This is a genomic window from Burkholderia sp. 3C, from assembly GCF_054589155.1.
On sequence record NZ_BAAILN010000066.1, the window covers coordinates 173,403 to 231,073 of the forward strand.

Below are 57,671 nucleotides of genomic sequence, written 5' to 3' on the forward strand. Positions count from 1 at the left end.
GACGGCCGCTCAACCAAACCGCCCGACAGCAACGACAAACCCTCGCTCTCCCGCGCACGCCGAAACGCGAACGCGAGCGGAATCCGGGCCGAACTCATGGCCTGGCGCATCACCACGCCGGTTTCGGCCGGCCCGACGAACAGCAGGCCGTCGTCGGCCAGGCGCGCGTCGAGCGCACGCATCGCGCGCTCCTGCGAACTGCGGTCGAAATAGATCAGCACGTTGCGGCAAAAAATGAAGTCGTAGCGCGTGTCGCCAAGGCTGCCCGGTTCGAGCAGGTTGGCGCGGCGGAACTGCACGCAGGCGCGAATCCGCTCGTCGAGCCGCCAGCCGTCGGCGATCGACTCGAAATGGCGTGCGCGGAATTCGAGCGCGTGGCCGCGAAACGAGTTGCGGCCATATTCGCCACGCCGCGCATGGGCGATCGCGCGGGCGCTGATGTCGAGCGCGTCGATCCGCAGCCGGGCCGGCTCGATGCCGGCATCGATCAGCGCCATCGCCGCCGAATACGGCTCCTCGCCGGTCGAGCACGGCGCGCTCAACACGCGCACCGGCTGCAGCGGCTCGGCGCGCAAGCGCTCGAGCGCCTGCGCGGCCAGCGTCACGAACGCCTCGCGCTCACGGAAGAACCAGGTTTCGGGCACCACGCACTGCTCGATCAGCGCGCGCTGCTCCTCGGCCGAGCCGATCAGCAGGCTCCAGTAGGCGTCGAGATCGGCGTCCGACAGGTTGCGCGCACGCTGCGCCACCAGCAACGCATCGGTTTGCGCGCCGCCGAGCATCACGCCGATCCGTTCGGCCAGCGCGCGCGCGACGAAATCGGCGCCGAGCGAATCGGGATCGATGCCCGTCTCGCGCAGCAGCCACGCGTGGAAACGCAATTCGAGTTCGTTGATCATGCGCGTTCTCCGGGCACGCCATGCCACGGCGCATCCTCGCCGGCGTGCGCAGCAGCCGCGAACAGCAGCGCGCGCGCCTCGGCGCCGAGCAGGTGCCGCACCGCGACCCACTGCACCACGCCGTCGGCATGGTCGATCACCGGGCCGAGCCAGCGCGCGTGCGGGGTATCGATGCCGCCGTCGCGGAACGCCGCCCGCTCGAAGCGCAGGGTTTGCGTGGCGTGCTCGACGAGCAGCCCGAGCAGGCGCTCGCCGTCGGCCGCCGCGGGCTCGGCATCGCCGTCGAGCGGCATGCGCACGCGCACCACCACCAGCCGCGTCGAGCGCAGTTGCGCGGCCGGCCGGCCGAGCGCGAGTTGCGACACGTCGATCACCGGCAGCGGCTCGCCACGATGGATCAGCACCCCGGCCACCCAAGCCGGCGCGCCCGGAATCGCCTTGGTTTCGGCGAGCGGCAGCACTTCGGCGACGTCGTTGACGTCGAGCGCGTAGCGCGCGCCATCGAGTTCGAACAGCAGGAACAGCATCGCGTGGCGGGCCTCGGCGCTCACGCCTCGACCTTGAAGCGCGACACGCTGGTGCGCAGGCCGCTGGCCACGAGCGTCAGGTCGTCGATCGCCTGCGACGACTGGCGCAGCGATTCGGCCGTCTGCTGCGCGGCCTCGGACAGTTGCGACAGCGCCTGCGTGATCTGCTCGGCGCCGCTCGCCTGGGTCTGCATGCCCTCGTTGACGAGCACGAAGCGCGGCGCGAGCGTCTGCACCTCGTTGATGATCTGCGAGAGTTGCGAGCCGACCTGCTGCACGTCGAGCATGCCGCGCCGCACTTCCTCGGAGAATTTGTCCATGCCCATCACGCCGGCCGACACCGCCGACTGGATTTCCTTGACGGTCTGCTCGATGTCGTAGGTGGCCACGGCGGTCTGATCGGCGAGGCGGCGGATTTCGGTGGCGACCACCGCGAAGCCGCGGCCGTATTCGCCGGCCTTCTCGGCCTCGATCGCCGCGTTCAGCGACAGCAGGTTGGTCTGATCGGCGACCTTGGTGATGGTGGCCACCACCTGGTTGATGTTGAGCGCCTTCTCGTTGAGGATCGCCAGCTTGGCGTTCACCGAACCGGCCGCGTCCATCACGCTGCGCATGGTTTCGCCCATCTGCGTGAGGCCGGCCTGGCTCATGCCCGCCAGCGAGGCCGATTGCTCGGCCACCGACGACACTTCGTTCATCGTGTGCAGCAGATCGCGCGAAGTGGCGAAGATCTCGCGCGAGGTCGCGCCGATCTCGGTGGTGGTGGCCGCCGTTTCGTTGGCGGTGGCCTGCTGTTCGCGCGAAGTGGCGGCGATCTCGGCCACCGAGGTGGTGACCTGCAGCGACGATTTCTGCGCCTGCGAGACCAGCGTGGTCAGTTCGTCGGCCATCCGGTTGAAGCCCGTCTCGATCATGCCGAACTCGTCGCCGCGGCGCAGGTTCAGGCGCTGGGTCAGGTCGCCCGTGCGCATCACGTCGTGCACGCCCACCAGTTCGAACATCGGCCGCATCACGGCGCGGTACAGCAGCCAGCCGAGCAGCAGCGAGGTGAGCAATACGATCGTCACCACCGTCGCCAGCGTGACCTGGGTGCTGAACACCGATTCGCGGATCAGTTGCGCCGAGCGGTCGGCGAACGTGCGGTTCTCGGTCACCAGCACGTTGGCGCTGCGGATCACGTCCTCCCACACCGGCGTGACGCGCCCGTAGGCGGCCACCGCGTCGGCGTGCGAGCCGCCGCGCGCCTTCTGCACGGCATCGGCCAGCAACGGCAGGTAGCGCTCGTACACCGCGCGGAACGCGCCGAAGCGGGCGCGGTCGTCCTCGCGGTAGGTCGATTTCTGGTATTCCAGCGACAGCTTCTCGAACGATTCGAGCATGCCCGGAATGCGGTCGAGATCGCGATAGGCGGTTGCCGTATCGGGATCGACGAAGATCGCACGCTGCATCGCCGTGTACGACTCGCTCGCGGCGGCGCGCAGCGAGGTGGCCAGGTACACGCCCGGCAGCGAATCGCGTTCGATGTTGATCGTCTCTTCGTCGATCAGACGCAGCTTCGTATAGGAGAAGCCCGCCATGATCAGCATCAGCACGAACAGCACGCCGAAACTGAGCAGGATCCGATTGCCGAGCGTGATCCGCGAGCCGGCGGACGGGGAGGAAGTCTCGGTGCTTGCGCGGGGCGACACGTTGGCCATGTTTTCGATGTGGGTTGTCAGCAGATACGTTCAGGAGCCGGCGCGGCGCGGGCGGCCCGATGGCGGCCGCCGCGCCGGGGCGGCGCGAGCCAGCACGAGTGTACTGTCTTTATCGCCCGTGAAACAGCCCGGACCGGCCCGCCGTGGCGGCGGCGCAGCGCCTGACGGGGCGGGCGGTTCGAAGAAGGGGGCAGATGATTGCGGGGGATAACGAAGGATGGGCGACGGCCCGGAAGGCGACGCCCGAACGCGGCCCGGGTCGGGCCGCCACGTCAGGACGCCGGGCGCACCTTCGGCAATGCCAGCCCGGTCATGAAACCGCGCGGCGTGTAGCGCATCAGGATCTCGCCGCGATGCTTGGTGGCGGTGGCGCGCACGAACGCCAGGCCGAGCCCGAAGCCGCCGCGCTGGGTGCCCGGCCCGCGCGTGAGCCGCACGAACGATTCGGTCGCGCTCGCGCGCAACTCGGGCGCGATGCCCTCGCCTTCGTCTTCCACGCCCACCAGCCAGGCGTCGCCGTCATCGGCGATCAGGCAGCGCACTTCCGCGCCGGGCGGGCCGTACTTGAGCGCGTTGTCGATCAGGTTGGCCACCGCGCGCGTCAGCATCATCCGGTCGCCGATGCACAGGCATTCGATCTCGGGCACGTTGGCGCTGATCCGGCTGCCGGTGTTGCCGGCCTTTTCCCAGAGCTGGTCGGCCGCATCGAGCAGCACCTCGTTGAGGCTGACGATTTCGGTCAGCAGCTTGCCCGACTGCGCGCGGGTGAGCTGGATGAAGCCGTCGGCCAGCGCCAGCGCGCGGCGTGCGTGCATCTCGATGCGCTCGAACAGCAGCGGCACCTCGCCATGCGTGGCACGGTAGGTGTCGAGCAGCGAGAGGATCGAGCTTTGCGGCGCGCGCATGTCGTGCGACAGGAAATCGAGCACCTCGTCGCGCTGGCGCAGCATGCGGTAGGAATTCGAGTGGTAGCGAATGCGCGCGATCAGTTCGATCGGGTCGGGCAGCTTGACGAGGTAATCGTTGGCGCCGGCGAGGAACGATTCGCGCTTGGCCACCGGATCGTCGTTGATCGACAGCACGATGATCGGCACCTGCGCCGTGGCCGTATCGGAGCGCCAGGCCCGCACCAGGTCCAGCCCGTCGGTATCGGGCATCACCAGATCCTGCAGGATCACGGTCGGCCGCACCGCGCGGGCCACCTCGAGCGCCGCGTGCGCGTCGACGCAGACATGCAGCGCGATGTCCGTTTCGGCAGCCAGCAGGCGGCGCATCACCTCGCCGACGAACGCCTGATCGTCGACGAGCAGCACCGAAATACCCGGCTCCTGCGACTCGTCGTGGTGCGTATCTGTTGTTCCGTTCATTGCATCCCGTGTGCCGTCACATCCCGCCCGGAGAAACCACTACGGCGCGACGCCGGGCAGCCGTCCGTTCTTCCCTGAACCACTCCTGAGAGTGAATCATCGAAATTAGACGACATTGTTTCTTATTGGGAAATATAAGCTAATGATTTTAAATGATTTTTATGAATTTAGCTTGCTTGGGAGATGAATCGGGCACGCGATATGCAAAGCGCGGTTGCCGCCAGGCGGCCCGCCCGGGCGAAAAAAACCGCGCCGGGCATTCGCCACGGCGCGGCTGCGGGTGCGCGCTCCCCGGTGCGGCCGGGGCGTCAGGATCGTCAGGACCGTCAGGACGGTTTGCGGATCACCATCAGGCGCAGTTCGGTCATGTCCTCGATCGCGTAGCGCACGCCCTCGCGGCCCAGGCCCGAATCCTTGACACCGCCATACGGCATGTTGTCGACGCGGAACGACGGGATGTCGTTGATCACCACGCCGCCCACGTCGAGCTCGTCCCAGGCGCGATGCGCGTGCGACAGCGAATCGGTGAACACGCCGGCCTGCAGGCCGAAATCGCTGTCGTTGACGCGCGCCAGTGCCTCGTCGAAATGCTCGAACGGTTCGAGCAGCGCCACCGGGCCGAACGCTTCCTTGCGATACAGGTCCTGATCGCGGCCGACCTGTTCGAGCAGCGTGGCCTCGAACATCGCGCCGTCCACCTTGCCGCCCGCGATGATCTTCGCGCCGGCCTTGACCGCCGCGTCCATCCAGCCGGCCAGCCGGCGCGATTCCGATTCGGAGATCATCGGCCCGACGAAGGTATCGGGCTGCTTCGGGTCGCCCATCTTCAGCGCGCGCGTTTTCGCCACGAGCTTCTCGCGCAGCGCGTCGTAAAGGCTCGCGTGCACCAGGATGCGCTGCACGCCGATGCAGCTTTGCCCCGACTGGTAGAACGCGCCGAAGATCAACCGATCCACCACGTAGTCGAGCCGCTCGCCCTGGTCGGCATCGACGATCGCCGCCGCGTTGCCGCCCAGCTCCAGCACCACCTTCTTCTTGCCCGCCTTCTTCTTCAGATCCCAGCCCACCGCCGGCGAACCGGTAAACGACAGCAGCTTGAAGCGTTCGTCGGTGGTGAACAGGTCCGCGCCGTCGCGATGCGCGGGCAGGATCGAGAATGCGCCCTTCGGCAGATCGGTTTCGGCCAGCACCTCGCCGATGATCAGCGCGCCGATCGGCGTGCGGCTGGCCGGCTTCAGCACGAACGGGCAGCCGGCCGCGATGGCCGGCGCGACCTTGTGGGCCGCCAGGTTGAGCGGGAAGTTGAACGGCGAGATGAACGAGCACGGCCCGATCGGCACGCGCTTCGAATAGCCGGAATAGCCTTGCGCGCGCTTCGCGATCTCAAGCTCGATGATCTCGCCGCCGATCCGCACCGATTCCTCGGCCGCGACGCGGAACGTGTCGATCAGGCGCGTGACCTCGCCCTTCGAATCGTTGATCGGCTTGCCGGCCTCGATGCAGAGCGCATCGGCCAGTTCGTCGAAGCGCTCGCGAAAGCGCGCGACGCAGTGATCGAGCACGGCCTGACGGCGAAACGCGGGCCACGCCGCGAACGGCTTGTGCGCCTCGACGGCGGCCGCGATGGCCGCGTCGATCGTTTTCGCGTCGGCCAGCGCGACGCGCGTGGCGACCTTGCCGCTGTATTTGTCGGTGACTTCGAGATCCGTGTTGGCATGCACGGCCTCGTTCGCGAGGTAATACGGATAGGATTCCTTCAGCATGGCGACGCCTCCGGTGGGTTCTGACGGGGTTCGGTACAAGGGATGCGGCGCGCCGCAGCGCGCCGTGGGATCACAGTTGCGCGGACAGGCGCGGGATCTCGCGATTCAGAATGCGTTCGTTGTCCGAATAGTCGATCGGCACGTCGACCAGATGCACGCCCGGCGTGGCGAAGCAGTGTTCGAGCAGCGGCGCGAGCGCCTCGGCCGATTCGGCGCGATGGCCCTGCGCGCCATAGCTTTTCGCGTAGGCGACGAAATCGGGGTTGTCGAGCGTCATCGCGTAGTCGGGGAAGTTCATGTTCTCCTGCTTCCAGCGGATCATCCCGAATGCGTCGTCGCGCAGCACCAGCACCACCAGGTCGAGCTTCATGCGCACGGCCGTTTCCAGCTCCTGCGAATTCATCATGAAGCCGCCGTCGCCGCAGATCGCCACCACCTTGCGCTCCGGGTGCACGATCTTGGTGGCGATCGCCGACGGCAGGCCCGCGCCCATCGAGGCCAGCGCGTTGTCGAGCAGCATCGAGTTCGGCTCGTGCGCGCGCCAGTAGCGCGCGAACCAGATCTTGTACATGCCGTTGTCGAGGCAGGCGATGCCGTCGTGGGGCAGCGTGCGGTACAGGTCGTTGACCACCCGCACCGGGTGCAGCGGAAAGCGCGGGTCGTCCTCGCCCTTCTTCAGGTGCGCGTCGAAGCGCTCCTTGATCAGCATGAAGCGCGAGAAATCCCAGTGCGGCTGCTGCGCCAGCGCCTGCTTCATCTGCCACACCGCGTTGGCGATGTCGCCCACCACTTCGATCTGCGGGAAATACACGGGATCGACCTGCGCGCCGAGGAAGTTCACGTGGATCACGGTTTTATCGCCGCTGCGCATGAAGAACGGCGGCTTCTCGATCACGTCGTGGCCGACGTTGATGATGCAGTCGGCATGATCGATCGCGCGGTGCACGAAATCGCCGTCGGACAGCGTGGCGTTGCCGAGCCAGAGCGGGTGCGTCTCGTCGATCACGCCCTTGCCCATCTGGGTGGTGAAGAACGGGATGCCGGTGGCATCCACGAATTCGCGCAGCATCCGCGCGCTGGTCTTGCGATTGCCGCCCGCGCCGATCATCAGCAGCGGATGACGCGCCTGGTGAATGGCCTGCACGGCGCGCGCCACCGCCTTTTCCTCGGCCACCGGGCGGCGGCTGTAGCTGGCCGGGATCGGCTTGCCGTCGCCTTCCTCGTGCGCGATGTCCTCCGGCAGTTCGAGGTGGGTGGCGCCGGGGCGCTCATCCTCGGCGCGCCGGAACGCCTCGCGCACCGCCGACGGAATGTGGCCGATCGAGACGATCTGGCGGGTCAGCTTGGTCAGCGGCTGCATCATGTCGACCACGTCGACGATCTGGAAATGGCCCTGCTTGCTGCTCTTGATCGGCTTCTGGCCGGTGATCATCAGCATCGGCATGCCGCCGAGCTGTGCGTAGGCGGCGGCCGTCACGAGGTTGGTCGCTCCGGGGCCGAGCGTGGACAGGCATACGCCGGCCTTGCCGGTCAGCCGGCCATAGGTGGCGGCCATGAACCCGGCGGCCTGCTCGTGACGCGTGAGCACCAGCTTGATTCGCGAATGGCGGATCGACTCGAGCAGATCGAGGTTTTCTTCGCCGGGGATGCCGAACACATACTCGACACCTTCCGCTTCCAGCGCCTTGACGAATAAATCGGATGCTTTCATGGGGACTCTCGGTGGATGCCGCGTGGCCGGCTTCCGGCGCGTGCGGCGTGGCAAACGCCCGCGACGGCCTACGGCGCGAACGGCTCAAACCCTTCAGATGACCAATGCAAAAGCATGCCGCCGAGCCTGCGAAGGCAGGCATGGCGGCCAGCGATGAAAACGATTGTAGGAGATCGGACGCGACGCTGCAGTGAACGCGGCTGACGCTATGGAAGGGATTTCGTCAGGATGACGGCGCCGCGGCGCGATGCGCGGCCCGACATCACCACTTGCAGGGGCCGCCGCCGTCCGGAAACGCGGAGAGATCGTCGGCGAACGCAAACGTGCGGCGCGGCGAGAATTTCGTGTAGATCATCGAGTTGACGATCGCGCCCTGGCTGTCCATGACGTACTCGCCCGTCACCTTGCCGTCGACGATCTCCACCCAGGTGCTTACCACGTCGTCGGGCCGGCCCGGCGCCATTTCGGTGGCCTGCTCCGATTTCAGCACGATCGGGATCACCTGTTTCGCGCCCTTGTAGCGCACGTAACCGCCGGACCAGTTGGAATCCGAATCGGAGAAGATTCGGAATTCGAAGCGAATCGGCGACGCGCCGTCGCCGCTCGTGAAGCAGCGCAGGTCCTGGTCGATCCTGGCGTGCGCGGTGCCGGCGCAGAAGGCGGCCAGCAGGCCGGCAATGAAGGCGGTTCGTTTCATGGTGGTCGTGGTTGGGGGTACCCGCAAGCGGCCGTGAAGAGCACGCCGCATACCTGCCGGCGCCGCGCCACGCCCGCATGTGTTTCATTCGATCGCGTAGCGCGCCGCCACTTCCTGCTGGTCGAGTTCGCGTTCGAGCAGGTGCAGCAGCTCGTCGTGAATCTCACCGGCTCGATGCATGCGCAACATTTCGGCGCGGCCGGCCGACACGGCCGCCAGCACCACGTCGTAGTGCGCGTGGATGTCCTGCACCGGGAACGCCGGCTCGTGCTCGAAGCGCTCGGCCATTGACACGCGGTACGCATATTGTTCGAGCAGGCGCGGGTGGATCACCTGGCCGTCGGCGTCGTGCGCGAGCGGCTCGACCGCCTTCAGTTGCGCGCGGCTCACGCGCGCCCAGGCCTGCGGCTCGGTCAGATGCCGCGCGTCCGGCGTATGGCCGTCGCGCGGCGCGACCAGCCGGATCAGCGGCCCGATCGTGGTGCCCTGCAGCAGCACCGTCACGAGGATCACGGCGAACGCCGCCACCAGGATCATGTCGCGGCCGGGCATCGCCTCGGGCAGCGACAGCGCGATCGCCAGCGTGACCACGCCGCGCATGCCGGCCCAGCTCATCACGGTGGCCGCGCGCCAGTCGGCGTGCAGGCTGCCGCGGCCGAGCCAGCGGCGCGGCAGCTTGAGGAATTCCACCGCGAAGATCCAGATGAAGCGCGAGCCAATCACGGCCGCCAGCACGGCCAGCATCATCGGCATCATGGTCGAGAACACCTGTTCGAAGCCGCCGAGGCGCACCATCACGCCGCGCAGCGACAGGCCGATCAGCACGAACACCAGCGCCTCCAGCAGGAACACCATCACCTGCCAGAACGCGGTGGCGCGCACCCGCACGGTGGCCGTGAACACTTCGTGCTGGTGCCAGCCGAGCATCATGCCCATCGTGACGGTGGCGATCACGCCCGACACCTCCAGCGTTTCACCGGCGATATAGCTGACCCAGCCGCCGAGCACCACCGAGGTCACGATCAGGTAATCGTCGGACAACAGCCTGATGAAGCGCGTCAGCGCCCAGCCGATGATGAAGCCCACCGCCACGCCGCCCAGGCCGAGTTCCGCGAAGCGCACCGCGGCGCTCTCGAAGCTGAATGCGCCGGTCAGCGCGGCGGCCACCGCGAAGCGGAACAGCACGAGGCCGGCCGCGTCGTTGAGCAGGCTTTCGCCTTCGAGCAGCACCATCAGCCGGCGCGGCAGCGCCACGCGTTCGAGCACGGCCTTGGCCGCCACCGCGTCGGGCGGCGAGACGATCGCGCCGAGCGTGAAGCAGGCCGCCCACGGCAGCGACGGCACCGCCCAGTGCACCGCCAGCCCCACCGCCAGCGTGGTGAACACCACCGCGCCGATCGCCAGCATCATGATCCCGCCGAGGTTGCGCTTGAACTCCTCCCACACCGAGAAGTAGGCGCCATCCACCAGCAGCGGCGGCAGGAACACGATCAGCACCAGGTCGGGATCGAGGTTGATCGGCGGCAGGCCCGGCACGAACGCGATGCCGGCGCCGCCCACCAGCAGCGCGGCGGCAGGCGGCAGCTTCAGCCGCTTGGCAGCCAGTTCCAGCACGACGATCGCGGCGAAGGACAGCAGGATCAGCTTGAAAACCGATACGGGAGACATGAAATCGCCTTCTCGTTGGAGGAAATAACGGGTGATGAACGGGCACGCGCGACCGGGTTCGAACGGTCGCGCGATTAGACCACGAGCGTTTGCGCGGCGTCGAGCCTGCGGCCCGGCCGCGGCGGAATTGCTGTGCAGTGCCAAGGATAGGCGACGGCGCGAATCGATGCGCTTAGTGGCGAGCGGCCTGCCGAATCAACCCGACAAGGCCGCTCGGCGGGATGGTTCGGTTCAGCCGCTGGCCGAGGCTGCCGGGGCGTCGCCCGACGCGGCAGTTCAGTGCGGCAGCGTCCACGCGCCGGCCCAGCGCGCGAGGCAGGTCACGAGGTAAAGCGCCAGCCCGATCATGCCGCCCACCACGGTGCCGTTGATGCGGATGCTTTGCAGATCCTTGCCGATGTTCAGCTCGACCTGACGCGACATCTCCCCGCTGTCCCAGTTCTTGACCGTGTCGCTGATATGACGCGTCAGGAACGCCGCGAACTCGGGCGCCATCTCGGCGGCGGCCTTCTCGACGTGCTCGTTCATCGAGTCGCGCAGCGCCGGGCTTTCGGCCAGTTGCTCGCCGAGCCAGCCGCCGAGCGAGGCCGCCTGGCGGTGCAGCAGCGAATCCTCGTGCGCCAGATCGGCCTTGAGCCAGTCGCGCAATTGCGTCCAGAGGTCGGCCACGTAGCCGTTGAAGGCTTCGCCGTCGCGCAGGTAGCGTTTCAGTTCCTCGCCCTTCTCGATGAAGACGGGATCGTGCTTGAGGCGCTCGACGAGTCGCTCGGCGGTGTCGTCGAAGCTGCGGCGCAGCCGGTGGTCGGGATCCTCGCCGATCTGCACGAGCAGCCGCGTGACCGCGTTGGCGATCAGCTCCGCACCGTGCTCGCTGATCCAGACGGTCGGCATCACGCGCTCCATCTTCGGGTATTCGCCCTTGAGCCAGTCGACGATGTAGGAGGCGATCGCGGCACGGTGGTCCGGCTCGCGCAGCAGCGCGACGAACTGCGCGATGCCGTCGTCGAGCAGTTGCTGGTGGCGGCCGTCGCGTGTCAGCGTGTCGAGGATCGCGCCCGTGGCACGCGACAGGTCCACCTTGTCGAACACGGCGCGCAGCGCGTCCTTGATGAAGCGCTGGATGCGCGCGTCGTCGGTCATGTCGAGCGCGAAGCCGATCAGCCTGACCGCGTAGCCGCCCAGCACGGCCGTATTGGCCGGCACCACCAGCCATTGCGCGAGCCGCGCGGCCGGGTCGTGACGCCGGATCAGCGCGATGATCGAGGCCGGATCGAGAAAGCGCTCGTGCACGAACAGCGCGAGATTGTCGGCGATGCGGGCCTGGTTGCGCGGCACGATTTCGGTGTGGCGCGAGACGATCGGGATCGGCACGCGCCGAAACAGCGCCGCCACCGCGAACCAGTCGGCCAGCGCGCCGACCATCGCGGCCTCGGCCACGGCCTTCACGCCGTCGATCCAGATGCCGCCGGGAAAGAACAGCGTGACGACGAACACGGTCGTCACGCCGATCAGCAGCGCCAGCGCGCGCCGCTTGCTGGCCTTCAGTTCGGCTGCCTTGTCGCGCATCGGATCGGTATGCCTCGTCGGGTCGGGTGCCTCCGGAGCGGGGCACGGGATGGAGGATGGCCGGACGGACCGCTCGGCGCGGCGGATTCTGGTGTTGCGGTGTTGCGGTGTTGCCGTGCTGCCGTGCTGCCGTGCTGCCGTGCTGCCGTGTTGCCGTGTTGCCGTGTTGCCGTGTTGCCGTGTTGCCGTGTTGCCGTGTTGCCGTGTTGCCGTGTTGCCGTGTTGCCGTGCTGCCGTGTTGCCGTGTTGCCGTGTTGCCGTGTTGCCGTGTTGCCGTGTTGCCGTGTTGCCGTGCTGCCGTGCTGCCGTGCTGCCGTGCTGCCGTGCTGCCGTGCTGCCGTGCTGCCGTGCTGCCGTGCTGCCGTGCTGCCGGCCATGGTGCAGCAGCGCGGCGGCGTGGTGGCCATGGCGAGCCGCACGATGGTACACCGGCTCGATGACACGGGCGCCTCATGCTCCCGCAGCGCCAACGGCCCGGAGCGCCCCCAACCCGGCCGATCCCGCCGCGGCCGCTCGTGCCCGCGCAAGCCGGTTGCCGCATCGGAGGCGCCCCCGTAGAATCGTTGCGCACACGATGCCCGGCACGTCACCCGCCGGCTCGCCCGTCGTTCCCCCCGATTACGAAGGAGTCCGCAGCGTGCCGGCCTTATCCGTCCGATACCAGCCCGGCGTTCCGCGCCCGGCGCGTGCCGCGCTCCCGCTGCTCCGCTTCGCCCTGGCCGGCCTCGCCGCGCTCTGGCTGGCCGGCTGTGCCACTCACCCGCCCGCCACCTCGCTGCCGCGCAACGTCACGCACGCGCTGCCGCAAACCACGCCCACGCCGCTCGGCGCAGCACTTGCCGCGCCCGAACGCGCACACCCGGGCGAATCCGGCTTCCGCCTGTTGCCGGTGGGCACCGACGCGCTGCAGATGCGCATCGCGCTCGCGCGCGCCGCCACCAAGACGCTCGACATGCAGTACTACATCGCCACCGAGGACACCACCGGCAAGCTGCTGCTGGCCGCCGCCCTGTCGGCGGCGGATCGCGGCGTGCGCGTGCGGATGCTGGTGGACGACCTGAACTTCAAGGACATCGATCAGGTGATGGCCTCGCTGAACGCGCACCCGAACATCGAGATTCGCGTGTTCAACCCGTTCGGCGCGGCGCAGCGCGGCGTGTTCGCGCGCACCGCCGACCTCGTCACCAAGATCGACCGCTTCACGCGCCGCATGCACAACAAGGCGATGATCGCGGACAACCAGCTCGCGATCGTCGGCGGACGCAACCTCGGCGACGAGTATTTCAGCGCCAGCCCCACACTGCAGTTCCGCGACATCGACGTGCTCGCGGCCGGCCCCGTGACGGCCGACATCTCGTCGAGCTTCGACGCCTATTGGGCCAGCGTCAGCGCTTACCCGCTGCGCGTGCTCAACCATCAGCGCTTCGATCCGCAGGATCTCGACCGCACGCGCGACGCGCTGCGCCAGCACTGGCGTGACAACGCCGGGCAATACGACGCCAAGCCGCTGAACGCGACGCCGCTGGCCGCGCAGATCGCCGGCGATCAATTGGGACTGGTGTGGGCCAAGGCGGAATTCGCGGCCGATGCGCCCGAGAAGATCTCGATGGCGCGCGGCACCTACCAAAGCCCGCCGATGCAGCGGCTCGCCGAACTGAGCAAGGAAGCGCAGCGCGAATTCCTGGTGTTCTCGCCGTATTTCGTGCCGCACGATGCGGGCGTCGCGGCGCTCGGCGCGCTGACCGCACGCGGCGTGCGCGTCGCGATCCTCACCAATTCGCTGGCGGCCACCGACGCCGTGGCGGTGCAGGCCGGCTATGCACCGTACCGTGTGCCGTTGCTCGAACGCGGCGTGGAACTCTACGAATTCCGGCCGCAGCAGCCGCCCACCGCGCGCGTGCGGATGTTCGGCTCGCGCTCGCGCGCCAGCCTTCACGCGAAGGCCTACGTGATCGACCGGCGCACGCTGGTGATCGGCTCGCTCAATCTCGACCCGCGCTCGGCCTACCTCAACACCGAACTCGCGCTCGTGATCCGCAGCCCGCAACTGGCCGGCGAGGTGGCGACGCTGTTCGACCACGTCACGCAGCCGACCGAAAGCTATCGCGTGACGCTCGCCGACCCGTCGCCGTCGGCGGCCGGCTGGCATTCGCCGCTGGTCTGGACCGACGAGGAGAACGGCCAGACGCGCACTTACGGCGTGGACCCGGGCGCGGGCCTGCTGCGCAACGTGCTGACCGGGGTGTTCCGGATGCTGCCCGTGGACGGGCAGCTATAACGGCGGGGGCTTGCGGCGCGGCTTACTTCAGCGCCGCGCGAATGCGCTCGGCCATCGTCTCGAGTTCCTTCGGATCGGCCACGTCGCGCGAGTGCGCGCCAAGCGGCTGGGTCGCCCAGCGCGGAATCAGGTGGAAGTGCAGATGCGGCACGGTCTGGCCGGCCGCCGAGCCGTTGAACTGGCCGACGAACAGGCCGTCCGGCTGCAGCGCGTCGCGAATCGCCAGCGCCACGCGCTTGGTCATGCGGATGGTTTCGGCCGCGGCCTCGTCCGACAGATCGTAGAGCATCTCGGCCGGCTCCTTCGGCAGCACCAGCGTGTGGCCCGGCGATTGCGGCATGATGTCCATGAACGCAATCGTCGTGTCCGTCTCGCACACCTTGGTGCAAGGCAGTTCGCCGCGCAGGATCTTCGCGAAAATGTTGGTGTCGTCGTAAGCCATGGTGTCGGTCGTCGTCAGGGGTAAACGGAACGACGATTCTCGACGCTCGCGTGCGAACGCGCAAGCCGCAGGCGCGACGTTCGGGCGGACAGGCGGCTCGCACGGGCGGCGAATCCGGTTGGCCGATCCGGCCCGCATGCTCCGCCAGCGCCCGCAGCCGTCCCGATCGGCCCGCCATCGAGCCCGCTTATTCGGCCGCATCCCTCATCAGGCCGCCGGTTCCGCCGGGAACGTCATCGTCACCATGAAACCGCCATCCGCCGCGTTCGAGGCGACGAACGTGCCGCGCTGCTGGCGCACCAGCCGCTTGACGATCGCGAGGCCCAGCCCGCAATGCGCATCGCCGCCGCGCGCCGCGTCGAGCCGCACGAACGGCCGCAGCGCGCGCTCGAGTTCCGCCTCGGGAATACCCGGCCCGTGGTCGTACACCGTCAGGCGATAGCCCTGCGGCACCGCCTGCGTGACGATCGCCACCGGCGGCTCGCCGTAGGTCATCGCGTTCTCGATCAGGTTCGACAGAATCCGGTCGAGCATCACGAGCGGCAGCCGGAAGCCCTCGCCCGCGCGCAGATCGACGCTGACGAGCGTGTCGTCGAGTTCGCCGCCGTAGTGTTGCCAGCAGTGCGCGTCCACGCCCGCCACCGGCGACGGCTCGCCGCCCTCCCCCGCGAAATCGAGAAACTGCGTGACGATTCGCGACAACGCCTCGGCGTCGCGCAGAAAGCCCCTGCGTGTGGCGGCGTCGGGCAGCAGATCGGCGCGCACCTGCATGCGCGTGATCGGCGCGCGCAGATCGTGCGCGAGCCCGGCCAGCATCACGGCGCGTTCCTGCTCGCCCTGCGCCAGCTCGCTGACCATCTCGTTGAAGTTCGCAATCACGTCCTTGACTTCGCGCGGCCCGCCGACCGGCACCGCGGTCGGCCGGTTGCCGAGCCGGAAATCGCGCGCGGCCTGCGCGAGCCGCCGCAGCGGCCGCTGGATTCGCCACGCGCCGAAGATCGCGAGCACCACCCCCACCACCATCGTCAACGACGACGCGCCGATGAAGCGCTTCACCGACGGCATGGTGGACGGCAGCGTGATCCAGTATTTCGCGCCGGCGTAGCGCGCCCACAGCGTGCGCGTGTGGCTGTCGGCCACCACGTGCGTGCCGGGCGGCATCACCGAGCGCAGATGCTGCTCGAACGGACCGAACGTATCGGTGCAGGGCTTCGGGCAGCCGAACGACACCGCGTCGTTCGCCTCGACGAACGAGGTGCCGAGCATCGCGCTGACGGCCAGCCCCAGCGCGCTGCCGCTCGCCTGCGCCTGGGTGGACAGCGCGATCACGCGGCGGGTCTGCTCGACCTCGAGCCGCAGCCGTTCGCGATCGAGCAGCACCAGGCCGATCGCATGCACGACCAGCACGAGGCCGATCGACATCAGCGCCAGGCGCGCGAACAGCGTGTCAAAGCGGAGCTTCATCACCCTCGCCGGGCACGAACATGTAGCCGACGCCGCGCATGGTCTGCACGTAGCGCGGTTGGGCCGGATCGTCTTCCAGCAGCCGGCGCAGGCGCCAGACCGGCACGTCGATGCCGCGCTCGGTCAGGTTCGAATACGGCCCGTGCAGCATGTCGAGCAGCCGCGTGCGCGACAGCGTCTCCATCGGATGCGCGGCGAACACTTCGAGCAGCGCGTATTCGCCGCCCGTCAGCTTGAGCGCCTCGGTGTCGCGGTACAGCGTGCGCGTCGCGAAATCGAGCCGGAACGGCCCGAAACGCAGTGCCTCGCGCCGGTCGGACGCGGACCGCGCCCCGACGCTGGCCGGCATCTGCCGGCGCAGCACCGCGTGGATGCGCGCCAGCAGCTCCTGCGGCATGAACGGCTTGCCGAGGTAATCGTCGGCGCCGAGTTCGAGGCCGATCACGCGATCGACCCCGTCGGCGCGCGCCGTGAGCATGATCACCGGAATCGGGTCACCGTTCGCGCGCAATTGCTTGAGCACCGTCAGGCCGTCCACGCCGGGCAGCATCAGGTCGAGCACGATGACCGACGGCCGCTCGCGTTCGAGGCGCCGCTCCAGCGTGGTGGCGTCGTGAAGCACGGAAATTTCGAGGCCGCGTTGCTGGAAAAAAGTCCGGAGGAGATCGCGCAGCGCGGCATCGTCATCGATCAGCAGGACCTGAATGGGCGTGTCGGACATGGTCTGGCGAATCGGTACGGTAAGGGAGGAAAACGAGGGACAGGTCGGGCGGGCATGACCCGGCAACGATCCGACGACTATAAGCGAAGCCGGCACGGCGTGGCTTGCACGATCTTGATTTGCCTTACCGATTCTTACTTGTCGGCCGGCGCCTGCGAGAACCCGGCGAAGCGCACTCTCAAAATGAGCAGGCAAAGAAAAAGCCGCCTTGCGGCGGCTTTTTCGGTACTTCGTCGAGGCGGGCCTGCCGGAGCAGGCCGAGACATCAACGCGACATCATGTTCACGGCGACGTTGTGCATGATCCACACCGAGCCGACGATCAGGATGATCACCGTCAGCACCGTGTAGGCAAATGCCGTCACGTTCCAGCGCTGGCTGGACGACGCATTCATGTGCAGGAAGAAAATCAGGTGCACGACGATCTGCACGGCGGCCAGAGCGGCCAGCGTCAGGATCATCGTTTCGTTCGACGAGAACCAGCCGCCGAGCACCACGCCGAACGATGCGCCCGTCAGGATCACCGACAGCACGAAACCGACCAGGTAGCTGCTTACGGTGCCGTGCGATGCGTCATCGTGGCTGTCATGGGTATGCGAATGGGCCATTTAGATCACACTCACCAGGTAGACAAAGGTAAACACGCAGATCCAGACGATGTCCAAGAAGTGCCAGAACAGCGACAGGCACGTCAGGCGACGGATGTCTTGCTCCGACAGCGTCGGGTTACGCGCGATCTGGCAAATCAACACAACCATCCAGATCAGGCCCATCGTCACGTGCAGACCGTGGGTGGCCACCAGCGTGAAGAACGACGACAGGAAGCCGCTGCGATCCGGGCCTGCGCCTTCGGCGATCAGGTGCGCGAACTCGTTGATTTCCATGTACAGGAACGACGCGCCCAGCAGGAACGTCACGATCAACCAGCCGAACACGGCAGCGCGATTCTGGCGGTGCGCGCCGATCATCGCGAAGCCGTACGTGATCGAGCTCAGCAGCAGCGCTGCCGTTTCGTACATCACGCCCTTGATTTCGAACAGATCCTTCGCCGTCGGGCCGCCTGCGAACTCGTGCTGCATCACTGCGAACACGGCGAACAGCGTGCCGAACAGAATACAGTCGGTCATCAGGTACAGCCAGAAACCGAACACCGAATGCGACGGCGGATGGTGATGCTCTGCCGCGTGATGGTGATCGGCAGTCAGGGTGCTTTGTGCCATCAGTTGGCCTCCAGTTCCACTTGTGCCGGACGCGGCGACTTCGTCAGTGCGCCGGTACGCTGCGATTCGATCTTCCGGACCGTTTCGGCCGGAATGTAGTAGCCCTCGTTCTTCTGCGAGCTATAGATGATCGCAGTCGCGACGATGCCGACGAAGCCGACGATGGCCATCCACCAGATGTGCCACACGCCTGCAAAACCGAGCACCAGGGCAAACATGCCGACGAAGAAGCCTGCGCTCGTGTTCGAGGGCATGTGGATATCTTCGTATTGCTGGCCTTCGTCCAGGCCGAAGCCCATGCCGCGTTCCTTGCGATACGACACTTCGTCCAGTTCGTGGATCGTCGGGATGATCGCGAAGTTGTACGACGCCGGCGGCGATGCCGTCGACCATTCGAGCGTATGACCACCCCACGGGTCGCCCGTGACGTCACGGTTGCCCGGCAGGTTGCGATCGCGGATCGACACGTACAGTTGCAGCAGTTGGTGGACGATGCCGATCAGCACCAGCACGGCGCCAACCCAGGCAATCTGCATCCACGGGTGCCATGCGGCATTGTCGTAGTGGTTCAGACGACGCGTGGCGCCCATGAAGCCGAGCACGTACAGCGGCGTGAAGGCAACGATGAAGCCGATCTGCCAGAACCAGAATGCACGCTTGCCGAGCTTCTCGTTCAGCTTGAAGCCGAACACCTTCGGGAACCAGTAGTTGAAACCGGCCAGATAACCGAACAGCACGCCACCGATGATCACGTTATGGAAGTGAGCGATCAGGAACAGGCTGTTGTGCAGCACGAAGTCCGCACCCGGGATCGCCATCATCACGCCGGTCATGCCGCCAACCGTGAACGTGACCATGAAGCCGAGGGTCCAGAGAATCGGTGCCGTGAATTCAAGACGGCCACGATAGATCGTGAACAGCCAGTTGAAGATCTTCACGCCGGTCGGAATCGCGATGATCATCGTCGCAATGCCGAAGAACGCGTTGACGTCGGCGCCCGAACCCATCGTGAAGAAGTGGTGCAGCCACACGAGGAACGACAGGACCATGATCGCGCAGGTTGCGTAGACCATCGTCTTGTAGCCGAACAGCGGCTTCTTCGCGTACGTTGCCACGACTTCCGAGAACACGCCGAACGCCGGCAGGATCAGGATGTACACCTCGGGGTGACCCCAGGCCCAGATCAGGTTCAGGTACATCATGACGTTGCCGCCACCGTCATTCGTGAAGAAGTGCATCCCCAGATAACGGTCGAAGCCGAGCAGCGCGAGCGTGACGGTCAGGATCGGGAACGCCGCCATGATCAGCACGTTCGTGCACAGGGCCGTCCAGGTGAACACCGGCATCTTCATCAGCGTCATGCCGGGCGCGCGCATCTTGATGATGGTCACGAAGAAGTTCACGCCGGTCAGCAACGTACCCACACCGGAAATCTGCAGCGCCCACAGGTAGTAGTCGACCCCGACCCCCGGGCTGTATTGCAGCTCCGACAGCGGCGGGTAAGCCAACCAGCCCGTTTTCGCGAATTCACCGACGAACAGCGAGATCATCAGCAGGATCGCGCCGACGGCCGTCATCCAGAACGACAGCGAGTTCAGCATCGGGAACGCCACGTCGCGCGCGCCGATCTGCAGCGGCACCACGATGTTCATCAGGCCCACCATGAACGTCATCGCCATGAAGAAAATCATGATGACGCCGTGCGCGGTGAAAATCTGGTCGTAATGGTGCGGCGGAAGGAAACCCGGCGCGTTGTACGCCATCGCGAGCTGGGTACGCATCATGATTGCGTCGGCGAAGCCGCGCAGCAGCATGACCAGCGCAACGACGATGTACATCACGCCCAGGCGCTTGTGGTCGACGCTCGTCAGCCACTCGGACCAGAGATATTTCCACTTACCGAAATAAGTGACGAGGCCCAGCACGAGTGCCCCGAAGATACCGACGCCGAGCGCCGTGATCACGAGGATTGGCTCGTGATACGGAATCGCGTCGAGTGTAAGTTTTCCGAACATGCTTACCCCTTCGTCGTACTACACGCCGCGTCATTGAACTGCATGACGTGACCGTTGTTGTACTTGCCAACGATGTTATTGAACAGGCGCGGATCGATGGTCGAGAAGAACCGGACCGGATCCTTTTCGCTCGGCTTCGCGACCGTCGCGTACTCGGTCATGTCGAGGCTTTGCTGCGAGGCACGGACCTTCTGGACCCATGCATCGAAGTCACCCTGCGATTGAGCGAGCGTGCGGAACTTCATGTCGGAGAAACCCTGGCCGCTGTAATTGGCGGACAAGCCGGCGTAGTCACCCGCTTCGTCGGCGATCAGGTGCAGACGGGTCTGCATGCCGGCCATCGCGTAGATCTGCGTGCCAAGCTGCGGGATGAAGAACGAGTTCATCACCGAATCCGACGTGATGCGGAAATTGACCGGCGTCCCGACCGGGATCGCAAGCTGGTTCACCGTTGCAATACCCAGATCCGGGTAAATGAACAGCCATTTCCAGTCGAGCGCGACGACTTCGACGTTGATCGGCTTCACATTCGACTCGAGCGGCTTGTACGGATCCAGCTCGTGCGAAGTATTCCAGGTGAGGATGCCGAGATACAGAATGATCAGCGTCGGAATCGTCCAGATCACGACTTCGATCGCGGTCGAGTGCGACCATTTCGGCGCGTAGGTTGCGCTGCGGTTCGACGCGCGATACCGCCACGCAAAGAACAGCGTGAGCAGGATCACCGGAATCACGACGATGAGCATCACCCAGGTCGAGGTCCAGATCAGTGCCTTCTCGGCGACGCCGACGCTGCCCTTCGGGTCGAGAACGTCCATGTTGCAACCGGATAGACAGACAAGCAATCCGGCGCCCAATAAAAGCAATAAGCTTCTAAATGCCTTTCTATTCATCACATTTGCCTGATTTATGCGTGGTCGATTGAAACGAACCGGCTAGCCCCGATTCGTGCAAGCGCACGCATCATAAGTCCAACGAAGTGGGAAAAAGCGGTGAATCTTAGCAAATCATCGTTACTAAAACCCACCGTGCGACACGTTGCCACATTTGGCAACCTGTCGACCACCGCCCGAAAACCCGGAGCGGTGGCTCGCCACGCCCGCCCGGCAAGGGCTGGCGTGGCATCGGCGCTCAGGCCGGCGTGCGCGGAGTACGCGCATCCGACTGTGCACTGACGTTGGCCGCCGACGGTGCGGCGTTTGCGCCATCGTCCGCCGGTTTGGTGCGTTCGAGCTGCGCGACGATATTCGCCGCCGCCGGATCGATCACATCGGTAAAGGGCTTAGGGTAAATCCCGATCGCGAGGACGATCGCCGCCAACACCGTGAATACCACCGACTCGCGGCGGCTCAGGTCGATCAGCTTGCCGACGCGATCGTGCTTGATCGCGCCGAAGATCACCCGCTTGAGCATCCAGAGCGTGTAGGCGGCACCGAGAATCAGCGTCAGCGCGGCAATCGCGCCGATCCAGAAATTCACGCGCACGGCGCCCATGATCACCAGGAATTCACCGACGAAGCCCGAGGTGCCCGGCAAGCCGACGTTCGCCATCGCGAACAGCACGGCGAACAGCGCCAGGCGCGGCATGGTGTTCGCCACGCCGCTGTAGTCGGCGATGGCGCGCGTGCGGGTGCGATCGTAGAGCGCGCCCACGCAGAGGAACATCGCGCCGGCCACGAAGCCGTACGAGATCATCTGGACGATCGCGCCCGTGATGCTCATCTGGTTGAACAGGAACACGCCCAGCGTGACGAGACCCATGTGCGCAACCGACGAGTAGGCCAGCATCTTGGCCATGTCCTTCTGGGCCAGCGCCAGCAGGCTCGCGTAGATCACCGCGATCAGCGACAGGCCGATCATGACCGGCGCCAGATAGTGGGCCGCGTCGGGCGTGATCGGCAGCGCGAAGCGCAGGAAGCCGTAGCCGCCGATCTTGATCATGCCGAGCGACACCGCGGCGCCCGTCGGGCCGTCGGTATAGACATCCTGCAGCCAGGTGTGCACCGGCCACATCGGCACCTTCACCGCGAACGCCGCGAAGAAGCCGAGGAACACCAGCAACTGCGGCGCGAAGCCGAGGTGGGTTTTCTGCCAGACGGCCATGTCGAACGTGTGGGTCACGCCGAACAGGTAGAGCATCGCCGCCAGCATCAACAGCGAGCCGGCGAACGAGATGAAGAAGAACTTGATGGCCGCGTAGGCGCGGTTCGCATGGCCCCAGGTGCCGATCAGCACGAACAACGGGATCAGCGTCGCTTCGAAGAACACGAAGAACAGCATGCCATCGAGCGAGGTGAACACGCCGATCATCAGCCCCGACAGGATCAGGAACGAGCCGTGATACTGCGCGACGCGGGTCGTGATCGATTCCCACGATGCGATCACGATCACCAGCGTCGTGAAGGCCGACAACACCACCAGCCAGAGCGACAGCCCGTCGACGCCGAGGCGCCATGCCGAACCGAATGCGGCAAGCCAGGGCTTGTATTCGGTGAACTGAGCCGCGGTATTGTGGGCGTCGAAACCGGCCACCAGCGGCACGGTAAGGAGCAGGCCCACGATCGCGCCGATCAGGGCGAGCCACCGTGCACGATGCGGATAACGATCCGATCCGATGCGCAGGACGGCCACGCCGAACACGATCGGGGTCCAGATCGCGAGGCTCAGGAATGGTACAGATTGCATGGCGGCAACACCCTATGAAAACCCGGTCAGAGAGTCGGTCGACTGAGACGAAAGAAACGTAAGTTTTGTAATTTTGACCATCGAAATTCGATGATCCGCCCGCGGCGTAATGTTATTGAAATCTATGTAACAAAAGACATCGCACCGCGCCGGGTTAACGAGGATAAAGGTAAGTGCGGCGTTTTGCATCGCAACATTCTGTTGCATTTTTTCCGTCGAATCGGAGCGTTGATTTTATTGATTTTTTTTGAGCATACCCGACGACGTACGATCGGCCAACCTGCATCAAAGAGGGGCTTGACAAATTGAAATTTGCTTCAATTTGGTGATTCAAGCACAAAAATGAATCGCTGCAGCGCCCCGCCAAACCTTTCAAATATCTTTCATTTTTACTTACCAATTGCTTTCATTTTTGAGAAAACGACGGGCATGCACCCCTGATTGATCGAAATGAAAATGAAAGCTTTTCGGCCTGATTTGTCAGCGGCTCGGGCAGCATAACGCCGTTCTCGCGGCACGGTCCACCCCCGGCACATCACAGCCGGGCGGCCAACCGTGCGCCCTGATCGATCGCGCGTTTCGCATCGAGTTCGGCGGCCACGTCCGCCCCGCCGATCAGGTGCACCGTCACCCCGGCTTCCGTCAGTGCGGCTTGCAGGTCGCGGCGCGGCTCCTGCCCGGCGCACAGCACGATGGTGTCGGCTTCGATCAGCGTCGGGCGCTCGCGCTTTTCGCCAAACGTGACGTGAAGGCCCCGCGCGTCGATCCGCTCGTAGTTGACGCCGCCGATCATTTCGACCGCCTTCATCTTCAACGTGGCGCGGTGAATCCAGCCGGTGGTCTTGCCCAGGCCCTTGCCGAGCGGTGCGGGCTTGCGCTGCAGCAGCGTCACGCGGCGCGCGGCCGGCGCCACGGTGGCCGGCCCTACCCCGCCGCGCGCCACGGCCGGGTCGGTCACGCCCCACTCGGCTCGCCAGGCGGCCGGGGCGAGCGCCGTCGACACGCCCTCGTGCACCAGGAACTCGGCGACGTCGAAGCCGATCCCGCCCGCCCCGACCACCGCCACGCGCCCCCCCACCGGCTTGCCGCCGGCCAGCACGTCCACGTAACTCAGCACGTTCGGGCCGTCGCCGCCCGGAATGCGCGGGTCGCGCGGGCTCACGCCGGTTGCCAGCACCACCTCGTCGTAGCCGCCCGCAATCAGGTCGGCCGCCCCGACGCGCCGCGACAGATGCAGTTCCACACCGGTCAGCTCGATCTGCCGCCCGAAATAGCGCAGCGCCTCGTGGAACTCCTCCTTGCCCGGCACCCGCTTGGCCAGATTGAACTGGCCACCGATCTCCGCCGCGGCCTCGAACAGCGCCACCCGATGGCCGCGCTGCGCCAGCAAGGTGGCGCAGGCCAGCCCGGCCGGCCCCGCGCCCACCACCGCGATGTGCTTCGGGCGAACAGTCGGGCGATAGTCGAGCAGCGTTTCGTGGCATGCGCGCGGATTGACGAGGCAGGACGCGATCCGGTTCTTGAACGCGTGATCGAGGCAGGCCTGATTGCAGCCGATGCAGACGTTGATCTCGTCGGCGCGGCCGCTCGCGGCTTTCGCGACGAACTCGGGGTCGGCCAGGAAAGGGCGCGCCATCGACACCATGTCGGCGCAGCCGTCGGCCAGCAGTTGTTCGGCCACTTCGGGCCGATTGATGCGGTTGGTCGTCACCAGCGGAATGCCGACCTCCCCTTTCATCTTCTGCGTGACCCAGCCGAACGCACCGCGCGGCACCGAGGTGGCGATGGTCGGCACGCGCGCCTCGTGCCAGCCGATGCCGGTGTTGATCAGCGTCGCGCCGGCCCGCTCGACGGCCTTCGCCAGTTGCACCGTTTCGGCCCAGTCGCTGCCGTCGGGGATCAGATCGAGCATCGACAATCGGTAGATCAGGATGAAATCCGGACCGACCGCCTCGCGCGTGCGCTCGACGATTTCGACCGGAAAGCGCATGCGGTTCTCGTAACTTCCGCCCCAGGCATCGTCGCGGTGGTTCGTATGGCGCGAGATGAATTGATTGATCAGGTAACCCTCGGAACCCATGATCTCCACGCCGTCGTAGCCGGCCTCGCGCGCGAGCACCGCGCAGCGCACGAAGGCGCGGATCTGCCGCTCGACGCCGGCCGCCGACAGCGCGCGTGGCGTGAACGGCGAAATCGGCGATTTGATCCGCGAGGGCGCGACGACCAGCGGGTGATAGCCATAGCGGCCGGTATGGAGGATCTGCAGCGCGATCTTGCCGCCTTCGGCCTGCACCGCGCGCGGAATCGCGCGATGCCGCCGCGCCGCGCCGGTACTGGCCAGCGTGCCGCCGAACGGCTTGGTCCAGCCGGCCAGGTTGGGTGCAAAGCCGCCCGTCACGATCAGGCCCACGCCACCGCGCGCGCGTTCGGCGAAATAGTCGGCCAGGCGCGGCAGCGTCTTGCCGCTGTCCTCCAGGCCGGTGTGCATCGAGCCCATCAGGACGCGGTTGCGCAAGGTGGTGAAGCCGAGATCGAGCGGGGCGAGCAGGTGCGGGAACGGAGTCGTCATGATGGCGGGGGCGCTTGGAATGCCCTCGATCCTAGGCGGCATGCGGCTTGAGCGTGAGGGGCCAAACAGCCATAATGCTTGTCATTTGTGGCCAAATCGACTCAATGACACGCGCTCCGTCCAAGGACAGCCTGGGCTTGCGGCGGCCGACCATCCCGGTCGCCTACCCGCGCCTGCTGCTGCAGGTATTCGCCGAGCGCGGCCTCGAAGCCGACGCGGTACGGGCCGGCACCGGCCTGCGCGACGCCGTGCTGGCGCAGCCCGATGCACGCGTCGCGCCGTCGCAATGGGCGCGGCTCGTGCTGAACGCGATCCGGCTGACCGGCGACGAAGGGCTGGGCTTCGAGCTTGGCGCGCGGCTGCGCCCGTCGGCGCACGGCTTTCTCGGCTACGCGACGATGACGGCGCCCGACCTGCGCACCGCGTTCGCGGTCAACGCGCGCTACTTCCGCACCCGCAACCGGCAATACACGCTCGCCTATGCCGAACAGGGCGACGGCGCGACGCTGACGCTGTCCGGCGTGCAGGCCAGCCCGGTGCTGCGCCATCACACGATGTTCGAATTCGTGCTGACCGGCCTCGCCCAGAGCCTGCCGCTGCTGACGGGCCGCGGTGCGGCGCCGCTCGAATTGCGCTTCGCGTGGCCCGAACCACCGTGGTTCGCCCGCTATCGCGACCGGCTGCCGCCGGTGCGCTTCGATTGCGACGCCTGCGCGCTGTGGGTCGCCCGCGAGGCGCTCGATTGGCCGCTCGCGATCGCCGACGAGGTCGCGCACCGGCAAGCGCTTGCGCAGGTCGAGCGCGAATACGCGGCGGTGCGGCAGGACGAAGGGGACTGGGTGGAGCGCGTGCGTGCCGAGCTGGTGGCCGATGCCGATGGTTACCCCGGCCCGGATGCGCTCGCACGGCGGCTGCTGGTTTCCACGCGCACGCTGCGCCGACGGTTGGACGAAGCCGGCGCCGGCTACCGCGAGCTGCTCGACGAAGCGCGCTACCGCGACGCGCGGCAACTGCTGCACGCCTCCGACCTCGATTTGAAGACGATCGCCGAGCGCCTGCAATTCAGCGACCCGGCCAACTTCACGCGGGCGTTTCGCAAGTGGGCCGGCATCACGCCGAGCGCGTACCGGCGCGAGCGCTGACCCGCCTCGCGCGCTTACTCCGGCGGCATAAAAAAACGCCGCCCGAAGGCGGCGCCAATACGATGCACTACGGGGATAGTGCGTCGTCATGTCAACAACACGGAGATGCCAAGCGCAACAAAAAACCGTCACGTGACAGGCGTTAGTGTCCGGGATCGCACGCGTGCGCGCCATGCGAAAAATCCGATTTTTAGATGAGGAGCTTTCGCGATGCTTCGAGCGCGACGCTCGCCGCCCCCAACAAAAAGCCAACGCCAGGCACAGATTCGGAATCGTCCAATTGCCTGGCACCCGGCGCTTGCCGAAAATCTGACGCTGTCTGTATTCCACTGCGCCCCTCGGCGTGCCCCTCCCCCCGCATTTCCAAGGCCCGAAACCGATGCCCAGCTCTCACGACCGCCCGCCCCGGGACAGCGCCCGCCGCACCTGGAATCAGGCACCTGGCTGGGTCGACTGGAATCCCTCGCGCGACGTGCCGAACTGGACCGGCGGCCGCGTCACGCTCGACGGCCGCTTCAGCGCCGACGAACTGCTCGCGATCCTCGCGCTGGCCCGCCACGCACAATAAACAACCCGCATGAAAAACGCCCCGCTCGACAGCGGGGCGTTTTTCATTGCTTGCCGCCGCGCCAGGCAAGCGTCAAGCGCGCGCAGTCGCCGGCTGGCCCGTTTGCTGACGCGAGCGGCCAGAGCTCAGATAATCGGCGATCGAATCCTGCGTGACCTCGCCCACGTACGCGCCGTCCGGGTCGAGCACCGGCATCCACGACGACCGGAACTGATACATCTTCGACAGCACGATCCGCAGGTTTTCCTCACCCGACACGGTCGCCGGGAATGCCACGAGGCGCTCGCCACACGTACCGGCCGCGCCGCGCGCCGTGCGCCGCGCCACGAAGCCGAGCGCGCGCTGCGCATCGTCGACCACGGTCAGATAGCGGCTGTCGTTCTCGTCCATGATCGTGAACGCGTCGGCCAGCGAGGTATCCGGGCGCGCGGTGGGCGGCTGCGTGGCCGCATCGCCGGCCTTCACCAGCAGCAGGCGCTTGAGCGTGCTGTCGGCGCCGACGAACTGGCCCACGAACTCGTCCTTCGGATGCGCAAGCAGCGTGTCCGGGTGCGCGTACTGCACGAGCTGGCCGCGCCGGAACACGGCCACCCGATCGCCGAGCTTGATGGCCTCGTCGATATCGTGGCTGACCATGATCACGGTCTTCTTCAATTGCCGCTGCATCTGGAAGAACTCGTTCTGGATCGATTCGCGGTTGATCGGATCGACTGCACCGAACGGCTCGTCCATCAGCAGCACCGGCGGATCGGCGGCCAGCGCGCGCACCACGCCGATCCGTTGTTGCTGGCCGCCCGACAGCTCGCGCGGATAGCGCTTCAGGTAAAGCTTCGGATCGAGCGCGACCATCGACATCAATTCGGTCGCGCGCTCGCGGCAGCGCTTCTTGTCCCAGCCGAGCAGGCGCGGCACGACCGTGATGTTCTCCTCGATCGTCATGTTCGGGAACAGCCCGATCTGCTGGATCACGTAGCCGATCTGGCGGCGCAGATCCACTTCGTTGAGCCCGGTGGTGTCCTCGCCGTTGATCAGCACGCGGCCCGAGGTGGGCGCGATCAGGCGGTTGATCATCTTCAGCGTGGTGGTCTTGCCGCAACCGGACGGCCCGAGGAACACGCAGATTTCGCCTTCCGGCACGGTCAGGCTCACGGAATCGACGGCACGCACCGGCTGGCCGCCCTTCTGCGAGAAGGTCTTCGTCAGTTGGTCGAGTTCGATCATGTTTTCTGCACTCCCTTCGGTGTCAATGCGCGCTGCAGCCATTGCAGCAGCAAGTCCGCGACGATCGCGAGCACGCTGACCAGCACCGCGCCCACCAGCAGCTTCATCATGCTGCTCTGTCCGATCGCCCGGACGATCAAGGTTCCCAGGCCGCCCGCGCCGATCACGGCGGCAATCGTCATCACGCCGATGTTCATCACCACGGCGGTTCGCACGCCGCCGAGAATCACCGGCACGGCCAGCGGCAAATCCACCAGCCGCAGCCGCTGCCACGAGGTCATCCCGATGCCGATGCCGGCCTCCTTGATGCCCGCGTCGACGTTCTTCAGCGCAAGGTAGGTATTGCGCATGATCGGCAGCAGCGAATAAAGAAACACGGCGGTGATCGCCGGCACCGCGCCGATGCCCTGGCCGAAGCGCGAGAACACCGGAATCATCAGCCCGAACAGCGCGATCGACGGCAGCGTCAGGATCACGGTGGCCACGCCCAGCAGCGGCGCGGCCAGCCATTCGTGGCGGTTGATCACGATGCCGAGCGGCACGCCGGCCAGGATCGCGCAGCCCACCGCGATGCCCACCAGGTAAATATGCTGCAAGGTCAGTTGAATCAGCTCCGGCCAGTTGGCAGCCAGATAAGCTTGAAGCGTCATGGTCGCCTCCGGATCACGGTAAGGGATGCGTGTGCAGGAAGTCGGTCGCGACCTGTTGCACCGACACCCCATCGATATCGACACGCTTGTTCATTTCCAGCATCACGTCGCTGTCGAGTGCCGCCGACAGCGCGTTCAACTGCGCGGCCAGCTTCGGATTGCGCTGGAGCACGGACTCGCGCACCACCGGGGTGGCGTTGTACGGCGGGAAGAAATGCAGATCGTCTTCCAGCGGCACGATGCCGAAGCCCTTCACGCGGCCGTCGGTGGTGTAGACGAGGCCGATCGTCAACTGGTTGTTGTGGAGCGCCGTGTACACGAGGCCCGAATCCATCTGCTTGGTTTCGGAGCGGCTGAAATGCAGGTGGTAGGCGGCTTCCAGCGGCACCAGGCCGTCGGGGCGGTTGGCGAACTCGGCATCCATTCCGAACGTGTGGCGCGTGCCCTTCGGGTCGCCGGCCAGCTTCGCGGCGAGTTGCGAGATGGTTCGGATACCGGTCTTTTTCGCGGTCTCGGCCGACAGCGCCAGCGCGTAGGTATTGTTCAACGGCGACGCGTTGAGCCACACCAGGCCGCGCGGCGCATCCAGCGCCTTGACGCGTCGATAGGTTTCATCGGGCGAGAGCTTCTCCTTGATCTTGTCGTAGACCGCGGCGGCCGTGCCCGTGTAATCCCACATCACGTCGATCTGGCCGTTCTCGAGCGCGCTGCGCAGCAGCACCGAGCCGAGGCCGGTACGCGTCTCGATCGTGTAGCCACGCGAGCGCAGATACTGCGTGGTGATCTCGGCCAGCACGTATTGCTCGGTGAAGTTCTTGCCGCCGACGTTCAGCGTCTGCGCATGGGCCGGTGTGCCGACCAGCGTGCCGAGCGGCGCCAGCATGGCGATCGCCACGAACTTGCGAGCCGAGGCGAAACGCGCGGCGGTGCCCGCGCGTCGCGCCGGGAGAATCGATGCGGACTGCGTAGCAAGCGCGAGACTGCGCAACAGCGTGCGAATGCGTATCAGAAAGCTCATGCCGCACCTCCGTTACGCGCGATCACATGCCGGCTGCCGGCCGCGACGATGCCATCGAGCAGCAGCGCGAGCACGGCGGTGGACGCCGCCCCGAGCAGCAGCATCTGCTGGTTGTCGAGATAGATGCCCGGGAAGATCAGCGTGCCGAGGCTGTCGGCGCCGATCAGGTAGGCGAGCGGCGCGGTGCCGACGTTGATCGCGAGCGCCGTGCGCACGCCGCCGACGATGATCGGCAGCGCATTCGGCAGCTCGACGCGCATCAGCGATTGCCACGGCGTCATGCCGAGGCCGCGCGCCGCCTCGCGCAACGAGGCCGGCACGTTGCGCATGCCTTCGTAGGCGTTGCGCGTGATCGGCAGCAGCGACGCGAAGAACAGCGCGATGATCGCGGGCACGTCGCCGATGCCGAAGATGCCGAGCGCGATCGCCAGCACCGCCAGCGACGGCACGGTATTGCCGATGTTGAACACCTGCATGAAGCGTTCGGCCTGGCGCGCCAGCGCCGGGCGGCTCAACGTCACGCCGGCAGGAATGCCGACGAGAATCGCGAGCGCCATCGAGTAGCCCACGAGCATCAAATGCCGGCCCGTGTAGTACACGAGATCGCCCGAGTGCTGCCGCCAGGTATCGATGCCGATCGCGTTGGCGATCCAGCCGATCAAGGCGACGGCGATTAACAGGCTGCCCGCCAAACGGACAGTGCGTCGAGTCATGAGATACGCCTCCTTTTCGAAACGGCGCACGCGAATGGCCGCGCGCCGCGAGCACGCCAAAAGGCGTCGCGAATGGAAGGTACGGATCCCGGTCATGCCGGGATCGAACCGACAAAAACGGCATCGGAGCCGGACGGCGCAAACCGTTAGGCATCCTGCGTGAACGCAACCGCGTTCGTTAGATTGTCATGTTCAGCACGGATAGCGCGCGTGCGCTGCCCAGGCCAAAGGCACCATCTTGCGATGGCAGGGATGCGGCCGCACGAACGTGCCGGCACCGCAGGAGCAGGACGCTCCGATCGATGGGAAGGATGAACCGACTTTCACACTTGCTGCGATCGTGCACTTATCGGTGTGCAACGCGCTGTGAAAGTCGAATACCTGGAACGCAGTATAAGGGCAATTTCGAGAGAGCGTCTACCCTTCGGGGTCCGATCCCGTAGGATCGGCACCGTCGCGAAGCGGCGTGCGCAACGGGCTTGCGGTGCTCGATCGCGCCGAAATGAATAATGAGGATAGCCAACCAAATTGCCTGAAATGCCTTCAGTGGCAAGGCATTCGGGATTGTCCCTGGTGCTCGGGAGGGGCGGGCCTCGCAGCAGGCACGCCGCAGTGCGTTACGCGCGAAAACAGCGGCAAACGACGGGGGAAAAATTTCGCGATGCGAAGCGGCAACACGCGAAAAAATCGCCAAAACCACGGCTTGGCCGCATGCTGCAAGGCCGCGACCCAGCCGGGAACGCGCATTGCTTCTGCATCGGATTCAGATATTTTCGGCCGGATCGTTGCGCAGCGCTTCGCGACGCGCGCCGCCATCGAGCCAGGGCGCGATCTCCATGTCCTCGTAGCGCACCAGGCGGCTCTTGCGCAGCAGCCGGTAGCCGAGCCAGATCGCCAGGAACAGCGGAATGCCGACATAGGTGGCGATCACGCCGACCCAGTCGATCCGGCTCGACAGGAAGGCCTGATAGTCCTGGCCGAGCGCGATCACGATGCACAGCACAAACGCGAAGATCGGCCCGTAGGGGAACAGCTTCGAACGATACGGCAACTGCCCGGGCGCGAAGCCCTGCTTCTCGAAGCCCTTGCGGAAGCGATAGTGGCTGACGGCGATGCCGAGCCACGCGATGAAACCCGTCATGCCCGAGGTGTTGAGCAGCCACAGGTACACGGTCTTGTCGCCGAACAGCGAGGAGAGAAAACACAGCGCGCCCACCGCCGTGGTGGCATACAGCGCGTTGCGCGGCACGCCGCCCTTCGACAGCTTCGCGAACACACGCGGCGCGCGGCCCTCGGTGGCGAGGTTGTAGAGCATCCGCGTCGACGCATACATGCCCGAGTTGCCGGCCGACAGCACGGCGGTCAGGATCACCGCGTTCATCACGCCGGCCGCGAACACCAGGCCCGCGTGACGGAACACCAGCGTGAACGGGCTCACGCCCACGTCGGTCACGTCGCTCTTGAGCAGGCTCGGGTCGGTGTACGGCACCAGCATGCCGATCACGAAGATCGCGAACACGTAGAACAGCAGGATGCGCCAGAACACCTGACGCACCGCGCGCGGAATGGTGGTGCGCGGGTTCTCCGATTCGCCGGCCGCGATGCCGATCAGCTCGGTGCCCTGAAACGAGAAGCCGGCGATCATCGCCACCCCCATCATCGCCGGCAAGCCGCCCGCGAACGGCGCGTCGCCGATCGCGAAGTTGGCCCAGGCCGGCGACGGGCCGCCCGTCAGGATGCCGAAGATCATCAGCAGGCCGGTGGCGATGAACGCCAGCACCGTGACCACCTTGATCAGCGCGAACCAGTATTCGGCCTCGCCGAAGCCGCGCACGGTCATCACGTTGAGCAGGAACATCAGGCCGAGGAACAGCGCGCTCCACCAGATGCCGGGCACCTGCGGGAACCAGTAATGCATGACGAGCTGCGCGGCCACCAGTTCCACCGCGATGGTCACCGCCCAGTTGTACCAATAGTTCCAGCCGAGCGCGAAACCGAAGCCCTCGTCCACGTATTTGGCACCATAGGTGGCGAACGAACCCGACACCGGCATGAAGGCGGCCATCTCGCCGAGGCTCATCATCAGGCAGTAAACCATCACGCCGATCAGCAGATAGGCGAGCATCGCGCCGCCGGGGCCGGCCTGCGAGATCGACGCACCGGACGCGACGAACAGGCCGGTGCCGATCGAGCCGCCGATCGCGATCATCGTGAGGTGGCGCGCCTTGAGGCTGCGCTTGAGCTGGGGGGTGGACGCGGAGGGAGACGTGGAGTGCGGTGCGGGTAATGACATATCGAACTGGCAAGGGGCAGGCGGGCGGCGCCCCGCTTGGCCGGCCGCAGCCGCCCGGATGGGGCGGCCGGGCCGCCGGCAGGCGCCGGCGCGGCTCGCGCGCGGCTCGGATTCTACCCGAATCGGGATGCTTGCCGCCCTGCCTTGCCGCCGCGCCCCGCGTGGTTACAATACTCGTCAAATCCCGGATAAAACGTCCAATATGACCCAGAAGTCCTCCCCGTCCGAACAGGCGTCGCTGATCGAGCAGATCAACACGATCGCGCAGGGGCTTGGCGAGATGTTCGCGCCGTTCACCGAAGTGGTCGTCCATGACCTGCGCACGCCCGAGAATTCGATCGTCGCGATCCACAACAATCTGTCGGGACGCGCGGTCGGCGATCCGACCACCGAGCTGGGCCTCGCGCGCATCGCCAACGACGATTACCCGTCGGTGCTGGCGAACTACGCGAACCGGTTCGCCGACGGCCGCACGGCCAAGAGCACCTCGATCGGCATCAAGGACACCCAAGGCCATTACGTCGCCGCGCTGTGCCTGAACGTCGACGTCACGCTGTTCCGCGGCATCCAGGGCGTGCTGAACCAGTTCTGCCAGACCGGCGCCGACCCGGTTGGCGAAACGCTCGACCCGGCCAATGCCGACGCGATCCGCGAGCGGATCGACCGTTTCGCGATGACGCTCGCCACCACGCCGCGCTCGCTGAAGACCGAGCAGCGTCGCGCGCTGATGCAGGTGCTGAAGGAAGACGGCTACCTGGAAGTGCGGCGCGCGATGGAGATCATCGCGCAGCACCTGGGCGTGTCGAGGGCGACCGTCTATAACGACGCAAAATGAGCCTCGGCCGGGCGCGTCGCCGCATCGTTATGATTTTGTAAGACTGTAGGAATCTGCCTACATCTTTAAGCGAATCACCTACCCCACTTTCGTCTGACGCCGATTTCACCGGCTCCCCCGGCTCGGCATACTCGTCAGATGGATTCCAATCTCCTCCGCGTATATGTCGTCGAGCCGGCCGTTGCGATCCGCAAGCGGATCGCCGCCCTGCTCGAACCGTTGGCCGGCGTCGCCGTCGTCGGCGAATCGGAAGATCACGCGGTGGCGTTTGCCGGGATCGTCTCGAGCCATGCTCACGTCGCCGTCATCGAGCTGCGCCTGCCGTCCGGCAGCGGGCTCGAACTGCTCGGCACGCTCGCGCGTTTCGCGCCGCACGTCGTCACGGTCATCCTCACCAATCTGTCCGGCCCCGCCTTTCGGGCCGCGAGCCAGAAAGCCGGCGCCCATTACTTCTTCGACAAAACCACCGAGTTCGAGCTGGCCTGTCGCACCATCGACACGCTCGCCCACGCGCGCCGCCGCCAACCTCTTCGCCGAGCCAACTATGCTGACTGATACGATGCCCGCTACGAACGCTCATGAGCCGCCCACGGCGTCCGTCCAGTTCGATGCGCCGAAGCAGCCGGGCGCACGGTGCTCGAGTTGCGCGACCCGCAACGTCTGCATGCCTGCGACGTTCACGAATGCCGAATACCGGCGGCTCGACGCCATGATCTGCACCACGCGCCACGTCAAGCGCGGCGATGCGCTGTTCCGCGCACACGATCCGTTCACGAGCCTCTATGCGGTGCGCACCGGTTCGTTCAAAACCCTCGTCGTGCATCGCGATGGCCGCGAGCAGGTCACCGGCTTCCAGATCACCGGCGATACGCTCGGCCTCGACGGCGTCAGCGAAAGCGAGCATCACTGCAACGCGATCGCGCTCGAAGACAGCACCGTCTGCGTGATTCCATTTGCCCAGCTGGAAGCCGCCTGCCGCGAAATGCGGCTGCTTCAGCAGCATGTGTATCAGATGATGAGCGGCGAGATCGTCCGCGAATCGCGCGTCATGATGCTGCTCGGCACGATGACGGCCGAACAGCGTGTGGCGTCGTTCCTGCTCAATCTGTCGGCACGCTTCAAGGCACGCGGCTATTCGGCGGCCGAATTCAATCTGCGCATGACACGTGAGGAAATCGGCTGCTATCTCGGCATGACGCTCGAAACGGTCAGCCGCATGTTGTCGAAGTTTCAGCGCAACGGCCTGATCGATTCGCGCGGCCGGCAAATCACGATTCACGACGCGCAAGGGCTGGTGCAGGTCTGACGTCCGCCTCGGTGCGTTGCGCGGCGCCTCTCAGAGCGAGAACGCCCCGGGGCAACAGCGCTTGCGCCGTCGTCTGCCGCACATCGCCGCGCAAGTTCGCCAGCACCACCGGCAACGCCGGCCCACCCAGCTCCATCATCACCTGCCGACAGGCGCCGCACGGCGCGATCGGCCCTTCCGTCTCCCCCACTACCGCCAGCGCCGTGAAATCGCCGGGCCGGCAACCGGCCGCGATCGCCGCGAACAACGCCGTGCGTTCGGCACAATTGCACAGCCCATACGCGGCGTTCTCCACATTGCAGCCATGAAAGATCCGGCCGTCGTGCGTGGCCAGCGCCGCGCCGACGCGGAACCGCGAGTAAGGCGCGTAGGCGTGCTCGCGCGCCTGCGTGGCCGCGTCGATCAAGGTTTGGGGGTCCATCTTGATTGCCTCTCGTGTCGGGCACGGCGGGGCTTGCCGTGCCCCGCATCGTAACGGCTGCGATACACGAACGCACGTCGTCCGGCAACGGCACGCTAGAGGTCGAGCACCACGCGCACCGGCGCATCGCCGGCCGCGCAGGCCGGCCGGGCCACGCAGGCGAGCGCTTCGCCCGGCCCGACGTCGGCGTCGGGTGGCTGCGGGTAGCACACGCCGCCTTCGAGCACGCGCACCGTGCAGGTACCGCATGCGCCGACCCGGCAACTCGACAACGCGTCGATGCCGCGCGCCTCGGCCAGTTCGAGCAGGGAACCGTCCGACGGCGACCAGTCCGCCGTCACACCGCTGCGGCGGAATTCGACGACAGCCGACGAGGCCGATGCCGCTTCGGCTGCCGGCACGTCAGCCGCGACCGCAGCATCCGGCGTGCGGGCGCGCCGCGGCACGCTCGACGGCCCGAACGCCTCGTAATGAATTCGCGCCTCGGGCACTTCGAGCGCGCGCAGGCCTTCGACCATCTCGGTCATGAACGCCGACGGGCCGCAAATATGGAAATCGTAGGTATCGAACGGCAGCAAGCGGCGCAGCGCATCAATGCCGAGGCGGCCGGCATGATGGCCATCGCCACCGGCCGGCGCGGGCTGACTGTCGAACAGATGCACGGTCAAGGTCGGATCGCGGCGCGCACAATCGGCCAGTTCGTCGACAAACGGCCGGTCCGCCGCATGGCGCGCGCCGTGAAAGAACACCACGCGCGGCGCAACGGGCCCTTGCGACGCCGCCGCGCGTTCGCGCAGCATCGCGAGCATCGGCGTGATGCCGATCCCGGCCGACAGCATCACAACCGGCCGCGCGCCGGCGCGATCGAGCCGGAAAGTGCCGCCCGGCCCGCGCGCCTCGATCCGGCTGCCCATCTGCAACATCTCGTGAAGCCGCGACGAGCCGGCGCCATCGCGTTTCACGCTGATGCGCCAGGTCGGGCCGCCTGCCGCGTCGGACAGCGTGTAGCTGCGCACCAGCGGCGCAGCCTCGCCCGGCATCGGGATGCGCAGCGTCAGGTGCTGGCCGCCGTCGTGGCGCGGCAGCGGCGCGCCGTCGGCGCGTTCGAAATGGAACGAGCGGATGCCGGGGGCCTCGTCGCGCGTCGCGACGACGCGCAGGGTGAACCAGGCGGTTGCCTGGGTTGCCTGGGCCGCGGCGGCCGCCCGCGTCGACACATCGACCGCACCCGCTTCCGACTTGGCCGGCGCGGCAACCCGCGCCACCGCAGCGCTAGCGAACTGCGGCGCCAACTCTGCCTCCGACCACCGGAACGGCAACGCCGCCTCGCTGCGCCGCACCTCGCGCAACCGGTAGCGCACGAGCCGCTGCGCGCCCTCGAACGCGGCCAGATCCGGCCCATCCCAGACGATCTCCGCCTCCGCCGCCACATAGAGCAAGTCGCCGCGCGCGAAATCGACGAACAGCAACCCGGCGCGCGGATTCGACACGAAATTGCCGAGCGTGTTGAAGAATCGGTTGCCCGCGTAATCGGGCACGGTCAGCGTGCGTTCGTCGTCGACGCGAACGAAGCCCGGCGGCCCGCCGCGATGCGAGACATCGACGCCGCGCGCCACCCGCGCATCGGCGTCGAGATTGGCGCTGGCCACGAAGAACGTATCGGCCCGCGCGATCAGCTCGCGCTCGGCCTCGCCGAGCACCTCGGCACGGCGCAGCGGCGGCGCGCGATGCGGCAGTTCGACCGGTTCGGGTGTGCGGCGCTGGATGTACTTCGGGCAATTGCCGAAACTTTGCGTGACGGCAATCGACATGGCCGTGCCGTCGAGCGAGGCGACCGTGCCGTTGACGCGATTGCGCCGCCGCGTCGGCAGCTCGATGCCGAGCCCGCCGAACGGCGCGCCCGGCTGCCACGCGTCGGCCAGCGGGTCGTCGCGCAACGCGCCGCCCTGCAGGCGCAGCGTCCGCGCATCGGGCGAATCGACGAAACCCGGCTCGCCCGCGCGCAAGGTGGCCCAAGGCTGACCATCGCGATCGACGCCGCCCACCACGAACCACGGCAATTGCGCGTAGAAGGTCCGGTGTTGATCGGGCATGAACGCACGAATGCCGACCCGTCCCGCCGCATCGGCGAACTCGTCCACCCCGGCCTGCCGCTGCACGGCCAGCTCGCCGGCATGAAACGGCGAGCCGTCCGGTGAACCGGCGGCCTCGCGTCGCGCGTCGGCGGTTTCAGCCGGCGTACGTTCGATCGTGCTGGTGGCATCGCTCATCGCACTGGCTCCCGGTCAATGAACCCGACGCGCGGCTCAGGCCAGCGCCGGCGACTTGCGCATGCCGACGAAACCCGGCAGCGCCTCGACGCGTTCGAGCCAGGCGCGCACGTTCGGATACGGCGCGAGCGACACGCCGCCTTCCGGTGCGTGGGCGATATACGAATAGCCGGCCACGTCCGCGATGGTGCGCGTCTCGCCGAGCGCGAAGCGCCGGCCGGCCAGTTCCTTGTCGAGCGTGACCAGCAGCTTCTCGGCGGTCCCGACGGCTTTGGCGTGATCGAACGGCGCGTTGAACAGTGTCGCCAGCCGCGCGGCGCACGGGCCGTACATGATCGGCCCCGACGCGAGCGCGAGCCAGTGCTGCACGGCGGCCGCGCCGGCCGGGTCGTCCGGCAGCCACGACGCGTCGCCGTAGCGCTTGGCCAGATAGACGAGGATCGCGGTGGAATCGGCCAGCACGACATCGCCATCGACGATCACCGGCACCTGCGCGAACGGGTTCAGCGCGAGAAACGCGGCCGAATGCTGTTCGCCCTCGGCCAGATTGACGTCGATCAGCTCGTGCGGCAGGTCGAGCAGCGACAGCATCAACTGGGCGCGATGGGCGTGGCCCGAAAGCGGTGCGCGGTACAAGCGGATCGGGGCGGCGGGGCGAGCGGCGGACGACATGACAACTCCATGGGATAGACGATTCGGTTCGTGGGTAGCGGTGGGCTGAACCTCCCCTGCGACGTGTAGCGACAGACTAAGCCGGCTGCGTCGTTCATGAAAGATGGATAATCAGCGAAATACAATCCATCAAGACTGGACAATCACCGTGATCGACATCCGCAACGTGAATCTGAACCGGCTGGCGGTGTTCGCGGCCGTGGTCGAAACCGGCTCGTTGACGGCCGCCGCCACGCGGCTCGGCATCGCCAAGACGATGGTCAGCACGCACATGCAGCGGCTGGAGGCCGAAACCGGGGCGAACCTGCTGGTGCGCACCACGCGGCGGCTCAGCGTGACCGAGGCCGGGCGCACGCTCTACGAGGCGACGCGCGAGATCCTCGGCACGGCCGAAGCCGCGTTCAGCGCGATCGCGGGCGACGCCGGGCCGCTGCGCGGCGGCCTGCGCGTCAGCGCGCCGATCGATTACGGCGCGCTGGTGGTGGCGCCGGCGCTGGTCGCGCTGAACCACACGCATCCCGAGCTCGATATCGAATTGATTTGTGAAGACCGGCTCGTCGATCTGGTGGCGGAGCGCATCGACCTGGCCGTGCGGCTAGGCAAGCTGTCCGATTCGAATCATCGCGCGGTGCGGATCGGTGGCTTCGAGCGCTGGATGGTGGCGAGCCCCGCCGCGATCGCCCGCTTCGGGCTGCCCCGGGAACCGGCCGCGCTGCTCGACTGGCCATATGCGACGCTATCCTCGATGCAGCGGCTCGAACTGCCGCTGCAGCACGACGACGGCACGCGCATGCGGCTGCGCTGCCGGCGGCGCTTCGCCTCGAACTCGACGCCGGCCGTGCGCGCCGCGCTGCTGGCCGGCTGCGGCTTCGGCACCGCCACCAGCTTCGCGGTGGAACACGACGTGGCGACCGGCGCGCTGGTGCGGCTGCTGCCCGACTGGTCGCTGCCGAAGGCCGATATTCATACGATCTACCCGTCCACGCATCATCCGTCGGCGAAGGTGCGCGCGGTGATCGAGGTGCTGAAGACACGGCTCGGCGGGTGAAACGGCGCGCCTCAGTTGCCGGCCGGTTCCGCCTCCTTGCCCGCGCCGCCATCCGCGCCATCAATCGGGCCGCCAACCTGGCCGCCCTGCGTTCCCCCCTCCGCTCCGCGATCCGCATCGAACATCGCCAGCGTGCCGAGCAGCACGCGGCGGCAGTTGCGCACCATCCGCTCCTCGGGATCGCGATAGCCGGTCAGCAGCCACGACGCACCGGCGTTGGTCATCGCGCCCACCAGCGCGAGGCCGGTCAGCCGTGCATCGGCGCGCTGCTCGGGGTCGTCGGGATCGGTCACGCGCGCGACCGCGACGATCTGCCGGCCGAATTCGAGCAGGTTGCGCTGGTACGTGATGTCGGTTTCGGCGCTGACGCCCATCACTTCGAGCAACAGCACGCGCGCCGCGCAGGTGTCGCGCAGGAACGCGAAGAACGCGCGCAAGCCGGCGTCGACGCGCGCCTCCAGCCCGTCACCGGCCGCGTCGAGCGCCGCCGCCACCGCCTCGCGCAAGCGCACCGCGTGATGCTGATAGGTGGCCTGCAACAAGGCGTCGGTGCCGTCGAAGGCCGCGTAGAAGTAGCGGTCGTTGAGCTTCGCCTCCTGGCAGATCGCGCGCACCGTGGTCTTGCGAAAGCCGAGCGTGCCGAACAGGCGCGTGCCGGCCCCGATCAGCGCGTCGCGCCGCTCGGCGGCTCGCGCCTCGGGCGCCACGCCGCCATACGGGCGGCCCTTCCGGCCGGTTTCGAGGGGTTTCTCCATTCCGTTATTTGACATCATTCACTGTCATCATTAAATTGGTGACGCTCAACACCACATTTAAGCCGCGATTCGGCAGGGCGGCAAGCCCCGGGAGGCAAGCGATGAAGGATTTTTCGAACAAGGTTGCCGCGATCACCGGGGCCGGCTCGGGCATGGGGCGCAGCCTCGCCGTGGAGCTTGCCCGACGCGGCTGCCATCTCGCCCTGAGCGACATCAATGAAATCGGCCTTGCACAGACGGTGGCGCTTTGCCATGCGCACGGCGTGCGCGTGACCTCGCAACGGCTCGACGTGGCCTCGCGCGAGGCCGTGTTCGCCTGGGCCAAGGCGGCGCGCGACGCGCATGGCCGCGTCAACCTGGTATTCAACAACGCCGGGGTATCGCTGGCCGCGCCGGCCGAAAGCGTCTCGATCCAGGATTTCGAATGGATCATGGGCATCAACTTCTGGGGCGTGGTGCACGGCACCCAGGCCTTCCTGCCGTACCTGCACGAATCGGGCGACGGCCACGTGATCAACACTTCCAGCCTGTTCGGGCTGATCGCGATGCCGACGCAAAGCACCTACAACGCCAGCAAGTTCGCGGTGCGCGGTTTCACCGAGGCGCTGCGCATGGAACTGGAGCTGGAGCGCGCGCCGGTCAGCGCGACCTGCGTGCATCCGGGCGGCGTGGCCACCAATATCGTCAACGCGTCGCGCGTCGATGAACGCATCCACGCGCTGACCGGGCAGGACCCCGACACGCACCGCCGCGCCTCCAACAAGCTGATTACCGCCACCACGGCCGACGCGGCCGCGCAGCAGATCCTGGCCGGCGTGGAGCGCAACGCGCGGCGCGTGCTGGTGGGTGCCGACGCGCGCCGCCTCGACCGCCTGTCACGGCTGTTCGGCTCGGCCTATCAGGGCTTCGTACTGCGTTTCGTGCGTAAATCGCGGGATCGCAATCTGCAGCGCCACGGCGCGGGCCGCACCGGCGCCGCCTCGTCCAACACCACCAGGGATGCCGCATGAACACCACCACCGGCTGGCAGCCGTCCGCGACGGCCCACGAGAACGCGCCCCCCGCGTCGCGCACCGCGAGCGGCGGCGAGGCACCGGCGTCGCAGCGCACCGATTTCGATGTGCTGATCATCGGCGCCGGGCTGTCCGGCGTGGGCGCGGCGTGGCACCTGCGCGAGCGCTGCCCGTGGGCCAGCTACGCGATCCTCGAAAGCCGCGACGCCATCGGCGGCACCTGGGACCTGTTCCGCTACCCCGGCGTGCGCTCGGATTCCGACATGTTCACGCTCGGCTACAGCTTCCGCCCGTGGCACAGCGACAACGCCATCTCCGACGGCGCGACCATCCTCGACTACATCCGCGACACGGCGCGCGAATCGGGCATCGACCGCTCGATCCGCTACCGCCACCGCGTGACGAGTGCGAACTGGGACTCGGCGGCGGCGCGCTGGCTGGTGGACGTGACACGCACCGACGGCGACCACACCGAAACGCTGCGCTTCACCTGCCGCTTCCTCTACATGTGCAGCGGCTATTACGACTACGAGAACGGCCACGCGCCGAGCTGGCCCGAGATGGACAGCTATCGCGGCCGCATCGTCCATCCGCAGCACTGGCCGCAGGATCTCGATTACGCCGGCAAGCGCGTGGTGGTGATCGGCAGCGGCGCGACCGCCGTGACGCTGGTGCCGTCGATGGCGCAGCAGGCCGCGCACGTGACGATGCTGCAGCGCTCGCCGACCTACATCGTGTCGATGCCGGCGCGCGACAAGCTCGCGATGCGCCTGCGCCGCTGGCTGCCGGCCGGCCTCGCGCACCGGCTGGTGCGCGCCAAGAACGTGATGCTCGCGATGTACGTGTATCGCGTGGCGCGCAAGCGCCCGGACGCCGCCAAGCGCTTCATCCTGCGCGCGGCCCAGCGCCAGTTGAACCCCGGCTTCGATATCGGCAAGCATCTGACGCCGCGCTACAACCCGTGGGACCAGCGCCTCTGCCTGGTGCCCAACGGCGATCTGTTCAAGGCGCTGCGCGGCGGCAGCGCGTCGATCGTCACCGACGAGATCGACCGCTTCACGCCGAACGGCCTGCGACTGAAAAGCGGCGAGACGCTCGACGCCGACGTGATCGTCACGGCCACCGGCCTCAAGGTGCGCATGCTCGGCGGCGCGACCGTGAGCGTGGACGGCCGTCCGGTGGAGTTCGGCGAGGCCGTCTCGTACAAGGGCATGATGGCCAGCGGCGTGCCGAACCTCGCAACCTCGTTCGGCTACACCAATGCATCGTGGACGCTGAAAGCCGAGCTGATCGCGCAGTACGTGTGCCGGCTGCTCAACCACATGCGCGAGAAGGGCTACGACAGTTGCACGCCGACGCTCGACGCCGCCGCGATGTCGCTCGGCCCGGCGGTCGACCTCAGTTCCGGCTATATTCAGCGGGCCGCCGCGCTGCTGCCGCGCCAAGGCGCGCGCAACCCGTGGAAATCGCATCAGAATTACGCCCGCGACCTCGCGCTGCTGCGCTTCGGTTCGCTGACCGACAGCGCGATGCATTTCTCGCGCCGGCCGGCCGAGCCGGCCACCGGCCACGCCGCTTCCGAATCCGTCCGATAAGAAAAGGGGATTGCCGTGATTGCCGAACTGATTGCCATCGTCGTCGCCGTGTTCGCGGTGCTCTGCGTGTTCACGCTGTTCACCGCGAGCCAGGTGCGGCGCCGCTTCCCGCCCGAAGGCCAATTCATCGATATCGACGGCGACCGCCTGCATTACGTCGATTACGGCAGCGGCCCGCCGATCGTGCTGGTGCACGGCCTGTGCGGCCAGTTGCGCAACTTCGCCTACCTCGACCTGCCGCGCATGGCCCAGTCGAACCGCGTGATCCTCGTCGATCGCGCCGGCTCGGGCCGCTCGACGCGCGGGCCGGCCTCGCAGGCCAACGTGTATGCGCAGGCGCGCACCGTCGCGCGCTTCATCGAGACGCTCGGCCTCGACAAGCCGCTGCTGGTCGGCCATTCGCTCGGCGGCGCGATCTCGCTGGCGGTGGCGCTCGATCACCCCGATGCGATCAGCCGCATCGCGCTGATCGCCCCGCTCACGCACACCGAAACCACGCCGCCGCCCGCGTTCAAGGGCCTGGCGCTTCGGCCGGCCCCGCTGCGCCGCTTCGTGTCGCTGACGATGGGCATCCCGGTGATGATCCTGCAAAGCCGCAAGGCGATCGACGCGATCTTCACGCCGGAGCCGGTGCCGCGCGACTTCCCGATCAAGGGCGGCGGGCTGATGGGGCTGCGCCCGGACGCGTTCTACGCCGCGTCGTCCGACTTGGTGGCCGCGCCCGAGGATCTGCCCGACATGGAGCGCCGCTATCCAACGCTCGGCGTGCCGGTCGGCGTGCTGTACGGCCGCAACGACGGCATCCTCAACTACCGCAAGCACGGCGAAGGCCTCAAGCAGAAGCTCGACAGCGTCGCGCTGACGCTGGTGGACGGCGGCCACATGCTGCCCGTCACGCAAGCGGCGGCCACCACCGACTGGATCCTCGGCGAAGCCGCGCAAGCCGCGCAAGCCGCGACTGACGCGCCGGACCTGTCGCAGCCCGCGGTGCGCGCTGCTACCGGGCGCTAGCCGCTCCCGCGCGGCGCCGGCCGGCCCCGGCCCGGCCACGCCGCGCGCGCGATCCGATTACAATCGCGCACTTCGATCCAGAACCGGGACCCGCACCATGAAGCATCTGATCGCATCGGCCCTTGCATCAGCCCTTGTATCGGCCTGCGCCTTGTTCGGCACGGCCGCGCTGGCCGACACCGCCGCAAGCGGCGCCGCGGCCGAACCCTGCGCGATCGGCACCGCCAACGGCGTGGCCGGCACGCCGGCCAGCCTGCGCGAATACCTGAAGCTGCCCCAGAGCGACCAGTTCCGCTACCTGATGACGAACCAGATCACCTGCAAGATTTCCGACGAAGGCCGCGCCTCGGGCTGCGCCGGGCTGACCAGCCTGCGGCACGACCGCGTCAGCGTCTACGACGACAGCGACAGCGCCGTCACCACCGTGGTGGCGCGCGTCGATCTCGATCAGGGCACCTATCCGATCATGATCGACGTGCCGAAGGCCAACCTGAAGTGCGAAACACACTGAGGCACTGATCGGCGGACGGGCGCTGCCCCGCCCGTTCAACCGATCTCCAGCGCCCGCCGCACCGACACGGCAATCCCGTGCGCCGCCGCGCGCACCGCGTCCGGTGACGGGAACGACGGCGCGATCCGCAAATGCCGGTCGAGCGGATCGTCGCCGAGCGGAAACGCCGCGCCGGCCGGCGTCAACACCAGCCCGGCCTCGCCCGCCAGCGCCACCGCGCGCTTCGCATGCCCGGGCGGCAAGTCGAGGCTGATGAAATAGCCGCCCTCGGGCCGCGTCCAGTTCAGCTCCGCAATCCCGCCGAGCCGCTCGGCGAACACCGCCTCCACCGTCTCGAACTTCGGCCGCAGCAGCGACCGATGGCCTGCCATCAACGCTTCCAGCCCGGCACGGTCGCGCAGCGCGTGCACGTGCCGCAACTGGTTCAGCTTGTCCGGCCCGATCGAGCGCACACCCGCGTGGCGCAACCACCAGCCGACATTGCGCACCGAGCCGGTCAGGAACGCCACGCCCGCGCCGCCGAACGTGGCCTTCGACAGCGACGCGAACACGAACGCGCGATCGGGATGGCCCGCCGCCTCGCAGGCCGGCAGGATGTCCGGCACGGCGCGCGGCGCGTCGGTCAGATGGTGGAAACGGTAGGCGTCGTCCCACATCAGCCGGAAATCGGCGGCGGCGGCCGGCAGCGCTGCAAGCCGTCGCACCGTGTCGGCCGAGTAGACCGCGCCGGTCGGGTTGCTGTAGCGCGGTACGCACCAGATGCCGCGGATCGAGGCGTCGTTGCGCACCAGCGCCTCGACCACGTCCATGTCGGGGCCGTCGTCGCGCATCGGCACGGCGATCATGCGGATGCCGAGCGCCTCGCAGATCGCGAAATGCCGGTCGTAGCCCGGCACCGGGCACAGCATCGCCACCTCGCCGCCGCGCCACGGGCTGCCGCCCGGCAGGCCGTGCAGCACGGCGAACGCGAGCACGTCGTGCATCAGTTCGAGGCTCGAATTGCCGGCCGCGACCACCTGCTCCGGGGCCGCGTCGAGCAGCGCCGCGCCGAATTCGCGCGCTTCGGGCAGGCCCGCGCCGAGGCCGTAATTGCGGCAATCCGCGCCGTCGCGCGCCAGCCAGCCGGGGTCGCCGGCCTCGGCGAACAGCCGCGTCGCGAGGTCCAGCTGCTCGGGCGCGGGCTTGCCGCGCGACATGTCGAGGCGCATTCCCTGGCGCCGGAATTCGTCGTAATCCGCAAACATCCTTGCATCTCCGCTGTGTAGGCGAAGCCAGTATGCGCAGCGTCTTCCAATCAGACAAACGCGTTATATTGATCACTTTGATCAGCTTTTCTGATGGCGATGAAATCCTTCGATCTCGATGTGCTGGCGATGGCGGTGGCCGTGGCCGATGCGGGCAGCTTCGTGCGCGGCGCGGCGCGCGTGCACCGTTCGCAGTCGGCGTTGAGCATGCAGATTCGCGCGCTGGAGCAATCGCTCGGCAAGCAGTTGTTCGTGCGCGGCGCGCGCAACGTGACCGTCACGCCCGACGGGGAAACCCTGATCGCCTACGCGCGCCGCCTGCTCGCGCTGCGCGAGGAGGCCTGGGCGGCGATCGTCCACCCCGAGGTCAAGGGCCGCGTGACGATCGGCGTGCCCGACGATTACGCCTCGTCGCTGCTGCCGCCGGTGCTGCGCAAATTCTCGGCGCGCTACCCGAAGGTCGAGATCCAGGTGGTCGGGCTGCCGAGCCGCGCGCTCGCGCCGCTGCTCAAGGACAACAAGATCGACCTGGCCTGCGTGACGCGCATGCGCGGCCTGAACGGTGCGTTCGTGCGCGCCGAGCCGATGGTCTGGGCCGGGCCGCCGTCGGGCGGCGCGGTGTGGGACGAGCGGCCGCTGCCGGTCGCGCTGTTCGGCGCGGGCAGCGTGGCGCGCGCCAACGCGATCCGTTCGCTCGAAGCGGCCGGCATCGCGTTTCGCACCTCGTACGAAAGCCCGAGCCTGATGGGCCTGTTCAGCATGGTGGAGGCCGGGCTGGCGATCGCGCCGCTGGCGCGCTGCGCGGTGCCGGCGCATTTCTCCCAGCAGGGGCCGGCGCACGGGCTGCCGGCGCTGCCCGATCTCGATATCGTGCTGGCCCGCAGCGCGCGCTCGAACCGGCCGCCGTGCGATTTCCTGGCCGATCAGTTGCTGTCCGATCTCAGTATCTGAACGGAATCGGCAGACGGGCGCCGCGGCGATCCGTGCCCGCGCAACCATGCTGCGTCGCATCACGGCCCGAGCTGTTTCGCGCGCGCCACTGATTCGGGACGAGGTCGACACTGTCACGCACGAAGCACCGATTTCCTCCGATAATCTCGTTACATGCCGCCGCGCGCCCGTCGCCGGCTGCTGCGAAGCGTCACCCCGTCCGCCCTGCCCAGATATCGTTCCGCCCGACATCCTGATGCCCGCCGACCGACTGCCCGATCCGACGCCCCGCTCGTGGAAGCTGGCCGCCTCACGCCTGCTGACCCCGGCCGGCGTTCTGCTGGCGGGCGGCGTGCTGCTGGTGTTCTTCTGGGCGCTCAGCGCGCTGGTGCTGTTCCAGTCGCGCTCGGACGCCTACCAGCGCGCAGCCGGCAATGCCCGCAACCTGGTGCTCGTGCTCGAACGCGACATCGCCCGCAGCGTCGAACAATACGATCTGTCGTTGCAGGCCGTGGTGGATGGCATGCGCCAGCCGCAGGTGATGGCGCTGCCGCCGAAGCTGCGCAACCTCGTGCTGTTCGACCGCGCCACCACCGGGCGCTACCTCGGCACGATCTACGTGGTCGACCCCAGCGGCAACATCGTGCTCGATTCGCGCTCCGACACGCCGCCGGTGGCCAACCTGCTGGATCGCGAAGACATCGCGATCCACCGCAGCCATCCCGAGATCGGCCTTTACATCAGCAAGCCCTACGCGTCGCCGCTGCACGGCGGGCAGGCGATGCTGACGCTGTCGCGCCGCATCGACAACGCCGACGGTTCATTCGGCGGCGTGGTGGTGGGCGCGCTCAGCGTGGACTATTTCCGCTCGCTGCTCGACGGCCTGTCGGTCGGCCCGCACGGCTCGGCGGCCGTGCTCGGCACCAACGGCGCGCTGATCACCCGGCTGCCGTTCGATACCAGCATGGTGGGCCGCGACGTGAGCCGCTCCACCGTGTATCTCGATGCGATGCGCCAGCCCGAAGGCGCCGTGTCCGGCCTGGCCTCGCTCGACGGCACGCGGCGTCTGTATGTGTACAAGCGGCTGCCGGCGCTGCCGATCATCGTCGACGTGGCGCCGGCGGAGAGCGACATCTACCTCGAATGGCGGCATCGCGCGGAACGGCTCGGCGCGATCGTGGCGGTGTTCTCGCTGGTGGTGGCGGCCGGCTCGATGCTGCTCGCGCACGAGCTGCGGCTGCGCCAGCAGGTCGAGCAGCAGCTTTATCGGCTGACCCGCACCGATGCGCTGACGGGCCTCGGCAACCGGCGCGCGTTCGACGCCACGCTGCATGGCGAGTGGTTGCGCGCGCAACGAACCGGCCGGCCGCTGGCGCTGCTGTTCGTCGATATCGATCAATTCAAGGCTTATAACGATCACTACGGGCACCCGGCAGGCGACGAGGTGCTGCGCGAGGTCGGCCGCGTGCTGGCCCTGTGTGCGCGCCGCGCGACCGACAGCATGGCGCGCTACGGCGGCGAGGAGTTCGTCGTGACGCTGCCCGACACCGATGCACAGGGCGCGGCCCGGTTCGGCGAACAGGTGCGGCGCTCGATCTACGATCTGGCGCTGCCGCATGCGACCAGCGCCTATGGGCGCGTGACGGTCAGCATCGGCATCGTCACCACGCGCGAAGCGTCCGCCGCCAGCGACGCCGCGTTCGTCAACCTGGCCGATACCGCGCTTTATCACGCGAAAACGGCCGGCCGCAACCGGATCTGCGACCCGCAGGGCGTGGTGCTGGCCTGACGCGGCGGGCGCGGCGCGCTGCCGCGCCGGCACGCCGGGATGGCAGGCGGCGCGGCGAGATCCTTATACTGTGCGCTGATTCCACTTCGATCCCGTTCGCCGATCTTCCCGTCATGCGCGTTGGCCGCCCCGTTCCCGCCCTGCCTCAACCCGTCTGCGACTATTGCGGCGAGAAGGCGCAGCTTGCGCGTTTCGGCGATGCCGCCTACCCGTATCGCGACGAGCACGGCGAGCTGTGGGTCTGCCCGCCGTGCGATGCCTGGATCGGCGTGTTTCCGCGCAGCCGCCGCCACGTGCCGCTCGGCCGGCTCGCCAACGCCGAGTTGCGGCAGGCGAAATCGGATCTGCACGCGGCGCTCGAACCGCTGGTGGCCGCCAAGATGCGCCGCGACGGCTGCAACGCGTTCGAGGCGCGCGCCAAGGGCATCCGCTGGCTCGCCACGCAGCTCGGCCTCGATCCGGCCAACACGATCCACGCCCTCGATCTCGACGCCTGCCGCGCGGCGATCGTGCTGGTCAACGATTTCGTGGCGAACCGCCAGCGCGGCGACGCGGCCGGCGCCACGGCGGCCGAACCGGGCTACGACGCATGATGCCGCGCGCCCGGGCCTGATCCACGGCGGAACCGGCCCTTTTTGGTTTTATTTCAGGCACGCGGATTGCTGCACCGCATCGAATTCGCAGGCCGGCAGCGCGGTGGTTCCCGCCGATTCCGCCGCCCGCCGCGCTCCGACCACTTCCGCCATTTGCTCCGTCATCGCACCCGGGCGCACCGGCCACATCGGCCCGCGCGCACCACCCGGCCGGCCGCTTGCCGCTTCTTTGCCGCGCGCGCCGATATTTTTGCGAGACGTTTACGCGCCCCGGCGTAACGTGAAGCCATGTTCGTTACCGCGGCTCGCCGCCGACATCATGCCCGTCTCCCGCAGTGCAACGTCCGTCACGCCGATCTCCCGCCAGCTTCGCCCGGTCGCCTCGATCGGCCCGGTGCGCGCGGCACGCCAGCCCGCCCGCCGCACCACGCCGGCCGACCGCGAGGACAGCCCCCGCGTGCTGCTGCCGATCACGCTCGAAGGCGCCGCCGATTATCTGTGCGCGCAACGCCGCGCGCTGCTGCGCTCGCCGCTCGGCGTCTATGTCTCGCATATCGACGCGCATCGCGAACGGATGGCGGTGTGGTTCGACCTCGCGCGCGCGGATGTCGGCTTCGCGATTCATACGCTGCTGTCGACCGTGCCGAATGCAACATTAGGCAGCTTGCGCCAACGCGCATCCTGAACACACGCCTTATTGATGGTGTACGCTGGGCTCGTTCGTCGTCCGGCCCAGCGCCACGCACGACGCCCGGCAGCGCCGCCGTGCGGCCTTGCCTCGGCGTGCTTCACGCCGTGCCCGGTATCCCGTCTCGCCGCGTGCCCGCGCGAGATGCGGCCCACGCCGAACCGCGTCACCGTCCTGTCCGATCCTCCTGCGCCGGGTTCATATCGGCCAGCGCCCCCTCGCTCCTCCAGGCGCGCTGACCGATGCCTGCCCGACCGCTGCCCGGCCCGCCGGCGCAGCGGCGTCGCGAGGCGGATCGCGCCTTCCATCACCGTTCATCAGGAGAGTTTCGTGAGCCGTCTCATCGTCGTATCGAACCGGACAGCCGATCCGGACAACGAAGCACCCGGCGGCCTGGCCGTCGCGCTCAACGAAAGCCTGCAGCAGCGTGGCGGCATCTGGTTCGGCTGGAGCGGCAAGCTCACCGAAGCCGACCCGTCCACCCAGGACGTGCAGATCCGCGACGCCGGCAACATGAAGCTCGCGACCATCGATCTGTCGCAGCGCGACTACGACAACTACTACCTCGGCTACGCGAACAACGTGCTGTGGCCGGTGTTCCACTACCGGCTCGATCTGGCCAACTTCGACGTGCAGTTCGGCGACGCCTACCGCCGCGTGAACCGCCTGTTCGCGCAGAAGCTGATGCCGCTGCTCCAGCCCGACGACGTGATCTGGGTGCACGACTATCACCTGATCCCGCTCGCCACCGAGCTGCGCGCGCAAGGCTGCCGCAACCGGATCGGCTTCTTCCTGCATATCCCCGTGCCGCCGCCGCTCGTGATGGCCGCGATCCCCGAACACGAATGGCTGATGCGCTCGCTGTGCGCGTACGACCTGGTGGGCTTCCAGGCGCATACCGACGTCACGCATTTCGTGCGCTACGCCGAAGCCGAGGCCAACGCCGAGTTCGTGGACGGCGAATACCTGCGCGCGTTCGGCCGCAACGTCCGGGTGGGCGCGTTCCCGATCGGCATCGACGTGGACGGCTTCTCGCAGATGGCCACCGACGACGACGGCCTGAACGTCTACGAACAGATGCGCGACGAATACTCGCGCCGCAAGCTGTTGCTCGGCGTGGACCGGCTCGACTATTCGAAGGGGTTGCCGCAACGCGTGCAGGCGTTCCGCGAGATGCTCGACCGCTACCCCGAGATGCGCAAGAGCGCGACGCTGATCCAGATCGCCGCGCCGAGCCGCGAGGACGTGGACGCCTACGATCATCTGCGCCAGGAAATGGATTCGCTGTGCGGCTCGGTCAACGGCGACTACGGCGAGCTCGACTGGATGCCGGTGCGCTACATCCACCGCAGCCTCGACCGCACCTCGCTGCCGGGCCTCTACCGCGCGAGCCGGGTGGCGCTCGTCACGCCGCTGCGCGACGGCATGAACCTGGTCGCCAAGGAGTTCATCGCGGCGCAGGACGCCAGAGATCCGGGCGTGCTCGTGCTGTCGCGTTTCGCGGGCGCGGCCGAGCAGTTGACCGACGCGCTGCTGGTGAACCCGTACGACATCCAGGGCACGGCGCGCGCGATCCACACCGCGCTGACGATGCCGCTGGAAGAACGCGTGGAGCGGCACACGGCGCTGCTCGCCGAGATCCGCAAGTACGACGTGCACTGGTGGACGGCCGGTTTCCTCGGTGCGCTCGACGATGCGCCGATTCCGCCGACGCGACGGCCGGCCGGGCTGGTCTGACGGTTGCTCGGGCGGGCGTCGGTGCCCCCTTCCTTGTGCCTCTTGTGCCCCCTGCGCCCCGCGTGCCGTTACGCGGTCGTGCGGGGGGCGTAACGTAGCACGCCGGAACATTCGGATTTTGGCGTTGAGGATTTTCCGGAATCGTCGCGTTTAAATCGAATAAATCACGCAATCTCGATCGATCTATCTCCAATTTCACGATTTTCGTGAATCTGCCCGCGTGGCCCGGAATTTGCAGCCTGCCCTTACAGAACATTACTTTTTCTGTGAGGACATCATGCGCACGCTATTCAAGAAGACCGCGATCGCCATCGGCGCTTCGTCGCTGCTCGCGTTGCAGGGCTGCGGCGGTTCGGACGGGTTGTATACGCCTGCGGGTGGCGGCCTCGGGATTCAGAGCACGTCGGGGACGTCGGGCGGGTCGTCTGGTGGGTCGTCGGGGAGTTCAGGTACTTCTGGTACGTCGGGAAGTTCTGGTACCTCGGGAAGTTCCGGTACCTCAGGCACTTCTGGTACCTCGGGCACTTCTGGCACCTCGGGTACTTCCGGTACCTCGGGTACCTCCGGTACCTCGGGTACCTCCGGTACCTCGGGCACATCCGGCACGTCGGGTACTTCCGGTACCTCGGGTACTTCCGGCACCTCGGGTACTTCCGGTACCTCGGGTACTTCCGGTACCTCGGGTACCTCCGGCACGTCGGGTACTTCCGGCACCTCGGGCACTTCCGGCACCTCGGGTACCTCCGGCACGTCGGGTACTTCCGGCACCTCGGGCACTTCCGGCACGTCGGGTACTTCCGGCACATCGGGCACTTCCGGCACGTCGGGTACTTCCGGCACCTCGGGTACTTCCGGCACCTCGGGCACTTCCGGCACGTCGGGTACTTCCGGCACATCGGGCACTTCCGGCACATCGGGTACTTCCGGTACGTCAGGCACATCGGGTACCTCCGGTACGTCGGGTACTTCCGGCACCTCGGGTACTTCGGGTACGTCCGGCACTTCGGGTACGTCGGGCACTTCCGGTACGTCCGGCACTTCCGGTACGTCCGGCACTTCCGGTACGTCAGGCACCTCAGGCACCTCCGGCACCAGCTCCAGCCCCCTCGGCACGATCATCCAGCAGCTCGGCAACGTCGTCACCGCCACCGGCATGACCGTCGCCGACACCGGCACCCAGGTCGCCGTGGTCAACCCCGCACTGGCCGGCGGCACCACGGCCGGCGTGGGCGTCGCGGTCAACAGCCTCGGCAACGGCATCGTCTCGGTCGGTCAGGGCCTCGCCAACGGCCTCGGCCAGATCGGCACCTCGGCCAACCCGCTCGGACCGACGCTCGCCTCGACCGCCACGCTCGTCTCGAACGCGTCGAACGCCGTCCAGTCGCTCGGCAGCGCGGTGAGCGCCCTCGGCGGCGGCCCGCTCGCGCCGCTGGCTCCGGTCACGCAGGCGCTCGGCTCGACGGTCGGCACGCTCGGCGGCGTGGTGGGCAACGTCGGCACGGGCCTCGGCACCGTGCTCGGCAGCGCACCGGTCCAGCAGATCGAAACGCAGGTCGCCACGCTGATCAACCCGATCACCAACGGCCTGACCAACGCCACGCAGACGATCGGCGCGGCCACCGGCCTCGGCGCCCCCGTCAACACGCTGCTCGGCACGCTCGGCTCCGGCCTCGGCAGCGCCGGCTCGGCGATCTCCAACGCGACGGGCAACCAGATCGGCAAGGACCTCGGCAACGTCGTCACCACGCTCGGCAACACGGTGACGGCCACCGGCGGTGTGCTCAACGGATCGAGCGGCACCAGCGGCACCAACCCGCTCGGCCCGCTGCTGAACCTGACCGGCTCGCTCGGCCTCAACCTCGGCCTCGGCGCTTCGATCGGCGGCAGCTCGGGCAGCAGTTCGTCCGGCTCGACGTCGTCGGGCACGTCCGGCACCTCGGGCGCGACGCCGGTGGCCGGCCTCTCCGCGCTGCTCACGCCGGTCACCAACCTGCTCGGCGGCCTGTCGGGCAGCGCGACCGGCACGGCGGGCGGCGCCGCGTCGGCCGGCGGCCTGCTCTCGCCGGTCACGAACCTGGTCGGCTCGCTGACGGGCGGCCTGCAAGGCTCGGTCGGCAGCGGCGGCGCAACGGCCGGCCTGAACGGTACCGTGTCCGGCGCTGCCGGCTCGCTCGGCAACGTCACCGGCGCCGTAACCGGCGCGCTGTCCGGCACCACGACGGGCGCCGCGGTCGGCACGACCGGCTCGGTGGTCAGCTCGGTCGGCTCGGTCGGCACCGCCGCCAACGGCGCGGTCAATGGCGCCACCGGCGCGCTGACCGGTTCGAGCACCGCCTCGGGCAGCACGGCGGGCCTGCTGGCGCCGGTCACCAACCTGGTGGGCGGCCTGCTCGGCGGCAAGAAGTAAGCAACAAGCAAGACGAAGCAAACATGCCGCACCGGCCGCCGTTCGCGCGGCAACCGGTGCGGCATGAACGGCAGCCGGGCACCGATAATTCGACAGCCCGGCGCCGAATCGCCAGATGTCTTTTACGAGGCATGACATGAATTCGACTTTCGACACCGTCTCCACGGCTCCGGCCCGGCCGCCCCGCTCCGCCACGCCCTTCAGCGTCGGTCTCGCCGGCATCGCCGCCGCGCTCGCCACGCTCTGGTTCTCGCGCGACGGCACGCTGCTGAGCGGCGCCGAGCGCGGCTTCGCCGCCTGCCTCGCGATCATCGTGGTGGTCGGCGCCTACGAACTGTTCGTCGCACGCGCCTACCTGCGCCCGAGCGCCGGCCTGATGCCCAACGCGGTGCGCCCCCTCAGCTTCGCGCGCGTGGCGATGCGGCTCGCGGCGCTCGGCGCGATCTACGCCGGCATCGCGCTGATCTACTGGCTGCTGCCCGAATATCACGGCGATTTCTACAAGCCGTTCTGGAGCCTGTGCGCGCTGCTCGCGCCGTATTTCGCGGTGGGCGCGCCGCTCTATTTCGCGTGGATGGATACCCGCCAGCGCGACGAGAACGACGCCTACCTGAGCCTCGCGCACCTGCTGCTGCGCGGCCAGCGGCCCGCGCAATGGGCACCGCTGCGCGAGATGCTCGGCGGCTGGGCCGTGAAGGCTTTCTTCCTGCCGCTGATGTTCGTCTACGTGTCGACCAACGCCGACCACCTGACCGCGTCGCTGGCCGCGATGTCCGGCGCCCCCTACTCGCTCGCCACGTTCCGCTTCTTCTACGAGCTGGCGTTCACGATGGACCTGCTGTTCGGCTCGGTCGGCTACCTGTGCACGTTCCGCGTGCTCGACAGCCACGTGCGCACGGTCGAGCCGACCGCGCTCGGCTGGATCGCCGCGCTGATCTGCTACCAGCCGTTCTGGTCGCTGATCTCGGAGCGCTACATCCGCTACGAAGGCACGCTGTTCTGGGACAACTGGCTCACGCACGTGCCCGCGATCCAGTTCGTGTGGGGCCTGGCGATCATCGCGCTGGTGATCGGCTATGCGCTGTCGACGATCTCGTTCGGGCTGCGTTTCTCGAACCTCACGAACCGCGGCATCATCACGTCCGGCCCGTACCGCTTCACCAAGCACCCGGCCTACCTGACCAAGAACCTGTCGTACTGGCTCGTGTCCGTGCCGTTCGTGCCGGCGCTCGGCTGGCAGGTCGCGATCGCGCATTGCGCAGGGCTGCTCGCGGTGAACGGCATCTACTTCCTGCGCGCGAAGACCGAGGAGCGGCATCTGATGCGCGATCCGGACTATCGGGCCTATGCGGAATGGATCGCGCAGCACGGAATGTTCGCGCGGGTGCGGAAGTGGTTCGGGTGAGACCGAAGCCGCACGTATCGCCCGGAATCGATCGCGACAGTTCGTCGCGCAATCACGCCGCCGGCGCATAAAACATTCGCAGTCCGGAGTTTTGCCTTCGGACGCCGCATCCCCCTCGATCGGCCGAAGCCCATTGCCGCGTTGCCATGCGCAAGGCAACGCGGCATCTCGCACGTCCACCTCGTCAGCCTTCCGCACCAAGCCTCTGCGCGCGGCACCTGCCCGTCTGCCGTTCGGCCCCAATCGAAATATCCATCGAAATACGGCGAACACGTCCGGCTTCGCGAAACGCACTCCGGCGCGCCTCGGGCGCATTTGAAAATTGTCGGAACCCCCGGAAGCCGCGTTCCCGCTCGATGGATACAAGCCGTTGAACACTTGATGCAGGTCGCATCGCACCACGAAGGCCGTCGCTAAGATGGCCTCGCTCGATCGCCCGGCCTCCGGCGCGATCGAGCCGCGGGCGCGCCAAGCGTTCCGCCGCAATCCCGACATGTCAGAACGACAAGCACGACAGTTCGGCCAAACGCCCCCAACGCGAGGTTTCGATGAGTCACTTCCTCGACCGGCTACGGTATTTCACCGCGGCCCGGCAATCCTTTTCCGACGGTCACGGCACCGTCACCGACGAAGACCGCAAATGGGAGGACGGCTACCGGCAACGCTGGCAGCACGACAAGATCGTCCGCTCCACGCACGGCGTGAACTGCACCGGTTCCTGCTCCTGGAAGGTCTATGTGAAGGGCGGCATCGTCACCTGGGAAACCCAGCAGACCGACTACCCGCGCACCCGCCCCGACATGCCGAACCACGAACCGCGCGGCTGTGCACGCGGCGCGTCGTACTCCTGGTATCTGTACAGCGCGAACCGCCTCAAGCATCCCATGGTGCGCAGCGCACTCGTGCGCCTGTGGCGCGACAAGCGCCGCACGCTGGCGCCGGTCGAGGCCTGGCGCGCGATCGTCGACGACGACAAGGCGCGCCGCAGCTACCAGAGCCGCCGCGGCCTCGGCGGCTTCGTGCGGTCGAGCTGGGACGAAGTCAACGAAATCATCGCCGCCGCGAATGTCCACACCATCAGCCGGCATGGGCCGGATCGCGTGGCGGGCTTCTCGCCCATTCCCGCGATGTCGATGGTGTCCTATGCGGCGGGCTCGCGTTACCTGGCCCTGATCGGCGGCGTCAGCCTGAGCTTCTACGACTGGTACTGCGACCTGCCGCCCGCCTCGCCGCAAACCTGGGGCGAGCAGACCGACGTGCCGGAATCGGCCGACTGGTACAACTCCACGTTCATCATGATGTGGGGCTCGAACGTCCCGCAAACGCGCACGCCCGACGCGCACTTCCTGGTGGAAGCGCGCTATCGCGGCACCAAGGTCGTCTCGGTGTTTCCCGATTACGCCGAGGGCGCGAAGTTCGGCGACCTCTGGCTGCACCCGAAGCAGGGCACCGATGCCGCGCTCGCGCTGGCGATGGGCCACGTGATCCTCAAGGAATTCCATCTGGCCGGCCGCGCCGATTACTTCATCGACTACTGCCGGCGCTACACCGACATGCCCTGCCTCGTGCGGCTCGTGCCGCATCGCGACGGCGGCTACGTGCCCGAGCGCGTGGTGCGCGCCTCCGATTTCGACGACGCGCTCGGCGAAACCGACCGCACCGAATGGAAGAGCGTGATGATCGACGACGCGAGCGGCGCCTGCGTCGTGCCGGTCGGCTCGATCGGCTTCCGCTGGGCCGAATCGGGCGCAGCCGACCGCGGCAAATGGAACCTGCGCGACCAGGCTGCCGACGGCACGCAGTTCAGGCCGCGCCTGTCGCTGGTGGCCGATCACGACACGGCCGTCGACGTGCTGTTCCCGTATTTCGGCAACCAGCCGCACGCGCATTTCGCGTCCACGAAGCACGGCTCGACGCTGACGCGCAAGATCGGCGCACGCCGCATCGCCACGCGCGACGGCGAGATGCTGGTGGCGACCGTCTACGATCTGTTCATCGCCAACTACGGCCTCGATCAAGGCCTCGGCGGCCAGGACGTGGCCGCATCCTACGACGACGACCTGCCCTACACGCCGGCGTGGCAGGAAGCGATCACGGGCGTCAAGCGCGCCGACGCGATCGCCGTGGCCCGGCAGTTCGCCGACAACGCGCTGAAAACGCGCGGCAAATCGATGGTGATCATCGGCGCGGGGATCAACCACTGGTTCCATATGGACATGTCGTACCGCGCGATCATCAACATGCTGGTCATGTGCGGCTGCGTGGGCCAATCGGGCGGCGGCTGGTCGCATTACGTCGGCCAGGAAAAGCTGCGGCCGCAAACCGGCTGGCAACCGCTGGCCTTCGGGCTGGATTGGCAGCGCCCGCCGCGCCAGATGAACGCCACGTCGTTCTTCTACGCGCACACCGATCAATGGCGCTACGACGCGATGGACCCGCGCACGCTGCTCTCGCCGCTCGCCGATCCGGCCGGCTTCGCCGGCACGGCGATCGACTACAACGTGCGCGCCGAGCGCATGGGCTGGCTGCCGTCGGCACCGCAACTCGG

48 protein-coding genes (1 of these 48 only partly in view) are annotated in these 57,671 nt (G+C 67.4%); 19 read left to right on the forward strand and 29 right to left on the reverse strand.

Translation table 11 applies throughout. The features are described from left to right. From ACYP33_RS11080 to ACYP33_RS11120, 9 genes are all read right to left on the reverse strand, one after another. On the reverse strand, nt 1-896 hold an 896-nt coding region (locus ACYP33_RS11080; RefSeq protein WP_459621622.1), incomplete at its 3' end, for a CheR family methyltransferase. Continuing rightward, nucleotides 896-1,426 carry a chemotaxis protein CheW gene (locus ACYP33_RS11085; RefSeq protein WP_459621927.1) on the reverse strand — a complete coding sequence of 177 codons (531 nt, stop codon included), beginning with the start codon at nt 1,424-1,426 and terminating at the stop codon, nt 896-898. The genes ACYP33_RS11080 and ACYP33_RS11085, both read right to left, overlap by 1 nt. Nucleotides 1,427-1,446: 20 nt before the next feature. Beyond that, a complete protein-coding gene (locus ACYP33_RS11090) occupies nt 1,447-3,123 on the reverse strand; it encodes a methyl-accepting chemotaxis protein (RefSeq protein WP_459621624.1) in 1,677 nt (558 codons plus the stop codon). A 272-nt stretch (nt 3,124-3,395) separates the two neighbouring features. Next, a complete protein-coding gene (locus ACYP33_RS11095) occupies nt 3,396-4,490 on the reverse strand; it encodes a hybrid sensor histidine kinase/response regulator (protein WP_414446905.1) in 1,095 nt (364 codons plus the stop codon). Nucleotides 4,491-4,816: 326 nt separating this feature from the next. Further along, nucleotides 4,817-6,253: an aldehyde dehydrogenase family protein gene (locus ACYP33_RS11100; RefSeq protein ID WP_414439921.1), complete on the reverse strand. Its 1,437-nt coding sequence runs from the start codon at nt 6,251-6,253 to the stop codon at nt 4,817-4,819. Nucleotides 6,254-6,323: 70 nt separating this feature from the next. Beyond that, nucleotides 6,324-7,964, reverse strand: a complete 1,641-nt coding sequence (locus ACYP33_RS11105; RefSeq protein ID WP_414446904.1) for an acetolactate synthase large subunit — start codon at nt 7,962-7,964, stop codon at nt 6,324-6,326. A gap of 262 nt (nt 7,965-8,226) precedes the next feature. Continuing rightward, complete coding sequence (locus ACYP33_RS11110) at nt 8,227-8,661, reverse strand: hypothetical protein (RefSeq protein WP_459621627.1); 435 nt, start codon at nt 8,659-8,661, stop codon at nt 8,227-8,229. 84 nt (nt 8,662-8,745) lie between these two features. Further along, on the reverse strand, nt 8,746-10,329 hold the full coding sequence (locus tag ACYP33_RS11115) for a Na+/H+ antiporter (RefSeq protein ID WP_459621629.1): 1,584 nt from the start codon (nt 10,327-10,329) through the stop codon (nt 8,746-8,748). Between the two features lie 276 nt (nt 10,330-10,605). Further along, nucleotides 10,606-11,895, reverse strand: coding sequence for a DUF445 domain-containing protein (locus ACYP33_RS11120; protein ID WP_459621631.1), 1,290 nt, complete (start codon nt 11,893-11,895; stop codon nt 10,606-10,608). A 574-nt stretch (nt 11,896-12,469) separates the two neighbouring features. On the opposite strand from ACYP33_RS11120, the gene ACYP33_RS11125 reads away from it, so the two are divergent. Then, entirely contained in the window at nt 12,470-14,173 is a 1,704-nt protein-coding gene (locus tag ACYP33_RS11125; RefSeq protein ID WP_459621632.1) for a phospholipase D family protein, read from the forward strand. A gap of 22 nt (nt 14,174-14,195) precedes the next feature. Here ACYP33_RS11125 and ACYP33_RS11130 read toward each other — a convergent pair whose 3' ends face one another. From ACYP33_RS11130 to ACYP33_RS11170, 9 genes are all read right to left on the reverse strand, one after another. After that, complete coding sequence (locus ACYP33_RS11130; protein WP_414446899.1) at nt 14,196-14,615, reverse strand: HIT family protein; 420 nt, start codon at nt 14,613-14,615, stop codon at nt 14,196-14,198. 207 nt (nt 14,616-14,822) lie between these two features. Next, nucleotides 14,823-16,079, reverse strand: coding sequence for an ATP-binding protein (locus ACYP33_RS11135; protein ID WP_414446898.1), 1,257 nt, complete (start codon nt 16,077-16,079; stop codon nt 14,823-14,825). Beyond that, nucleotides 16,063-16,800 (reverse strand): response regulator, encoded by a 738-nt coding sequence (locus ACYP33_RS11140; protein WP_414439928.1) that lies wholly within the window; start codon nt 16,798-16,800, stop codon nt 16,063-16,065. Before ACYP33_RS11140 ends, ACYP33_RS11135 begins: the two co-directional genes overlap by 17 nt. Nucleotides 16,801-17,065: 265 nt before the next feature. Then, nucleotides 17,066-17,407 carry a cytochrome o ubiquinol oxidase subunit IV gene (gene cyoD, locus ACYP33_RS11145; protein ID WP_414439929.1) on the reverse strand — a complete coding sequence of 114 codons (342 nt, stop codon included), beginning with the start codon at nt 17,405-17,407 and terminating at the stop codon, nt 17,066-17,068. After that, nucleotides 17,408-18,019, reverse strand: a complete 612-nt coding sequence (cyoC, locus tag ACYP33_RS11150) for a cytochrome o ubiquinol oxidase subunit III (RefSeq protein ID WP_414439930.1) — start codon at nt 18,017-18,019, stop codon at nt 17,408-17,410. Further along, entirely contained in the window at nt 18,019-20,034 is a 2,016-nt protein-coding gene (cyoB, locus tag ACYP33_RS11155) for a cytochrome o ubiquinol oxidase subunit I (RefSeq protein ID WP_414446896.1), read from the reverse strand. The genes cyoC and cyoB overlap by 1 nt, the downstream gene beginning before the upstream one ends. A gap of 2 nt (nt 20,035-20,036) precedes the next feature. Continuing rightward, a complete protein-coding gene (cyoA, locus tag ACYP33_RS11160) occupies nt 20,037-20,927 on the reverse strand; it encodes a ubiquinol oxidase subunit II (RefSeq protein WP_414446895.1) in 891 nt (296 codons plus the stop codon). Nucleotides 20,928-21,165: 238 nt separating this feature from the next. Beyond that, nucleotides 21,166-22,719 (reverse strand): complex I subunit 4 family protein, encoded by a 1,554-nt coding sequence (locus tag ACYP33_RS11165; RefSeq protein ID WP_414439933.1) that lies wholly within the window; start codon nt 22,717-22,719, stop codon nt 21,166-21,168. Between the two features lie 535 nt (nt 22,720-23,254). After that, nucleotides 23,255-25,288 carry a 2,4-dienoyl-CoA reductase FMN-binding domain-containing protein gene (locus ACYP33_RS11170; RefSeq protein WP_459621636.1) on the reverse strand — a complete coding sequence of 678 codons (2,034 nt, stop codon included), beginning with the start codon at nt 25,286-25,288 and terminating at the stop codon, nt 23,255-23,257. A 104-nt stretch (nt 25,289-25,392) separates the two neighbouring features. Here ACYP33_RS11170 and ACYP33_RS11175 point away from each other — a divergent pair, with 104 nt between their 5' ends. After that, the gene (locus ACYP33_RS11175) at nt 25,393-26,430 is read left to right on the forward strand and encodes an AraC family transcriptional regulator (RefSeq protein WP_459621638.1); all 1,038 of its coding nucleotides are present in this window, start codon (nt 25,393-25,395) and stop codon (nt 26,428-26,430) included. 379 nt (nt 26,431-26,809) lie between these two features. Next, on the forward strand, nt 26,810-26,998 hold the full coding sequence (locus ACYP33_RS11180) for a hypothetical protein (RefSeq protein ID WP_414446892.1): 189 nt from the start codon (nt 26,810-26,812) through the stop codon (nt 26,996-26,998). A gap of 72 nt (nt 26,999-27,070) precedes the next feature. Here ACYP33_RS11180 and ACYP33_RS11185 read toward each other — a convergent pair whose 3' ends face one another. The 5 genes from ACYP33_RS11185 to ACYP33_RS11205 form a co-directional block, all read right to left on the reverse strand. Beyond that, a complete protein-coding gene (locus tag ACYP33_RS11185) occupies nt 27,071-28,219 on the reverse strand; it encodes an osmoprotectant ABC transporter ATP-binding protein OsmV (protein ID WP_459621641.1) in 1,149 nt (382 codons plus the stop codon). Then, nucleotides 28,216-28,869 (reverse strand): ABC transporter permease, encoded by a 654-nt coding sequence (locus ACYP33_RS11190; RefSeq protein WP_414446890.1) that lies wholly within the window; start codon nt 28,867-28,869, stop codon nt 28,216-28,218. The genes ACYP33_RS11185 and ACYP33_RS11190 overlap by 4 nt, the downstream gene beginning before the upstream one ends. Before the next feature lie 13 nt (nt 28,870-28,882). Then, nucleotides 28,883-29,752: a glycine betaine ABC transporter substrate-binding protein gene (locus tag ACYP33_RS11195; protein WP_459621929.1), complete on the reverse strand. Its 870-nt coding sequence runs from the start codon at nt 29,750-29,752 to the stop codon at nt 28,883-28,885. 131 nt (nt 29,753-29,883) lie between these two features. Beyond that, on the reverse strand, nt 29,884-30,600 hold the full coding sequence (locus ACYP33_RS11200) for an ABC transporter permease (RefSeq protein ID WP_414446889.1): 717 nt from the start codon (nt 30,598-30,600) through the stop codon (nt 29,884-29,886). 763 nt (nt 30,601-31,363) lie between these two features. Next, the gene (locus ACYP33_RS11205) at nt 31,364-32,893 is read right to left on the reverse strand and encodes an amino acid permease (protein ID WP_459621644.1); all 1,530 of its coding nucleotides are present in this window, start codon (nt 32,891-32,893) and stop codon (nt 31,364-31,366) included. Between the two features lie 202 nt (nt 32,894-33,095). On the opposite strand from ACYP33_RS11205, the gene ACYP33_RS11210 reads away from it, so the two are divergent. The 3 genes from ACYP33_RS11210 (at nt 33,096) to fnr (ending at nt 35,034) form a co-directional block, all read left to right on the forward strand. Continuing rightward, nucleotides 33,096-33,728: a helix-turn-helix transcriptional regulator gene (locus ACYP33_RS11210; protein ID WP_414439942.1), complete on the forward strand. Its 633-nt coding sequence runs from the start codon at nt 33,096-33,098 to the stop codon at nt 33,726-33,728. 138 nt (nt 33,729-33,866) lie between these two features. Further along, nucleotides 33,867-34,283 carry a response regulator transcription factor gene (locus ACYP33_RS11215; RefSeq protein ID WP_414446887.1) on the forward strand — a complete coding sequence of 139 codons (417 nt, stop codon included), beginning with the start codon at nt 33,867-33,869 and terminating at the stop codon, nt 34,281-34,283. A gap of 4 nt (nt 34,284-34,287) precedes the next feature. Next, nucleotides 34,288-35,034: a fumarate/nitrate reduction transcriptional regulator Fnr gene (fnr, locus tag ACYP33_RS11220; protein WP_414449155.1), complete on the forward strand. Its 747-nt coding sequence runs from the start codon at nt 34,288-34,290 to the stop codon at nt 35,032-35,034. On the opposite strand, the gene ACYP33_RS11225 is transcribed toward fnr, so the two are convergent. The 3 genes from ACYP33_RS11225 to ACYP33_RS11235 form a co-directional block, all read right to left on the reverse strand. Beyond that, nucleotides 34,997-35,455: a cytidine deaminase gene (locus ACYP33_RS11225; protein ID WP_459621645.1), complete on the reverse strand. Its 459-nt coding sequence runs from the start codon at nt 35,453-35,455 to the stop codon at nt 34,997-34,999. The genes fnr and ACYP33_RS11225 overlap by 38 nt on opposite strands. 95 nt (nt 35,456-35,550) lie before the next feature. Next, the gene (locus ACYP33_RS11230; RefSeq protein ID WP_459621647.1) at nt 35,551-37,725 is read right to left on the reverse strand and encodes a pyridoxamine 5'-phosphate oxidase family protein; all 2,175 of its coding nucleotides are present in this window, start codon (nt 37,723-37,725) and stop codon (nt 35,551-35,553) included. 36 nt (nt 37,726-37,761) lie between these two features. Beyond that, on the reverse strand, nt 37,762-38,397 hold the full coding sequence (locus ACYP33_RS11235; protein ID WP_414439947.1) for a glutathione S-transferase family protein: 636 nt from the start codon (nt 38,395-38,397) through the stop codon (nt 37,762-37,764). A 148-nt stretch (nt 38,398-38,545) separates the two neighbouring features. On the opposite strand from ACYP33_RS11235, the gene ACYP33_RS11240 reads away from it, so the two are divergent. Next, entirely contained in the window at nt 38,546-39,445 is a 900-nt protein-coding gene (locus ACYP33_RS11240; RefSeq protein ID WP_459621650.1) for a LysR family transcriptional regulator, read from the forward strand. Between the two features lie 11 nt (nt 39,446-39,456). Here the strand turns inward: ACYP33_RS11240 and ACYP33_RS11245 are convergent, their stop codons facing one another. After that, complete coding sequence (locus ACYP33_RS11245; RefSeq protein WP_459621652.1) at nt 39,457-40,200, reverse strand: TetR/AcrR family transcriptional regulator; 744 nt, start codon at nt 40,198-40,200, stop codon at nt 39,457-39,459. Between the two features lie 101 nt (nt 40,201-40,301). On the opposite strand from ACYP33_RS11245, the gene ACYP33_RS11250 reads away from it, so the two are divergent. The 4 genes from ACYP33_RS11250 (at nt 40,302) to ACYP33_RS11265 (ending at nt 44,330) form a co-directional block, all read left to right on the forward strand. Then, complete coding sequence (locus ACYP33_RS11250; RefSeq protein WP_459621654.1) at nt 40,302-41,210, forward strand: SDR family NAD(P)-dependent oxidoreductase; 909 nt, start codon at nt 40,302-40,304, stop codon at nt 41,208-41,210. Next, nucleotides 41,207-42,808: a flavin-containing monooxygenase gene (locus ACYP33_RS11255; RefSeq protein ID WP_459621656.1), complete on the forward strand. Its 1,602-nt coding sequence runs from the start codon at nt 41,207-41,209 to the stop codon at nt 42,806-42,808. The genes ACYP33_RS11250 and ACYP33_RS11255 overlap by 4 nt, the downstream gene beginning before the upstream one ends. Before the next feature lie 15 nt (nt 42,809-42,823). Beyond that, nucleotides 42,824-43,819 (forward strand): alpha/beta fold hydrolase, encoded by a 996-nt coding sequence (locus ACYP33_RS11260; protein WP_459621658.1) that lies wholly within the window; start codon nt 42,824-42,826, stop codon nt 43,817-43,819. A 97-nt stretch (nt 43,820-43,916) separates the two neighbouring features. Beyond that, nucleotides 43,917-44,330: a hypothetical protein gene (locus tag ACYP33_RS11265; RefSeq protein ID WP_414439953.1), complete on the forward strand. Its 414-nt coding sequence runs from the start codon at nt 43,917-43,919 to the stop codon at nt 44,328-44,330. Between the two features lie 35 nt (nt 44,331-44,365). Here the strand turns inward: ACYP33_RS11265 and ACYP33_RS11270 are convergent, their stop codons facing one another. Further along, complete coding sequence (locus ACYP33_RS11270; RefSeq protein ID WP_459621660.1) at nt 44,366-45,574, reverse strand: aminotransferase class I/II-fold pyridoxal phosphate-dependent enzyme; 1,209 nt, start codon at nt 45,572-45,574, stop codon at nt 44,366-44,368. Between the two features lie 99 nt (nt 45,575-45,673). On the opposite strand from ACYP33_RS11270, the gene ACYP33_RS11275 reads away from it, so the two are divergent. The 5 genes from ACYP33_RS11275 (at nt 45,674) to otsA (ending at nt 51,311) form a co-directional block, all read left to right on the forward strand. Continuing rightward, nucleotides 45,674-46,525 carry a LysR substrate-binding domain-containing protein gene (locus ACYP33_RS11275; protein WP_414442016.1) on the forward strand — a complete coding sequence of 284 codons (852 nt, stop codon included), beginning with the start codon at nt 45,674-45,676 and terminating at the stop codon, nt 46,523-46,525. A gap of 235 nt (nt 46,526-46,760) precedes the next feature. Then, nucleotides 46,761-48,293, forward strand: coding sequence for a sensor domain-containing diguanylate cyclase (locus ACYP33_RS11280; protein WP_459621662.1), 1,533 nt, complete (start codon nt 46,761-46,763; stop codon nt 48,291-48,293). A 113-nt stretch (nt 48,294-48,406) separates the two neighbouring features. Further along, the gene (locus ACYP33_RS11285; protein ID WP_414446878.1) at nt 48,407-48,886 is read left to right on the forward strand and encodes a zinc-finger-containing protein; all 480 of its coding nucleotides are present in this window, start codon (nt 48,407-48,409) and stop codon (nt 48,884-48,886) included. Nucleotides 48,887-48,989: 103 nt separating this feature from the next. After that, the gene (locus ACYP33_RS11290) at nt 48,990-49,571 is read left to right on the forward strand and encodes a hypothetical protein (RefSeq protein ID WP_459621664.1); all 582 of its coding nucleotides are present in this window, start codon (nt 48,990-48,992) and stop codon (nt 49,569-49,571) included. A 333-nt stretch (nt 49,572-49,904) separates the two neighbouring features. Further along, nucleotides 49,905-51,311, forward strand: a complete 1,407-nt coding sequence (gene otsA, locus ACYP33_RS11295; protein WP_414446876.1) for an alpha,alpha-trehalose-phosphate synthase (UDP-forming) — start codon at nt 49,905-49,907, stop codon at nt 51,309-51,311. 393 nt (nt 51,312-51,704) lie between these two features. Here the strand turns inward: otsA and ACYP33_RS11300 are convergent, their stop codons facing one another. After that, on the reverse strand, nt 51,705-52,466 hold the full coding sequence (locus ACYP33_RS11300; RefSeq protein WP_459621931.1) for a hypothetical protein: 762 nt from the start codon (nt 52,464-52,466) through the stop codon (nt 51,705-51,707). On the opposite strand from ACYP33_RS11300, the gene ACYP33_RS11305 reads away from it, so the two are divergent. The 3 genes from ACYP33_RS11305 to ACYP33_RS11315 form a co-directional block, all read left to right on the forward strand. Continuing rightward, nucleotides 52,465-53,718 (forward strand): collagen-like triple helix repeat-containing protein, encoded by a 1,254-nt coding sequence (locus ACYP33_RS11305; protein ID WP_459621666.1) that lies wholly within the window; start codon nt 52,465-52,467, stop codon nt 53,716-53,718. The two genes, ACYP33_RS11300 and ACYP33_RS11305, sit on opposite strands and share 2 nt — an antisense overlap. 136 nt (nt 53,719-53,854) lie before the next feature. Continuing rightward, the gene (locus tag ACYP33_RS11310; protein ID WP_459621668.1) at nt 53,855-55,123 is read left to right on the forward strand and encodes a methyltransferase family protein; all 1,269 of its coding nucleotides are present in this window, start codon (nt 53,855-53,857) and stop codon (nt 55,121-55,123) included. Between the two features lie 548 nt (nt 55,124-55,671). Beyond that, nucleotides 55,672-57,671: the 5' portion of a nitrate reductase subunit alpha gene (locus tag ACYP33_RS11315; protein WP_459621670.1), read on the forward strand. 1,750 nt of this gene lie beyond the right edge of the window; 2,000 of the gene's 3,750 nt are visible here — the first part of the coding sequence; it begins with the start codon at nt 55,672-55,674; the stop codon falls past the right edge of the window.

Excerpts from the sequence above, each read along its gene's own strand:
- fnr (WP_414449155.1), top strand. The coding sequence starts at position 34,288 with ATGCCCGCTACGAACGCTCATGAGCCGCCCACGGCGTCCGTCCAGTTC.
- ACYP33_RS11115 (WP_459621629.1), bottom strand. The coding sequence starts at position 10,329 with ATGTCTCCCGTATCGGTTTTCAAGCTGATCCTGCTGTCCTTCGCCGCG.
- ACYP33_RS11195 (WP_459621929.1), bottom strand. The coding sequence starts at position 29,752 with ATGCTGGCGCCGCTCGGCACGCTGGTCGGCACACCGGCCCATGCGCAG.
- cyoB (WP_414446896.1), bottom strand. The coding sequence starts at position 20,034 with ATGTTCGGAAAACTTACACTCGACGCGATTCCGTATCACGAGCCAATC.
- ACYP33_RS11125 (WP_459621632.1), top strand. The coding sequence starts at position 12,470 with ATGCCCGGCACGTCACCCGCCGGCTCGCCCGTCGTTCCCCCCGATTAC.
- cyoD (WP_414439929.1), bottom strand. The coding sequence starts at position 17,407 with ATGGCCCATTCGCATACCCATGACAGCCACGATGACGCATCGCACGGC.
- ACYP33_RS11085 (WP_459621927.1), bottom strand. The coding sequence starts at position 1,426 with ATGCTGTTCCTGCTGTTCGAACTCGATGGCGCGCGCTACGCGCTCGAC.
- ACYP33_RS11130 (WP_414446899.1), bottom strand. The coding sequence starts at position 14,615 with ATGGCTTACGACGACACCAACATTTTCGCGAAGATCCTGCGCGGCGAA.
- ACYP33_RS11190 (WP_414446890.1), bottom strand. The coding sequence starts at position 28,869 with ATGACGCTTCAAGCTTATCTGGCTGCCAACTGGCCGGAGCTGATTCAA.
- ACYP33_RS11205 (WP_459621644.1), bottom strand. The coding sequence starts at position 32,893 with ATGTCATTACCCGCACCGCACTCCACGTCTCCCTCCGCGTCCACCCCC.
- ACYP33_RS11270 (WP_459621660.1), bottom strand. The coding sequence starts at position 45,574 with ATGTTTGCGGATTACGACGAATTCCGGCGCCAGGGAATGCGCCTCGAC.
- ACYP33_RS11305 (WP_459621666.1), top strand. The coding sequence starts at position 52,465 with ATGACCGTCGCCGACACCGGCACCCAGGTCGCCGTGGTCAACCCCGCA.
- ACYP33_RS11175 (WP_459621638.1), top strand. The coding sequence starts at position 25,393 with ATGACACGCGCTCCGTCCAAGGACAGCCTGGGCTTGCGGCGGCCGACC.
- ACYP33_RS11095 (WP_414446905.1), bottom strand. The coding sequence starts at position 4,490 with ATGAACGGAACAACAGATACGCACCACGACGAGTCGCAGGAGCCGGGT.
- ACYP33_RS11180 (WP_414446892.1), top strand. The coding sequence starts at position 26,810 with ATGCCCAGCTCTCACGACCGCCCGCCCCGGGACAGCGCCCGCCGCACC.
- ACYP33_RS11300 (WP_459621931.1), bottom strand. The coding sequence starts at position 52,466 with ATGCCGGTGGCGGTGACGACGTTGCCGAGCTGCTGGATGATCGTGCCG.
- ACYP33_RS11110 (WP_459621627.1), bottom strand. The coding sequence starts at position 8,661 with ATGAAACGAACCGCCTTCATTGCCGGCCTGCTGGCCGCCTTCTGCGCC.
- ACYP33_RS11100 (WP_414439921.1), bottom strand. The coding sequence starts at position 6,253 with ATGCTGAAGGAATCCTATCCGTATTACCTCGCGAACGAGGCCGTGCAT.
- ACYP33_RS11090 (WP_459621624.1), bottom strand. The coding sequence starts at position 3,123 with ATGGCCAACGTGTCGCCCCGCGCAAGCACCGAGACTTCCTCCCCGTCC.
- ACYP33_RS11255 (WP_459621656.1), top strand. The coding sequence starts at position 41,207 with ATGAACACCACCACCGGCTGGCAGCCGTCCGCGACGGCCCACGAGAAC.
- ACYP33_RS11245 (WP_459621652.1), bottom strand. The coding sequence starts at position 40,200 with ATGGAGAAACCCCTCGAAACCGGCCGGAAGGGCCGCCCGTATGGCGGC.
- ACYP33_RS11310 (WP_459621668.1), top strand. The coding sequence starts at position 53,855 with ATGAATTCGACTTTCGACACCGTCTCCACGGCTCCGGCCCGGCCGCCC.
- ACYP33_RS11250 (WP_459621654.1), top strand. The coding sequence starts at position 40,302 with ATGAAGGATTTTTCGAACAAGGTTGCCGCGATCACCGGGGCCGGCTCG.
- ACYP33_RS11140 (WP_414439928.1), bottom strand. The coding sequence starts at position 16,800 with ATGTCCGACACGCCCATTCAGGTCCTGCTGATCGATGACGATGCCGCG.
- ACYP33_RS11275 (WP_414442016.1), top strand. The coding sequence starts at position 45,674 with ATGAAATCCTTCGATCTCGATGTGCTGGCGATGGCGGTGGCCGTGGCC.
- ACYP33_RS11120 (WP_459621631.1), bottom strand. The coding sequence starts at position 11,895 with ATGCGCGACAAGGCAGCCGAACTGAAGGCCAGCAAGCGGCGCGCGCTG.
- ACYP33_RS11285 (WP_414446878.1), top strand. The coding sequence starts at position 48,407 with ATGCGCGTTGGCCGCCCCGTTCCCGCCCTGCCTCAACCCGTCTGCGAC.
- ACYP33_RS11225 (WP_459621645.1), bottom strand. The coding sequence starts at position 35,455 with ATGGACCCCCAAACCTTGATCGACGCGGCCACGCAGGCGCGCGAGCAC.
- ACYP33_RS11210 (WP_414439942.1), top strand. The coding sequence starts at position 33,096 with ATGACCCAGAAGTCCTCCCCGTCCGAACAGGCGTCGCTGATCGAGCAG.
- ACYP33_RS11185 (WP_459621641.1), bottom strand. The coding sequence starts at position 28,219 with ATGATCGAACTCGACCAACTGACGAAGACCTTCTCGCAGAAGGGCGGC.
- ACYP33_RS11170 (WP_459621636.1), bottom strand. The coding sequence starts at position 25,288 with ATGACGACTCCGTTCCCGCACCTGCTCGCCCCGCTCGATCTCGGCTTC.
- cyoC (WP_414439930.1), bottom strand. The coding sequence starts at position 18,019 with ATGGCACAAAGCACCCTGACTGCCGATCACCATCACGCGGCAGAGCAT.
- ACYP33_RS11105 (WP_414446904.1), bottom strand. The coding sequence starts at position 7,964 with ATGAAAGCATCCGATTTATTCGTCAAGGCGCTGGAAGCGGAAGGTGTC.
- ACYP33_RS11200 (WP_414446889.1), bottom strand. The coding sequence starts at position 30,600 with ATGACTCGACGCACTGTCCGTTTGGCGGGCAGCCTGTTAATCGCCGTC.
- cyoA (WP_414446895.1), bottom strand. The coding sequence starts at position 20,927 with ATGAATAGAAAGGCATTTAGAAGCTTATTGCTTTTATTGGGCGCCGGA.
- ACYP33_RS11135 (WP_414446898.1), bottom strand. The coding sequence starts at position 16,079 with ATGAAGCTCCGCTTTGACACGCTGTTCGCGCGCCTGGCGCTGATGTCG.
- ACYP33_RS11235 (WP_414439947.1), bottom strand. The coding sequence starts at position 38,397 with ATGTCGTCCGCCGCTCGCCCCGCCGCCCCGATCCGCTTGTACCGCGCA.
- ACYP33_RS11165 (WP_414439933.1), bottom strand. The coding sequence starts at position 22,719 with ATGCAATCTGTACCATTCCTGAGCCTCGCGATCTGGACCCCGATCGTG.
- ACYP33_RS11230 (WP_459621647.1), bottom strand. The coding sequence starts at position 37,725 with ATGAGCGATGCCACCAGCACGATCGAACGTACGCCGGCTGAAACCGCC.
- ACYP33_RS11215 (WP_414446887.1), top strand. The coding sequence starts at position 33,867 with ATGGATTCCAATCTCCTCCGCGTATATGTCGTCGAGCCGGCCGTTGCG.
- ACYP33_RS11280 (WP_459621662.1), top strand. The coding sequence starts at position 46,761 with ATGCCCGCCGACCGACTGCCCGATCCGACGCCCCGCTCGTGGAAGCTG.
- ACYP33_RS11265 (WP_414439953.1), top strand. The coding sequence starts at position 43,917 with ATGAAGCATCTGATCGCATCGGCCCTTGCATCAGCCCTTGTATCGGCC.